This is a genomic window from Microcoleus sp. B3-A4 (genome assembly GCF_036705385.1).
Lineage (GTDB): Bacteria > Cyanobacteriota > Cyanobacteriia > Cyanobacteriales > Microcoleaceae > Microcoleus.
In genome coordinates this window covers 1-45,275 of record NZ_JAUBUI010000054.1, presented here as the reverse complement: position 1 = coordinate 45,275, position 45,275 = coordinate 1, and the positions used below count along the sequence as shown (strand labels likewise).

General features: G+C 46.4%; 27 protein-coding genes and 1 tRNA gene. 14 read left to right on the top strand and 14 right to left on the bottom strand.

Going from position 1 to position 45,275, the window contains the following annotated elements; genetic code table 11:
• From QUB33_RS20005 to QUB33_RS19990, 4 genes are all read right to left on the bottom strand, one after another.
• Positions 1 to 4,147, bottom strand: a 4,147-nt coding sequence (locus QUB33_RS20005) for a DUF4347 domain-containing protein (protein WP_333353127.1), incomplete at its 3' end; no start/stop codon positions are given.
• 402 nt (positions 4,148 to 4,549) lie between these two features.
• Entirely contained in the window at positions 4,550 to 5,428 is an 879-nt protein-coding gene (locus QUB33_RS20000; RefSeq protein WP_333353124.1) for an inositol monophosphatase family protein, read from the bottom strand.
• Positions 5,429 to 5,526: 98 nt separating this feature from the next.
• Entirely contained in the window at positions 5,527 to 6,651 is a 1,125-nt protein-coding gene (locus QUB33_RS19995) for a cupin-like domain-containing protein (protein WP_333353121.1), read from the bottom strand.
• A gap of 232 nt (positions 6,652 to 6,883) precedes the next feature.
• Positions 6,884 to 7,741, bottom strand: coding sequence for a PfkB family carbohydrate kinase (locus QUB33_RS19990; RefSeq protein ID WP_333353118.1), 858 nt, complete (start codon positions 7,739 to 7,741; stop codon positions 6,884 to 6,886).
• Between the two features lie 70 nt (positions 7,742 to 7,811).
• On the opposite strand from QUB33_RS19990, the gene rsmI reads away from it, so the two are divergent.
• Together rsmI and QUB33_RS19980 are read left to right on the top strand one after the other, a co-directional pair.
• Positions 7,812 to 8,693, top strand: a complete 882-nt coding sequence (gene rsmI, locus QUB33_RS19985; RefSeq protein WP_333353115.1) for a 16S rRNA (cytidine(1402)-2'-O)-methyltransferase — start codon at positions 7,812 to 7,814, stop codon at positions 8,691 to 8,693.
• 78 nt (positions 8,694 to 8,771) lie between these two features.
• Complete coding sequence (locus tag QUB33_RS19980) at positions 8,772 to 9,989, top strand: glycosyltransferase (RefSeq protein ID WP_333353112.1); 1,218 nt, start codon at positions 8,772 to 8,774, stop codon at positions 9,987 to 9,989.
• 197 nt (positions 9,990 to 10,186) lie between these two features.
• On the opposite strand, the gene QUB33_RS19975 is transcribed toward QUB33_RS19980, so the two are convergent.
• The gene (locus QUB33_RS19975; RefSeq protein WP_333353110.1) at positions 10,187 to 11,176 is read right to left on the bottom strand and encodes a DNA cytosine methyltransferase; all 990 of its coding nucleotides are present in this window, start codon (positions 11,174 to 11,176) and stop codon (positions 10,187 to 10,189) included.
• A 78-nt stretch (positions 11,177 to 11,254) separates the two neighbouring features.
• Between QUB33_RS19975 and QUB33_RS19970 the strand changes: the two genes are divergently transcribed.
• Positions 11,255 to 12,520, top strand: a complete 1,266-nt coding sequence (locus tag QUB33_RS19970) for a folylpolyglutamate synthase/dihydrofolate synthase family protein (RefSeq protein ID WP_333353107.1) — start codon at positions 11,255 to 11,257, stop codon at positions 12,518 to 12,520.
• Positions 12,521 to 12,525: 5 nt separating this feature from the next.
• Here QUB33_RS19970 and QUB33_RS19965 read toward each other — a convergent pair whose 3' ends face one another.
• From QUB33_RS19965 to QUB33_RS19955, 3 genes are all read right to left on the bottom strand, one after another.
• Positions 12,526 to 13,101: a Uma2 family endonuclease gene (locus QUB33_RS19965; RefSeq protein ID WP_333353104.1), complete on the bottom strand. Its 576-nt coding sequence runs from the start codon at positions 13,099 to 13,101 to the stop codon at positions 12,526 to 12,528.
• 391 nt (positions 13,102 to 13,492) lie between these two features.
• Positions 13,493 to 14,776, bottom strand: coding sequence for a sugar ABC transporter substrate-binding protein (locus QUB33_RS19960; protein WP_333353100.1), 1,284 nt, complete (start codon positions 14,774 to 14,776; stop codon positions 13,493 to 13,495).
• The gene (locus tag QUB33_RS19955; RefSeq protein WP_333353097.1) at positions 14,766 to 14,984 is read right to left on the bottom strand and encodes a hypothetical protein; all 219 of its coding nucleotides are present in this window, start codon (positions 14,982 to 14,984) and stop codon (positions 14,766 to 14,768) included. The genes QUB33_RS19960 and QUB33_RS19955 overlap by 11 nt, the downstream gene beginning before the upstream one ends.
• A gap of 172 nt (positions 14,985 to 15,156) precedes the next feature.
• On the opposite strand from QUB33_RS19955, the gene pilM reads away from it, so the two are divergent.
• The 9 genes from pilM to QUB33_RS19910 all read left to right on the top strand — a co-directional run bounded on the left by pilM (position 15,157) and on the right by QUB33_RS19910 (position 36,878).
• Positions 15,157 to 16,251, top strand: a complete 1,095-nt coding sequence (gene pilM, locus QUB33_RS19950) for a type IV pilus assembly protein PilM (protein WP_333353131.1) — start codon at positions 15,157 to 15,159, stop codon at positions 16,249 to 16,251.
• 398 nt (positions 16,252 to 16,649) lie between these two features.
• A complete protein-coding gene (locus tag QUB33_RS19945) occupies positions 16,650 to 17,552 on the top strand; it encodes a PilN domain-containing protein (protein WP_333353092.1) in 903 nt (300 codons plus the stop codon).
• Complete coding sequence (locus tag QUB33_RS19940) at positions 17,549 to 18,349, top strand: pilus assembly protein PilO (RefSeq protein WP_333353089.1); 801 nt, start codon at positions 17,549 to 17,551, stop codon at positions 18,347 to 18,349. Before QUB33_RS19945 ends, QUB33_RS19940 begins: the two co-directional genes overlap by 4 nt.
• 468 nt (positions 18,350 to 18,817) lie before the next feature.
• Positions 18,818 to 21,193, top strand: coding sequence for an AMIN domain-containing protein (locus tag QUB33_RS19935; RefSeq protein WP_333353086.1), 2,376 nt, complete (start codon positions 18,818 to 18,820; stop codon positions 21,191 to 21,193).
• Between the two features lie 662 nt (positions 21,194 to 21,855).
• Complete coding sequence (locus QUB33_RS19930) at positions 21,856 to 22,164, top strand: HU family DNA-binding protein (RefSeq protein ID WP_278187376.1); 309 nt, start codon at positions 21,856 to 21,858, stop codon at positions 22,162 to 22,164.
• Positions 22,165 to 22,179: 15 nt separating this feature from the next.
• The gene (gene cobD, locus QUB33_RS19925; protein WP_333353083.1) at positions 22,180 to 23,331 is read left to right on the top strand and encodes a threonine-phosphate decarboxylase CobD; all 1,152 of its coding nucleotides are present in this window, start codon (positions 22,180 to 22,182) and stop codon (positions 23,329 to 23,331) included.
• A 179-nt stretch (positions 23,332 to 23,510) separates the two neighbouring features.
• On the top strand, positions 23,511 to 24,986 hold the full coding sequence (locus tag QUB33_RS19920) for an NAD(P)/FAD-dependent oxidoreductase (protein WP_333353080.1): 1,476 nt from the start codon (positions 23,511 to 23,513) through the stop codon (positions 24,984 to 24,986).
• A 619-nt stretch (positions 24,987 to 25,605) separates the two neighbouring features.
• The gene (locus QUB33_RS19915) at positions 25,606 to 31,080 is read left to right on the top strand and encodes an AAA family ATPase (protein ID WP_333353077.1); all 5,475 of its coding nucleotides are present in this window, start codon (positions 25,606 to 25,608) and stop codon (positions 31,078 to 31,080) included.
• 326 nt (positions 31,081 to 31,406) lie between these two features.
• A complete protein-coding gene (locus tag QUB33_RS19910) occupies positions 31,407 to 36,878 on the top strand; it encodes an AAA family ATPase (protein WP_333353074.1) in 5,472 nt (1,823 codons plus the stop codon).
• A gap of 416 nt (positions 36,879 to 37,294) precedes the next feature.
• On the opposite strand, the gene QUB33_RS19905 is transcribed toward QUB33_RS19910, so the two are convergent.
• From QUB33_RS19905 to QUB33_RS19895, 3 genes are all read right to left on the bottom strand, one after another.
• Positions 37,295 to 37,381 (bottom strand) — tRNA-Ser (locus QUB33_RS19905).
• Between the two features lie 60 nt (positions 37,382 to 37,441).
• Entirely contained in the window at positions 37,442 to 40,033 is a 2,592-nt protein-coding gene (locus tag QUB33_RS19900; RefSeq protein ID WP_333353071.1) for a ComEC/Rec2 family competence protein, read from the bottom strand.
• 211 nt (positions 40,034 to 40,244) lie between these two features.
• Positions 40,245 to 40,724 (bottom strand): DUF4079 domain-containing protein, encoded by a 480-nt coding sequence (locus QUB33_RS19895; protein ID WP_333353068.1) that lies wholly within the window; start codon positions 40,722 to 40,724, stop codon positions 40,245 to 40,247.
• Positions 40,725 to 40,976: 252 nt separating this feature from the next.
• On the opposite strand from QUB33_RS19895, the gene QUB33_RS19890 reads away from it, so the two are divergent.
• Positions 40,977 to 42,023, top strand: a complete 1,047-nt coding sequence (locus QUB33_RS19890) for an endonuclease/exonuclease/phosphatase family protein (RefSeq protein ID WP_333353065.1) — start codon at positions 40,977 to 40,979, stop codon at positions 42,021 to 42,023.
• 837 nt (positions 42,024 to 42,860) lie between these two features.
• Here QUB33_RS19890 and QUB33_RS19885 read toward each other — a convergent pair.
• Positions 42,861 to 43,199: a DUF1815 family protein gene (locus QUB33_RS19885; RefSeq protein ID WP_006634844.1), complete on the bottom strand. Its 339-nt coding sequence runs from the start codon at positions 43,197 to 43,199 to the stop codon at positions 42,861 to 42,863.
• Between the two features lie 156 nt (positions 43,200 to 43,355).
• On the opposite strand from QUB33_RS19885, the gene QUB33_RS19880 reads away from it, so the two are divergent.
• Positions 43,356 to 43,484 (top strand): hypothetical protein, encoded by a 129-nt coding sequence (locus tag QUB33_RS19880; RefSeq protein ID WP_333353062.1) that lies wholly within the window; start codon positions 43,356 to 43,358, stop codon positions 43,482 to 43,484.
• A 32-nt stretch (positions 43,485 to 43,516) separates the two neighbouring features.
• Here the strand turns inward: QUB33_RS19880 and radC are convergent, their stop codons facing one another.
• Both radC and QUB33_RS19870 read right to left on the bottom strand, forming a co-directional pair.
• Positions 43,517 to 44,248 carry a RadC family protein gene (gene radC / locus QUB33_RS19875; protein ID WP_006634845.1) on the bottom strand — a complete coding sequence of 244 codons (732 nt, stop codon included), beginning with the start codon at positions 44,246 to 44,248 and terminating at the stop codon, positions 43,517 to 43,519.
• Between the two features lie 122 nt (positions 44,249 to 44,370).
• Entirely contained in the window at positions 44,371 to 44,994 is a 624-nt protein-coding gene (locus tag QUB33_RS19870) for a hypothetical protein (protein WP_333353058.1), read from the bottom strand.
• Between the last annotated feature and the right edge of the window lie 281 nt (positions 44,995 to 45,275).

Genomic DNA, 45,275 nt, shown 5'->3' with positions numbered 1-45,275 from the left:
CAGTGCCACCACCGCCTGGTTCTTCTACAGTGCCACCACCGCCTGGTTCTTCTACAGTGCCACCACCGCCTGGTTCTTCTACAGTGCCACCACCGCCTGGTTCTTCTACAGTGCCACCACCGCCTGGTTCTTCTACAGTGCCACCACCGCCTGGTTCTTCTACAGTGCCACCACCGCCTGGTTCTGGCGCTAAATTGTTATCAGCGATCGCCACTGTCACGCCCGGAATCGCGATCGCACTATACTTACTATCAGCACTCTGGGCCGTATGAGAAATACTGCCTGTATGATTTCCTTCAACAACCGCATCGTCTTTCGCCGTTACAGTCACTGGTTTCGCCACATTCCAGTTAGTAGAGTCAAAAGTAACATCAGCGATCGCATTAATTTGATTGCCATTGCCGAAACTAATCGTCACTGGCGCACTCGGCACAGAAGTTAGTTGAACGCTGTAACTGCCATTCGCACCACCTTCGGTAGCAGTTGTACTCGTTGGTGAAATAGTCACACCTGCGGGATCGTTGTCAGCAATCGTGGCAGTCACAGGAGAAAGCGTCAGGTTGTTATACTTGGTATCGGTACTGGCAGAAGTGTGAGCGATCGTGCCGCTGTGCGTGCCTTCGGCTTTGCTATCGTCGGTAGCGGTGACTGTGACAGTTTGGGCAACATTCCAGTTAGTGCTGTCAAAGATAACAGGCGCGATCGCATTTATTTCACTTCCGGCATTAAAGTTAATGGTAACAGGAGCGATCGGCTGGCTGTTGAGTTTGACTGTATAACTGCCATCCGCGCCGCCTTCTGTAGCAGTTGTTTGCGTGGGAGAAATGCTGACACCTACTGGGTCGTTGTCGGTAATAGCTACATTTACATCCTGAATGGTCTGACCGCTATACTTAGTGTCTGTACTGGTAACAGTGTGAGCGATCGTCCCACTGTGCGTGCCTTCGGCTTTGCTATCGTCGGTAGCGGTGACTGTGACTGTTTTAGCAATATTCCAATTCGTGCTGTCAAAGATAACAGGCGCGATCGCATTTATTTCACTTGGGGCATTAAAGTTAATGGTAACAGGAGCGATCGGCTCCGACGTTAATTTGAGCGCATAACTGCCATTCGCACCGCCTTCTGTCGCAGTTGTACTCGTCGGAGTAATAGAAATACTAGCGGTATCATCGTCTTTATTGCTGAAGCTAACATCCGTTACATCTTTGTTGCTGTAATTCGGATCTGTACTAACAGTAGTCGCCGTGACAATTTTGTAGGCAGTATCGCCGTCAGCAATGCTATCGTTAACCCCTGTTACTGTCACCGACTGCGGTGTATTCCAGTTAGCCGGAGTGAAAGTTAAGCTATTAGTCGAAACAGTTCCCTCGGCAACATTGTCACTGGTCAAACCGATAGTCACCTCAGCAGTCGGCTGAGTATTCAGAACCACAGTAAAGTTAGCCTTAGTGCCATCTTCACCAGTAGTTAATCCCGCCGTTGGATTCACCGTAATTCCCGGAGTTTCATCGTCACTGTTGGTGACTTCGACATCATCAGGAGCGACGTTATTGTAATTAGAATCGGTACTGACAGCAGCAGCCGTGACAATTTTGTAAGCTTGAGGGCCATCAGCTACCAAATCGTCAACGCCAGTCACTGTTATTGTTTGCGGTTCATTGTAGTTAACGGGAGTGAAAGTTAAGCTATTAGTGGAAACTGTTCCTTCGGCAAGATTGTCACTCCTCAAACCGATGGTAACGTCAGCAGTTGGTGCAGCGTTTAATTTGACAGTAAACTCTGCCTTTCCGCCAGCTTCGGTTGTTGATATTCCCTTTGGACTGACTGTGATGCCGGCAGTATCATCATTAGTAATAGTGGTGGTAGCGGTAGCCGTCGCAATAGTCGGTGCGCCACCCGGTGAAACTGAATTTGATAAAGTAACAGCAACAGTTTCATCCGGTTCTATATTGCCATCTCCCAACACATCCAAAGTAATAATTTTGGATGTTTCACCCGCAGCAAAACTGATTTTACCAGTGGCAGCAGTTGCCCCAGAAGTGCCGCCGATATTGTTGTAATCAGTGCCGTTTGTCGCAGTGCCGGTAATGGCATAATCTACTGTACTCCCAAGTTCCGTGCTGCCGCTGCGAGTAATAGTAAATGTGGCAGGAGTAGCGCCGGAATTTCCTTCGGTAACGGTGGGATTGTCTGCGACAATTGAGTAAGAACTATTCCTATCCAATATTGCCAGTGTCACTTGACTCGTACCGCCGGCAACACCGCCTGTAATCGCACCCAAATTGAGAACTAACTGTTCGTTACTGTCAACGATATTGTCAGCTTTAATAGTTACTGCAATATTCTGGGTGAGAGTAGTAGTGCCGGCAGAGAAAGTAAGGGATGTAGTTGAAAGAGTGTAGTCTGCATCTTGAGTAGCTGTGCTAGTGGGGTCGATGACAATTGGTACAGTTACATCACTTAAGGGAGTGCCACCGCTGATCGTAACTGGGACATCAATTATTGTGTCGGTCGTGCCTTCAGTGACGTTGTAAGTGTTGCCTATTTGGGGAGGAACGAAGGATACCGTATTGGGTGTATTTAGCAAAACAGAGACGTTATCTGAACCGCTGTTCGTAACTGCCAAATCCGGGAGAGTGTCAGCATTAAAGTTACCGACAATAATGGACGTTGGGCTTGTCCCCGCAGGCAAACTAATAGGTGCACTAAAACCGCCATTGCCGTTGCCTACTAAAATTGCAGCGCCGCTGGTTCCTGTTACTGCTAAGTCAAGTATGCCGTCTCCGCTAAAGTCATTCACCACAATGCCGTTAAGCCCTGCCCCTGCGTTAACAGTAGTAGCCGGGCCAAAGCCGCCAGTGCCATTTCCCAATAGAATTGACACACTGTTAGAACCGCCGTTAGCTGTGGCTAAGTCGAGGAAATTGTCTCCGTTAAAGTCCCCAGTTGCGATCGACTGTGGAGTTGGCCCAGCCCCAAAATAATCAGTAGCGGCACCAAATCCGCCCGTACCATTTCCTAAGAGAATTGAGACACTGCCGCCGTTGCCGCTGTTGCTAACCGCTAAGTCGGAGAAACTGTCAGCATTAAAGTCACCTACAACAACGTCACCCGGAACATTACCAACATTGAAATTAGTGGCAGTGCCAAAGCTTCCTGTACCCGTTCCCAACAATATTGAGACGCTACCAAAAGAATTTACAGGGTCAGCGTTTACTACTGCTAAATCTAGGAAATTGTCAGCATTAAAATTCCCGACACCTATTGAAAGTGGAGTGTTACCCACAATAAAATTGCTAGATGCACCAAAGCCGCCCGGGCCATTTCCTAACAGAATAGAGATCGTATTACTATTACTATTTACTCCTACTAAGTCGGGAAAATTGTCATTGTTAAACAGCCCCGAAATGAAGCGAGAGGGCCATGAACCTACGGCAAAGTTGGTAGCCGTGCCAAAACCCCCTGTGCCATTCCCTAACAAAATTGAAATGCCGTCATTCTGGCTCACTACCAAGTCGGGTAAGGTATCAGCGTTGAAATCCCCTACATTAACACCTCCGGGACTTGACGCCGCCCCAAAATTAGTCGCAGCACCAAAACTATTCAAAACGTACTCATAACCCGCTAACACTTCGGCTTCAAATACCAGCGGCATTTCAATTTTCCCGGTTCTGACTTCCAGTTCCCAGTCCCCGCCCTTTGCTACACTTCCGGTGAGGTTTTTGGAAGCTGCAACCGACGCCCCGGTTAACTCACTCAACCGTTTGACAAATGCTTTACCTGTCTCGCCTGCTGCTACTGAGCACCCGTACAGCAGGATATTCGGTCGATTTTTGCTCCTTGAGTCGGTTTGTGGCGAAAACCATTGCTGTAGATCATCCCGATCGCACTCTATATCATCTAAACTCAAGCTACCCTCGCCCAATTGCAAGCTGCCCGGAGCACCGTGAGAAACTATGTGAATGCTGTCAATAGTGCTGCGAAGAGCTAAAATTTGAGTAATTTGGTCGATCGCATCCCGGTTCCCCTCCAAAACGACTACTTCCGTACCCGGTTTTACCCCGGCCATCAAACTTTGATAATTTTCTACTTGAGTGTCGATAAAGGCGATCGACCTTACTGAAACTGGAATATTTAAATTGGGCATAATCCACCTGACTGGGGTTTCAAAAAAATACAAAAATTCCGCTATTTCGTGACAGGCGTCCGAAAATATCTATCAATTTTTATTTATACAGACACACCCTTTATCCGTAAAAACTCGGTGAGTCCTCATCTTTTGTCGTAACCATAACAGTTTTTTTACAGAAAATATGTAAATTTTTCTTAAAAAATACCTAGTTAATTAAAATTTTGATAAAACTGTGAAAAATACTTAAGTATTATTACGGTAACGAATGTGAGATTAGTTTACCACAAATGTTTGTGAAACGTAAGTGCAATTGTACAGAAATTTAAAACTCAGCAATTTTGATAAATACTTTAGGGTGCGTCAGCAATTAGTCGTGCAGAAAATACGGTATTCTAACGCACCCTACTAAACTTTTGATTACTTCAAACCCCCATCTATCCCCGCTAAAATCTGCTCGGCTTGCCCGCACAAAGCAGCGTGACAGCAACCGTTACTCGCCAACAATCCCCCCCACTGACTCACATCTCCCCGGTTATATTGCAAAGTAGAACCGTCAAAACGAGTAAATTGACCGCCCGCTTCAGTCAAAATTAATTCCGGCGCCGCTAAATCCCAATCTTTCGGTGCAGACTTTCCCGAAAGCGCAATATAAACATCAGCCTTTTGTTCGACAATTGTCGCAATTTTACAGCCGATACTGCCGACAGCTAGTTGATTTTGACAAGGCAGTTTTTGTAACAATTGATTAAAGCGATCGCCCCGGTGACTGCGGCTGGTTACTATAGATAAATCTGCCACTAGATTTCGCGCCGAAACTTGCAACTTTACCGCAGAACCGTCCCCACTTTCCATAAAAGCGCCAGCATTTTGCACCGCGTAATAAATCTTTTGCTGTTGGGGCCAAGCCACAACTGCCAATACTGGTCTTCCCTCGAATGCTAAAGCAATGTGAACGGCAAATTCACCTGTCCTGTCAATAAAATCTCGCGTTCCATCCAAAGGGTCAATAATCCAAACCCAACTTTGAGGTAAGGGAACTTTACCATAAGTTTCTAAATAAGATTTGTAAGTTTCTTCGCTGAGATAGCCAAATTCTGCATTCCCTAAAGCCGACTGCAATTCGTCGAGAATGTAAGAATTGACAGCGACATCGGCGGCGGTGACGGGGCCATCTTTTTTCTCTTGAATGTCGAGGTTAGGAGTGTTGGAATCCTGCCGATAATAGGATTGTAGGATATCTGATGCACTCCAGGCGATCGATCGGGCAATTTCGCTGATTTCTTCGAGAGTTTTCATGAATTTCTTTTTTGTGAACCGCAGATGAACGCCGATTAACGCAGATTTCTATAGGGGCGGTGTCCCTGTGCCCGCCCCTGGGAAAAATACATTAGCAATTACCAATTAATATGAGGATATTTCCATTCATAATAATTGGGAAACACAAAATTAGTAAACGAAACCGAAATACTAACCTCCAATGATTTTACATGGTGCCACCAACCGACCGGAATAAAAATAGCTTCTCCCGGTTCCAAAATTACTTCAATAATTTTCGCATCTCTGTAAAGCGGGTATTTGTCATAATCGGGATTTTCGCCGTCAACCTTGCTGAAAACTCCGACGTGATTGTAAAGCAGAGGTGTTTGTTGCGGAGAAATCAATTTAATTAGTTTGCGCCCAGACACTTGAGCTAAAATTAAATTAACTGGGTCATGGTGCAGCGGTGTAATCGTGCCTTTCGGGCCGAACCAAAAGAAAACTCTGCCTTTTGTGTCCGTTGGATTTAGGTATTCTGGGAAAATTTCAATGTCGTCGAATAGGGATTTAAATTCCTCTCTTTCTAGAGTTTTGTTGTTAGCAACCATGTAGTAGTCGTTGCTAGGCCCGCCCTTGACCACCATCTCTACATATTTGCGGAACAAAACAACTTTTTTGTGATTTTCTATCTTAATTTCGTAATTCGGGTCGGAATTGCGGTTAGCTTGAATTTGCACCTCTGCATCGCCATATTTTTGCTGCAAATACTCCGGCGTCCACAACTGCAACGCTTTCCAGTTGTGCATAATATTGGTAATAATTACTGGAGTATTTTTTGCGTAGTAATTTTCGAGAAAATACTCTCTAGAAAGGCTGCTTTTGCGTTCGATTGTGCCAAACTTGGAAGACAATGCAGCTAATTGATTGCTAATCCTGAGATGCGATTCTAATTTCTGCAATAACTGCACGTACTGACTACCTGCTTGAAAGTAGGGATGAGATGATATTTCCCTAACTTCTGCGGTGGCTGTTTCCGCATCTATGCCGGTATTTATTAGTGCTTGAATGATTTCTGCATCGGGTTGATTTAATAATTTGTTAGCCGCCACCCACTGTTTCATATTGTCGGGAAGTTCTTGTTTGCTTGGAGTGAGTAGATTGGGCAAGTTTTGTGTCAGCCATTCTAGGTTAACTTGCTGTTGTTCTGTTAGGGTAATCCGCAAAGGGGGAAGGGTGATAGTTAGGGGTTGGGTGTCAGACATGATTCGGGTATCTTGTTTTGGGAGTGTTTTGTGTGACTTTAACTTGTCTTACTAATATAGCAATTTTGTTAACGAACCGCGAAGGCGCTAAGGGCGCGAAGAAAGAGAAGAGGGAAGTTCACAAATTTTGTCAAGGTTGCTGTCAGGATTTTAACTGAACAAGTGTTGCCAGTTCAATTTTTCTAGGTTAAAGCGGTTTTAACCGGAGAGTTTGGTTAATTTTAAGTAAAAATTAACCCTTATTCATCCAGGCGCGGGTTCCGAAGCTTTTGCAGGAATGGGAAGCAATTTTAGCCGCTGCAGTGAGAGTATCGGTAAAGTTATTTTGCAAAATGTAGTGACAGAAAGCCCCGTGAAAGATGTCGCCAGCGCCTAAAGTGTCTGTGGCTTGAATTTGAGGTACTTCTATAGTGCCGTAAATGCCATTGCTAAGGTATAAAATTGATTTGTCGCCGCGAGTGATGGCAATATGGGAAATTCCGGCTGCTGAGAGGTAAGCAAAGACTTGTTCTGAATTGTCGCAGTCTGGCGGATGAAAGTTATCCGAACATACCGCCCATTCAATAAAAGGTAAGATTTCTTCTAATCCGGGTTTCCAACTGCCACCGTCGAGGACACTGGGAATGTTTTTTGACTTGGCAAGTTGAGCAATTTCTTTGCTGGCTGCGATTTGATGTCCGTCAACCAGTACAATATTAACGGATGTTAAAATATCCTGGTTAATTGTTTGACTGTCAACTTGCGATTTCGTAGCATTGATGGAAATTACCGATCGCTCGCCCGTTGCTTCAGTTACAATAATCGAGGAAACTGGCGGCGAGTGCGATCGCCCGGGCTCCAAATCAATTATCCTGACATTATACTCCGCTAAGTCTGAACGAATTAATTGGGCGATCGCGTGAGTGCCCAAAACCCCAGCCCATACCGCCTCATTCCCCAAATAGCTAAAAGTGACCGCAGCATTTGCCGCCGGCCCGCCTGCTGCAATGGTACAATCAGAAGCAACAACTTTCTGATTTTCACCCGGAGGCTTCTCGGTCAAATAAACTAAATCTAAAGTCGCTAATCCTAAAAACAATCCCGTTTTCATATCTTCTTAAATGTGTGGCATGGGCGTCCCGCCCGTGCTTTATCTGCGGTTAAAAAATCCCAATCTTAAAATGCAAACAAATCCCACTACAGGAACACTTTACATCGTAGGAACCCCGATCGGCAACCTCGAAGACATGACCTTCCGCGCCATCCGAATCTTGCAAACAGTAGACTTTATCGCCGCAGAAGATACCCGCCATACAGGCAAACTCTTGCACCATTTTCAAATCAAAACTCCCCAAATCAGCTATCACGAACACAACCAACACCAGCGACTTCCCGAACTCCTAGACAAACTGCATTTAGGCAAAGATATCGCCATCGTCACCGATGCCGGAATGCCGGGAATTTCTGACCCCGGTTCCGAGTTAGTCAAAGCTTGCGCCGATGCTAATATTAACATTATTCCGATTCCCGGCCCGACCGCCTGCATAGTTGGGATAACTGCATCAGGATTACCCACAGAGAGATTTGTATTTGAAGGTTTCTTACCCGTGAAAGGTCAAGAACGCCAACAGAGTTTAGAAGCTTTGCAAATAGAATCCCGCACTATAATATTATACGAATCTCCCCATCGATTGCGGCAAACTTTACAAGATTTAGCAAATAGTTTGGGAAGCGACCGACAGATTGTGCTGGCGAGAGAGTTAACTAAAATGCACGAAGAGTTTTGGCGTGGTATTATAGAAAGTGCGATCGAGCTTTACACCAATCGCGAACCCCAGGGAGAATTTACCCTCGTAATTGCCGGTATCCAAACAGCCGCACCAATATTTTCCGAAGACGCCATCAAAGCAGAATTGCAAACATTAATTGCCGAAGGCATAAGTCGTTCCCAAGCCAGCCGCCAGCTAGCCCAACAAACATCCCTCCCCCGCCGTCAAATATACCAACTCGCCCTCACAATTGGCGACAATGAATCACTAGAACAACCCGTGGATGACTTGTGAATATCTCTCTTCTTCTCTGCGCCCTCTGCGCCCTCTGCGGTTAAATAAAAAAAGCTAGATACTCACACTCAGAATTATATGGTGCGCGGAAACTACGATCGACAAAAGCCATATTTACGAAACCCCCACATCAACAAACCAATCGCCGAAATTTATGCAGACTTAGACGCCTTTACCTGGGAGATATTTGAAGACCAACCCCACCGCTTCGATACCGTCAGTTTCTACGTCTTGCTTCCCCCGCTGTTTTACGAAGGGCGTTTCATCAAAGGAATTTATTTCAGCGAAGCAGTCGAACTCATCAACAAACTATTTCCCCAACTTTCCTCAGTATTTTTATCCTTCGCCTATTCGCCCGGAATCTCCTACTCCTGGGCCCCCATAGCTGACGCCTACTCCAGTTTATACAAAAACCCGCAGCGAGATAAGTGGTTTCGCGAAACTTATGTCGATCGCGCCCACAAACCAATCATACCCCTACAAGACACCGACTTCATCAACGAATACTTAATTTCCCCGCGCAACGTCCCCGCAAAAGACATCGACCTCCTCGCCGTCGCCCGAATTTCCGAAGAAAAAAATTTGCCAATTATTGCCAAAGCCTTAAAAGTTTACCGCCAAAAATATCCGCAAAAACCAATAAAATTAACAGTAGTCACCGGCCACGAATTTGATGCTAGCAACCTGAAAACTCTCGACCAGTACGCATTAAAAGAATGGCAAGAAGTCGAGACAATTTTAACCGATCCCTCCGACTACATTAACTTAGTGCCGAGAGTTGACTACTACAGCGAAATCCCCACATATTATTCGCGAGCCCAAGCATTCGTCCTCGGTTCCCTCCTAGAAGGAAAAAACCGGGGAATTACCGAAGCCATGAGTTGCAACGTACCAGTAATTTGTTTTGAAGAATTCAACCAATACGCCAGAGGAAACTCGCCAGTTTTCCCCGAAGGTGCGGGTCTTTACGCCAAATTTGACCCAGAATCTCTCGCAGATACTATATATACAGTATTGGAAAATCCAACAGAATTCAAACCGCGATATCAGTATTTAAAACATTGCGGGCGCAAGAACTTTTTCAATACTTGTATAGACAGTTTTCCTTACTATCAGCACAACATTCCCGACTACAAGCCCGGAGATGCGATTAACAATTTGTGGCTAGATTTAGCAGTTCAGCAAAATTATCAAGTTAGTTTGAACAGCTTTTTGTACGGCGGTTCTCCCTTGTCTCATATTCGCGGGACAAATGCGATTCAGCACAATCTTGGCGAGTTAAGCAAGTTTCAATGACAGATAATTCGGAATGATGAAACCACTGAGGGCACAGAGGACACAGAGGAAGAGAACAGAGAGATGAATAATTCTGATGTTAACGGATTTGAGATTAGTCCTCATAGCGAGGACTTTCGCAAGCCCCGTGGAATTCATTCCCTATCGGACTGGCAGGTTGTCGCCTTAAGTTGACACCAATGACTATGCCCAATGCCCTATGCCCTATGCCCTAAGACAATATCCTCAAAAATCTTACTTGCCAAAACTCTTGCTAAATTCACAGGAACAGCATTGCCGACCATTTTGTATCCATCAGCAATATACTTGTACTTAAAAATAAACTCATCCGGGAAAGTCTGAACTCTCGCGCACTCTCGCACAGAAAGCCGACGGTAAGGCAGAGGCGAATTGGGGTCAAAAATGCGCTTATCTTTGCCAACCAAAATCATTTTACTAGCTTGAGGATGGAGAGGTGCGTGTCGGCCGCTTGCCTGAATTGTAAACGAAGGTTCAGACCAACTTCTAACTCGATTCCGCGACATATAAAGGCTGGAAAACCCCAAATCTGCACATTCGTGATTTGGGACAGAATCGTGATAATTATCTAATTTAGCCTTAACTGACATTGGCGCGGTCTGCAAATCAAAAATCGCATCTTTCAGCGTCAAAACATCGGTTCCAGGTTCGGGAAACTCAAAACCAAAACCCAGATTTTCACGATAACCAACAACAATCACCCTTTGCCTATCTTGCGGAACACCAAAATTTCTAGCATTCAACAACTTGTACGAAATCCGATATCCGATGTCCTCAAACTGCGATAATATATAAGTGAAAGCATCCTTGTTTCTGGGAGCTAAGATTCCGCTAACATTCTCAGCTAAAAAGAACAAAGGCTGCTTGTCGCGCACAATTCTGATATACTCCCAGAAAAGTTGACCCCTACTGTCATCAATCCCGCGTTTAGCGCCGGCCGCACTCCAACTTTGACAAGGAGGGCCGCCGATTATCCCAATACAGTTGGGAATTTCATCAGATTTGATTGTTCTGATATCTCTGCGATCTAAAATAGTTTCAGGATGATTGAAATTATACGTATCCCAAATAGACTTATCATATTCATTCGCCCAAACCGGATTAAAGCCAGCTAAGCGAAAACCAAAATCTAACCCGCCACAACCCGAAAACAGAGAAATAATATTCATACCAATCGACATCTACCTCCTCTCTTCCTTCGCGCCCTTCGCGCCTTCGCGGTTCGTTAAAAAATCCAATAATCCTCAATGAGTGCAGAATCCATCCTTCAATCTTACCAACATTTCGGCGTCCATCTCGGCTTAGAAAGAATTCACCAACTTCTCCAAAAACTAGACAACCCTCACAAACAAGTACCCATTATCCACGTTGCCGGCACAAATGGTAAAGGTTCCGTTTGCGCTTATCTCTCTTCCGTACTAACAGAAGCAGGCTATCGAGTTGGGCGCTACACATCCCCGCACCTAATCGATTGGACAGAAAGAATTTGCATCAACCAAAAACCGATTTCCTCAACAGAATTGCAACAGTGTCTAGAACGAGTTGTCGCCGCCACAGAAAACAACACCGAAACTCCCACTCAATTTGAAATAATCACCGCAGCAGCTTGGCTGTATTTCGCCGAACAAAAAACCGACATCGCAGTCATAGAAACTGGATTAGGAGGTAGATTAGACGCGACTAACGTTTGCGAAACACCTCTCGCTAGCGTCATTACTTCTATCAGTCTTGAACACTGGCAAATACTCGGCCCCACCGTCGCAGATATTGCTGGGGAAAAAGCGGGAATTCTTAAAGCAAAATGTCCGGCAGTGATCGGAGAATTGCCAGAATCACCTAGAATAGTAGTAGAAAAACGCATTCAAGAATTAGACTGTCCGGCAACTTGGGTAAAACCAGCAATAGATTTAGGACAAGGATTCGCAGAATATCAGTTAAATCCAAATGCGGTTAAAATAAAATATAAATTGCCGCTGCTGGGAAAAATTCAACTAATGAATTCAGCAATTGCGATCGCAACTTTGCAAACTCTCCAAAACCAAGGATGGCAAATTTCCCCAACCGCGATCGAAAACGGTATCGCCAAAACCCAATGGCCCGGAAGACTCCAGCAGACAACTTGGAAAAACCGCAACATATTAATTGACGGCGCGCACAACCCCGCCGCAGCTATCGCCCTGCGTGAATATGTCGATCGCCTGAACAATCACCCGTCACCGATTAACTGGGTAATCGGCATTCTTGCGACTAAAGACTGCGACGATATTTTGAAAGCATTACTCAAAAAGGGCGATCGGCTTTACCTAGTACCGGTACCAGATCAAAACTCATCATCCCCCGCAGAATTAGCCACCCTCGCTCAAATTATCTGCCCCGAATTAACTCTCTGTCAAACCTTCCCCGACTTAACAACGGCCTTAGACGCTGCTGTTACAGGCGACAACCTAACAATCCTTTGCGGTTCCCTTTATCTCGTCGGCTATTTTCTGCAACAACAACAATCCCAAGCTTAAACGCATCAGAATTGTGTTTCTTCCTCAGTAAAGATAGGAGGCCACAATTCCGAAACGGGCAATTCCCAACCGGGAAAAAGTTCTGCTACTGTTAAGATATCGCCATTTCCTAAAATAGTCGGTTCACCTGTAGAGCGATAAATAGTCACTGTTTCTTCATCAGGATCGATCATAATTCCGACGATCGCACCCAATTCTATAAACTTCAAAACCTTGGTTTCTATAAGCTTAATGCGATCGCTCAAAGATTTAATCTCAACAACCAAATCCGGGACAAGTTCTCCAAAATAACGCGGACTTTGGCGCAAGCGGGCGGCGCGCACAAAAGAAACATCCGGCGCTTTCACATTCGTATCCGGCATAATGAAACCGCCTGCGGAGTCAAAGACTCTCCCCAAGCGACGGGGATAAACCCAGTTACCCAGCAAGCGAATCAAAATACTGCTGATTTCACTGGATACGATGTCTGATGGCCCCATAACTAAAAGTCTCCCGTCTTCTAGTTCTATTTTGTAATCTAAACCCGCTTCGGAAAAAAGGGTTTGAACTTGGTTTAAATCTTTGAGTGTCATCGCTGGCATAAGAATTTTATCCTATTCCGATCTGAGCTTTGATTTTAACACGAGTCAAATTTCTGAATATTTGAGGAATTCAGGCTATATTCCTACCAATTATCAATCAAGCTGAATTGAGAAAGGCGATCGCACGGGATAAATAAACCCGGTTTCTGGGATGAGCGAGCGTTCTTATCAACAAACATTTACCTCTAAAATAGTCGAGATTGACTTATCCAGAGTTCTCCTCCCACTCCGCGTTGTGAAGAGGCGGTAATTTAATCATTTAATAACTTAAAAGTTTATATATGCTCTTATATATGGCGACACAGATTCCCATTCTTTAATAATACGTCAAGTAGCCCAAAAAAGCAAGGGGCGAGATCAAAAAAAATCCCGCCCCAGCTTCAATAAAAAACTACCTTTGATCCCAAGCCTTAGCCGCATCAGCAACAGCTTGGTCTACCGACTTCTCATCCAACATTGCCGCCTGCAAATTGTCATAAATCGCCTTTTGCAACTTCTTAACATCTTTCAAAGGCGGAATCAATAGCTCGGCGGAACTCAACCCAGAAGCACTAACAACCCGAGCTCGATCGGCTGCAGGAGCATCAGCAGAAACTGTCTTAAAATAATCGTCCTGCAAAGCCTCAACCGTAGAAGGCAAAACATTAGCAGCCTTAGCAAAAGCCAACTGATTTTGAGAATTAGTCACGTACAAAGCAAACTTAACAGCATCATCAGGACGCTTGCTGTCGCGGGGCACAACCAAATTCATCACCGCCACAGTCTTCTTGCCTGTTTCCCCCGTAATTTGAGGCGCAGCAGCCGAAACAGCACCAATACTCGGAGCATTCTCAGCAATCGCTTTCAAAAACTGAGGGCCCGAAGCTAAAAAAGTAGTTTCCCCAGCTTGATAAAGCTCGATCGCCCTGCGATGTCCCTGCACCAAAACATCCTGCGGCAAAAGTCCGCCCTTGTACAAATCTACCCAATACTGAAAAACAGCTTTGCCCTTAGCAGTATTGAAAGCCGCCTTGCCTTTAGCGTCAACCAAAGGCACACCCATCTGCACGAAAGATTGCAAAACTTCCGCCGAATCTTCCGGCACAAAAGTCACAAAAAAAGCAAACTTACCAGTCTTTTCCTTCACCTGCTTGGCAACTGTTGCCAACTCGGCATAAGTAGCCGGAGGCTTAGCAATTCCAGCCTTCTTTAACAACTCCGTATTGTAAATTGTCACCCCAGTCGTGAGATACCAAGGAATGCCAAAACTCTTGCCGTCGAGCATACTAGCTTTCCAGATATTCGGGAGATAGAGCGATCGAACTTGCTGCGGAATGCGAGAATCCAAATCCAGCCAAGCATTGCGTCCCGCCAACAGCGAAGCAAAATCGGGGTTTAGGTTCACCACATCCGGCGCAGTTTTCGCCGAAACAGCCCCCAAAATCTTGCTTTCCATCGCCGACCAAGGAACGTCCACCCAACGCACCTTCACCCCCGGATTTTCCGCTTCAAAACCGGCGATCGTCTTGTTGAAATACTCAGTAAACTGAGGTTGAAGCTGCATAGTCCAGAACTCGATTGCCTGCGTATTATTTGCCTGGGAATTAACAGCCGGCTTGCTGCAACTCACCACCGCCGCCAGCAGCAGCCCCACTAGCCCAAAAACAGCAAACAGTTGCCAAGATTTACGTTTCATAGAATAAAATTTGAGAGTTATGGGAACCGTTAGACAAAAAAGCGATCGCCCGAATCAAGCGCGATCGAGTCAGTAACAGAGTTTTGTACCTGGGCCCAGGAGCGAGATAGTCTGTTTTTGTGCAGAATCGGCAGGTTTTCGGTCGATCGAGCTGGAATTTATTGACATTCGTAGCAGAATAGCTATTGTCAAGTAAATTGGATAGCATAAAATCGGAACTAGCGATCGCGCAACACAGACGGAGCTGCGGAGCTACGGCGGGATACCGAGATTACAGCACTCTTTCGGCAGTGGGAAACCAACCCTCCAACACCGGGCGCGCTGAATCAGGCTGGCCAACTACAAAAGAAAAAAATAGCAATTACCGACGACCCAATCACATGGTTAACTTTTTCAAAGGTCTACTTTCCCAACGCCAGCCAGGAATCGGGATCGAAATAGCCCCAGACCGCATCAACATCATTCAGCTCGAAAAGAAAGCTCAGGCATTAAAATTAGGCATCCTAGCCTCAATAGAAGTTCCAGAAGACTATATACAAGAAGGACAAATAGTCGATCCGCCGGGAATGGCAGAACTAATAAAAGCCGTCCTCGCCGAAAACAAAATCAAAGCCAAGCGAGTAGCCACAGCCATTCCCGGCCGCGAAGCGGTCATCCGCTTAATCCCTGTTCCCGCAGAGCTCAACGAAGAAGAACTGCGGGATTACATGAACGCAGAAGCAGGACTGTACTTGCCGTTTCCCAGAGAAGACGCCGACGTAGACTATCAAAAAATAGGCCTTTTTGTAGATGACGACGGAGTAGAAAAAGTGCAAGTCGTGTTAGTAGCCACCCGCAGAGAAGTTACCGACACATACATCGAAACCTTCAAAGAAGCCGGACTGATTATAGACGTACTAGAAGTAACCAGCTTTGCCCTAATCCGCACCCTCAAAGACCAACTGCAACAATTTTCCTCCCAAGAAGCAGCAGTTCTCACCGCCATAGAATTTGACAGCACCGAGTTAGCTATAGTAGTGGACGGCATACCTCAGTTCAACCGTACCATCCCGATCGGCACCTACCAAATCCAGACCGCCCTCAACCAAGCCATGAACCTGCCGCCAACCAGAGACACCAGCGAACTGCAAGGCATGACCCTGCCAGTCACAGATACAATGGGGGCATCGGGAGACGCCAATCCCGGCACAAATGCGATGATAAAAGTATTGGGAGAACTAGCAGACGAACTTCGCCGCTCAGTAGACTTTTACCTCAACCAGAGCGAAGAACTCGAAGTAGCGCAACTGCTGCTAGCAGGCCCGGGAGCTGCGATCGGCAAACTAGACGAATTTTTTATGCAAAGATTAAGCTTGCCGGCATCTCAAGTCGATCCCATCGAAACCCTAGGACTCGAAATCACCCAAGAAATTACCCCAGAACAGCGAGCAGGTTTAGGAGTTGCCCTAGGTTTAGGACTAAGGGAGGTTATGTGACCTAACAGTTTTAGATGAGAGAAAAACCGATTTGAGAATTTTAGGTGAAAACCCCTTCCAAAAGAAGAAGGCAGAAAGCAGAAGGTAGAATATTGGAGGTAGAAGGTAAAAGGTAGAATATATCTGAGGTAGAAGCAGCCCCTTCCTTCAGTAGAAGGCAGAAAGTTGTTTCTTTCTCCCTAAATAAATCCTTCACTTGTACCAGCAATCTTGGGTTCTGTCTAAAATCTAAAATTTCAAATTTAAATCTATAGCAACAGCCAAGACTGTTAGGACCTTCTTAATTGCTGAAACATAAGCGGTAGATAACTTTTTCCTTCTACCTTCTACCTCGTGCCTTCTACCTTTTACCTTGTGCCTTCTACCTTCTTCCTTCTGCTATAAAATCGAGTGAAGCCATGTACAGCCTAGATATTAATTTTCTCAACGACCGTCCGGACTACAAACCCGTTGCAACCAAAAGCCCAGCTAAAAAAAGTTCCGGTGGAGCCAAAGACCAACTGCCCATATATGGGGCGGTGCTGTTTGCCTTCGGGGTCAACGCCGCCGTCCTGGGCGTCGGGTGGTGGGCGATTAACGAAAATAAAAACTTGACCACAAAACAAGAAGCCATCGACCAAGAACTGGCAACGTTAAACACTCAAGCCAACGTCATCAAAGCCATCAATGCCGAAACCGACCAAGTTACCGCCGAATACAAAGCATTAGCCGGAGTATTCGACCAAATTAAACCTTGGTCGGCCATGCTGCAAGACCTAAGTGCCCGCACTCCGGCGGGAGTGCAAATTGGCAAAATCGAGCAAATCGACCCGAGTCCCTCCCCCGTTGCAGCAGCACCCCCTCCCCCCGCAGCCACCCCCGCAGCCAGCCCGTCCCCAGGGGCGAGTCCGTCCCCAGCCAGCCCCCCCCCGGCAGCAGCTCTCCCCCCCGTCGTCCCGCAGCAGGCAGCAAAAGTACAAATTTCAGGGATAGCCAGTACCTTTGCCCAAGTTAACGACTTTATGCTGCTAATCCAGCGCTCTCCTTTCTTCCTCAACACCGATACCAAACTGGTAGCGGCCACATTAAAGAACAACCCCGCCCAATTACAAGTACGCAACCAAAACGCAGCACCACCAGAACTTCCCAAACTGCGACCGGTGGTGGAATATAAAATTGAAACGACGCTCAGCCCGACGGGGGCCTCCGAGTTGCTCCCCGAGCTCCGCAGCAAGCAAGCAGACGGGCTAGCAATACGGATAGAAACACTTCAAGAAAAAGGAGTGCTAGAACCACAAAAACCAGAGGTGAAAAAACAATGACAGCAAATCAGTTTATTCCCAGCGGCGCACAAGCAGAAGAGACAGGGGCTCAGGAAATATTCGGCATTAAGCTGACACCCCAAGTCCAAGCAATCGGCATCGCGGTTCTCGGCCTCGTCATTGCCGGTGGCATTGGCTACCAGTTCGTACTTCCCGAAGTCCAAAAAATCGGCGAATTCAAGCAAAAACTTAGCGAAAGCGAGCAAACGCAACGGCAATTGCAAACTCAAATTCAAAAAAAGGCAGAAGCAGAAGCAAAGCAAGAAGAAGCAAAACAGCGTCGGGCAAACGTGACGGCAATGTTTGCCAGCGACGCCAGCGCCAACACGCTTTTGCTTGACATGACCCAACTGGTTAATAGAATCAACGCCGGCGTGCAAGGAGATGACCTCAAGGCTAAAATTACCAAATTTGAGCCGGATATGCCCCCAGCAGCAGCAACCGCCGCGCCCGGAGCTCCAGACCCTGATATTCTGGCGGATACCTCCTTCGGACCATCCCTGGCTGGCAAGCTCAGACGCAAAAAATTCAAGGTAGAGTTTGAAGGCACTTTCGCTCAAACCCGCAATTTTATGCGTAACTTAGAGTTGATGCAGTCGCTGTTGGTAGTTAGGAATTTGAGATCGGAATTGCTAGCATCAAATCAGCCAATTGAAGTGGATTTTTTGAAAGGGAAAATAGTTCCTGTGGAACAGCCACCCACTAAAATTAAAACGGCTTTTGACTTGCACGCGCTGCTGCCGTTAAAACAAGAAGAAAAACCGCCAACTCCGGCTCCGAGTCCTGGTGCTAAGTAGCTGTAGTTGGGCGGATAGATATTAGCTATTCCCAATGGCTCTTTCACAAGAAGGCAGAAGGTTGAAATGGGAAGATTGAAGGTAGAAGTCAAAAAAGTATGAAGGCCAGAAAAATATTTTTTAGATGGCAATCAAAAATTGGCCCTAAAATCTAATTTCTTCTAATACCAGTTTCCAAAAGTAATGGAACTCTATAGCAATCCTTGCAAAAGTCGTAATTTTTTTACCCCACCCCAACCCTCCCCTTACAAAGGGGAGGGAGTAAAAAATACACAAATGATGCGAGGATTGCTGTAGGATAGCTTCTAACCCCTATGTCATCTGTTATTCCCAATCGAAAATCTAAAATCGAAAAGGGCATAACTTCTTCGTTTAAAAAGGCTCGAATCGAGAATATTTTAGTCAGTTTAGCAGCTACCGACAAAAGACTGCGAACAACAAATAACAAAGTGTAGTGGAGGAGAGAACGTGAAACAGCATCTACGGTTAAGTGGAGGACTCTTATGCAGCGTGGCAGGAGTTGCGATCGCCCAAGCCCCCGTCTGGGCAGCGCCCACTCAAGTCACAGGAGTGCAAGTAAGTCAAGGCAATAATGGCGTAAATATTGTGCTGGCGACAGAAAAGGGCGATCGCCCGCAAGTTTTCGCCATCAATAACGGCAATACTTACCAAGCCACAATTATCAACACCCAGCTCCGCTTGCCACAAGGCAACAGCTTCCGTCAAGATAACCCCGCTCCGGGAATTTCTTCAGTAGAAATCAGCCAGGTAGAGGCTAACAGCATCCGCGTTGTGGTAGCCGGCACCAACGGAGTTCCCAACGGACAAATTGTGCCGGGACAAGGCCAAAGCATCGTCCTCAATGTAGCCGGACAGGGTGGTACAGTACAGTCTGCCCAAACTTTACCCCCGCCGCCTCCGGGACTGCCACTGAGCCAAACAGCCCCCCCGCCGGCTCCCCAAGTCCGCACCTCGCAAAACCCAGGCGTGCTGCTGCCAAATCCCGAAGTTAGTGTTACCAGAAACGATCGCCCCCCCCTCCCCAGCGAAATACAATCCCAGACAAATCAGGCTGCGCCTTTCCAGCCGCGGGCAGTTGCTCCGCCCTTGGGAGATATCGCGGTGTCTAACATCGCCCCAGGCGCGGGAAATATTGAACTGAGTTCGGGAGAACGCATCCCCCGCTTGGTGCTGCGGGATGCCCCAGTCCGGGACGTTTTGGCTCTGCTGGCTCGCGCTGCGGGCTTGAACATTGCTTTTACAGGTGGGGGGGCCCCTGCTCAACCTGGCCAGCCCGCAGTGCCTGGTCAGCCGGGAGCCTCCGGTTCAGATGAAGGGCCGAAGATTTCTTTGGACATCGAAAATGAGTCGGTGCAAGATGTCTTTAATTACGTGCTGCGGCTCAGCGGGCTGCAAGCTAACCGCCAGGGGCGGACGATTTTTGTAGGGACTAGCTTGCCGATCGACTCGCGCAATATTATCATTCGGACTCTGCGGCTCAATCAAGTTCGCTCTACGGATGCAGCTAACTTTTTGAGTGCTCAAGGCGCGGAAACTCAACTGCCGATTACTCGGGTGACGATTCAAAGCGTGGGTCAGGGAAATGCGGCGCGGGATGTAGAAATTAGGGAACCGGACATTAAGGCGATCGGCGCTAGGGAAGGCACGGGGCCGCTCTTGCTGAGGGGACTGTCGGTGCTGGCGGATTCTCGACTCAATTCCATCACTTTGGTGGGAGACCCGCGCAAAGTTGACATGGCTGTGGCTTTCTTGACACAGCTAGATTTGCGTCGCCGTCAAGTCGCTGTCAACGTCAAGGTGATCGATATCAACTTGGCGGGAAACAACAACACCAGCAGCAGTTTCTCTTTCGGAATTAATAACAGTTTCTTTGTCAATGACGAGGGGGCGGCAAGTCTCAATTTTGGTGGCATCAATCCGCCCGCTAGAGACACTGCTGTCAACGGCATAACTAATCGGCCGATCGTCGGGCTTCCGTTTGGAGACCAGGAGTCTTTCTTCGATCCGAACGGCCGATTTACCGTACCGTTGACAGCGAACGGCCGCAAAGGTGTGTTCCTCCGGCCGATCTCCCCAATTACCACTGACCCCACGCGAGTTGGAATTAGCGATTACGACCCAGGAACGCCACCAACTGCGGGAGATGCAACTTTCGCCTTATTCCCGCTGTTCCAGTATCCCAGGAGGTTCCTGTCTACGTTGCAGGCAAGTATTGTCAGCAACAATGGCAAAATCCTGACAGATCCGACTCTAGTGGTTCAAGAAGGGGAAACGGCGAATGTGAATATTACTGATGAGGTGATTACTAACATCACACAGCAAACGCAGAGCACCGGAAATACAAGTACCACAACAACAACGGCAGTCAAAGACAGGGCCGGTTTGCAGTTAGGGGTGGCGATCGACCGGATTGACGATAATGGCTTTGTCTCTCTGCGGGTGAACCCGATTATCAGGACACCCGGCAGCACTCAAGACCTTTCCACTGGTCAGAACATCAATCGTATCGTTTTGCTGGGCGAGCGATCGTTGCAATCGGGGCTAATTCGCCTGCGGGACGGTCAGACTTTGATTGTTTCGGGGATTATCCGCGACGAAGAACGGACTATAGCGAACAAGATTCCGATTTTGGGAGATTTGCCGATAATCGGTTCGCTGTTCAGGAGTACCAATAAGGCTAACCAGCGGGCGGAGTTGATTGTATTGCTGACACCGCAGATTTTGGATGATAGCGATCGATCGAACTTTGGCTACCAAAACAGCATCAGTCCCGACGCGCGCCAACTGTTACAGCGCAGTCAGCCAGTCCAGCCGAGACAGTAGGAAGTAAGGAAAAATTCCTTGCTGTCAACTTTCCACCCTCTTTACCCTGAGTCCGACAGTCCGGCAGGGGTTTCAACCCCTGCCTCAAAGCTAAAGTCCTCTAAAATAGGACTATAAATCACTCTTTCAGTCGTCTTCAGACGACTTCAGCTATGAGACAGGGACTTCAGCCCCTGGCGGGTTTCGGGAGAATGAAACAGCCCTCCCCCACGGGAGAAAGAAAGAAGGTAGAAGGAAAAAAGTTTTCCTTTAGCCCTTGACAAATGACATTTTATTCCTTCTATTTCTACTTTTTTCTGCTCAGAAATCCACCGAGGCGAGAAATCTTGTCTCCAAGGTGGTATTTTTTTACCTAAATTTTGGGATTAATTAAAAAAATTGTCCAAATCCATATAAATTAAAGGTTCCACCGATCCATAACGGTCGGCAAGACTTTAGAATAATGCAGTGAAAATTAGATGCTGTGGGGTTTTCAGCAATTAGAAACAAAAATTCCTTTTCTGACCAATTACCCTAGGGTAATTGGTATTCAGCAGGAGTTGTGATTCGGGGAAGCGGACGGGAGCAATCGGGAACCACCCAAACCTCCCAAGCCACACCTCAATCCAGTTGATAACTCACGGCTAATAGTTGAACTAACTCTGTTTAACGTAATTTTGCAAATCCAGAAGGAGTTCGCAATGAACAAAGGTGAATTGGTTGATGCAGTCGCGGAAAAGGCTAGCGTGACGAAAAAACAGGCAGATGCTGTTTTGAGTGCGGCCCTGGAAGCAATCATGGAAGCTGTCTCCGATGGCGACAAGGTGACGCTGGTCGGTTTTGGCTCGTTTGAGTCGCGGGAACGCAAAGCCCGCGAGGGTCGCAATCCCAAAACTGGCGACAAGATGGAAATCCCGGCAACCAGAGTTCCTGCATTTTCCGCAGGGAAGTTGTTTAAGGACAGAGTTGCACCCCCGAAAAACGCGGAATAGCTGGCGAACTGAGTCTTGATTAGACCTGTACACGGTGGGAATTTAGCTTGGGCAGCCGCACTGGCAGGCTGCCCTGCCTCTGCTATTCTCGATTTTTCTGCGAGTATCAGTCCTTTGGGCCCTCCTGAGTCGGCCCTGGCTGCGATTCAAGCACACTTGAGCAGTCTGACGGCTTACCCCGATCCGGATTATGGGGAGCTCAGGACTGCTTTGGGGGAGGCTTTGAATGTTGACCGAGATTGGATTTTGCCGGGGAATGGTTCGGCGGAATTGTTGACTTGGGCGGCTTGGGATTTGTCGAAGCTGGAGGCGACTTATGTGGTGACTCCGGCTTTTGGCGATTACTCGCGGGCTCTTTTGGCTTTCGGCGCGCAGGTGCTGGAATGCCCTTTGGAACTCCAATCGTTGGACGCAGAGGCTGGAAGCCGATTAGAAACCGATGATTTGTCTGTTTCTAACCGTTCCCTTGTCTCCCCTTCTCTCTGTCTCCCAGTTCCTCTTGCTATCGATGCCCATCGACAAGGTTTGCTGCTGAACAACCCGCACAATCCTACGGGTTTGCTGTTTGGTAGAGAGGCGATTTTGCCTTATGTGAAGCAGTTAGGTATGGTGGTGGTGGATGAGGCCTTTATGGACTTTCTACCGCCTTCTGAGCGGGAAACTTTGATCGATGCTGTTGAGGAGTTTCCGAATTTGGTGATTTTACGATCGCTCACTAAATTCTATTCTCTGCCGGGACTGCGCTTGGGCTGTGCGATCGCCCATCCCGATATTCTGCGCCGCTGGCAGTTGCAGCGCGATCCTTGGCCTGTCAATGCTTTGGCTGCTGCTGCTGCTGCTGCTGTGGTGCGAGATACTGTTTTTGAGCGGCAAACTTGGGATTGGCTGCCTGTTGCTCGCCGAGAGCTATTTGAGGGTTTGGCTAATTTGCCGGGTTTGCAGCCAATTGCCGGGGCGGCTAATTTTTTGTTGGTTGAGTCATCGATGTCGGTTTCTTCTATTCAAAAAAGTCTGTTGGAACGACACCGGATTTTGATTAGGGATTGTTTAAGTTTTCCTGAGTTGGGCGATCGATTTTTTCGGGTGGCTGTGCGCTCAAGGGCGGACAATCTGCAGCTAATTGCTGGACTTTCCGAAGTTATTCGTCAGTTGACTGTTGACTGTTAACAACCAATAAAAGTTGACAAACCAATGTTATTGGTCGTTTGAGCGGACATCCCGAAGAAACCCGGTTTCTATGATAAATATTGGGTTTTGCAGCGAAATATCTAGGAAGAAACCGGGTTTGTGACCCGGCGCGCGGATCGTCCTAAACTAATGACTAATGACTACTGACTTTTTTATTTATGCTTGACTATGATTTAGTGATTATTGGTGGAACTCCGGCCGGACGTTATGCTGCTTTGACTGCAACTAATTTTCCGGCTCGCGTTGCTTTGGTGGAGCCGCTAAGTAATTCGCAAGATTTGCCGACAAGGGGTAAAGAGTCGATCGACCTTGGTTTGAGATACAGCCAAACTTTGAGGGAGGCTGCTCGTTTTGCCCAGCAGATCAGCCGTCAGCAATTGGGGCTTCGCTGGGAAGTCGCTAATTCCTCCATTCCGATCAAATTGGGGTTTGAGGGGGTTCTGAAGTGGGCCGACGGTGTTGTTTCTAATTTGTCAGAAATTGATGATCTCGGCGTTTTGGCTGCTCGCGGGGTCGATGTTATTTTTGGCAGTGGCGAGTTTGTGGCGAAACCGGATTTGGCTTTTGTGGCGGGCGGGCGGAAATTGCGATCGCTCTGTTATTTGCTAGCTTGTCCAACTCTGCCGGCGATTCCCAATATTGAAGGACTTTCGTCTGCTGGCTTTTTTACTTCGGAAACTGTCGGGGAATTAGCAAAACTTCCACAGTTGCCTAAAAGTTTGGCTGTAATCGGCGCAGATCCCAGCGGTGTCGAAGTGGCTCAAACTTTTGCTCGGCTGGGGGTTGCTGTCACTTTGGTGGTGAAAAGTTCGCACATTTTGGCTAAAGAAGATCGAGAGGCTGCTGGCTTGGTGCAAGCTGCAATGGAAGCTGAAGGAGTGCGGATTTTGACGGGAACTGAGGTGACTCAAGCGAGGGTGATTGAGGGTAAAAAGTGGATTCAAGCTGGGCCAAGGGCGATCGAAGCTGAGGAGATTTTTCTGGCCGCCGGTAGAGGGCACAATTTTACATCGTTAAATCTCGAAGCGGCTAGGGTTAAGTTCAGCGATCGGGGGGTGATTTTAAATGAAAAGCTGCAAACAACTAATCGTCGCATTTATGCGATCGGCGATGTTGCTGGGGGTTATCCGTTCCCTCATATCGCTAATTGCGAAGCTGCGGTTGCTGTGAAAAATGCTTTGTTTTTGCCGCTGTTTCAAATAGATTATCGCGGGATTCCTTGGGCGATTTTTTCCGATCCGCAATTGGCGAGGGTTGGCTTGACTGAAGCGCAAGCAAGGCGGCGTTTTGGAGACGATCTCATTGTTTGTCGGGAATATTTCAAGAATGTTGAAAGAGCTCAAATGTCCGGGGATACAACTGGTTTTTGTAAGATTGTCGGGCGTCGCAACGGGGAGATTTTGGGAGCGAGTATTGTGGGGCCGCAAGCTGCTGAGTTAATTCACGCGATCGCCTTGGCTGTGCGTCACGGGATGAAGGTTGAGGCGATCGCCGAACTTCCTTATGTTTGGTCGAGTTTTTCGGCAATTAACGGTCAAACTGCTGCTGTTTGGGAGTCGCAGCGCTTGGGCCGCAATACTTTTATGCAGAATTTGTGGGAAAATTTGTTTCACTGGCGCAGGTATTGGAAGTGAAACCATCAAAGGGGTAATTGGTAATTGGTAATTGGTAAGTATGTGAGTGGCGAAATATAATTGACTTGGGCTAATTCCACAGTCTGCTTCTGAACTTTGGCATTTAATTCCTGATTCACTTATTAGAGTGGGGCAGCTTGTTGTTGCATCTGGACAAATAATTTAGCTTGGAGCCTCTGACTCCCTACCGAGCCGCCATCTGGCGCACAAACTCGATGTCCTCTGCTGGGCGCTTTAAATGCAGAGTCGCCCGAATTGTCATGATGTGATTAAATTCTGAGCTAAACTCGACATTAGATTTAATAGGCGATCGCATTCAAGCATCGGTTTCAAAAATAATTTTAAGTACGTGATTAGCCTGTTACATTCCTCTTTTCTCAACTGCTGTCGTTTAATCAGCCTTAGCCTCCTTCGTTTTCTACTTAGTGTTAACTCAAGTATAAATAGCTCTTACATAAAAAGTTCAAGTATTGTTTTAAACTCGTGTTTGCATAATTTGAGCCACAAAGTATATTAAGAAAAATGTAATTCACTGAATACCACAGCAGAGCGAGCGAAAATAGTAGATAGTAACTCTCAGAAGTTTCGGGCTTGACAGAAGCCGTAGGAATACGTAGGTATGACTAACATCACAAAAGTTTTCTTAGGATATCAGATTAACGAGGAAATTTACGCAGGCAATCGAACTCTAGTTTATCGTGGCGTTCGCTCTTCAAATGGGCAACCCGTCGTCATCAAACTACTGCGAAATGAGTTTCCCAGCTTCAACGAACTCGTTCACTTCCGCAACCAATACGTCATTGCTAAAAACTTAAATATCCCCGGCACTGTCAAGGCATACAGCCTGGAGAGCTATCATAACCGCTATGCTCTGGTGATGGAAGACTTCGGCGGAATTTCCTTAAGTAGCTACCTTCCTAATCTAGCATTCGATAGCAACGAAACCCTAGAAGGCTTGCCAGTTAACGAGTTTCTTTCTATGGCGATTCAAATTGCCAACGCGCTTGACGGACTTCATCGCCACCACGTCATCCATAAAGACCTCAAACCCGCCAATATTCTAATTAACCCCACCAGCAAAGAAGTGAAGCTAATTGACTTCAGCATCGCTTCCATGCTGCCGCGCGAAACCCAAGAAATTCAAAATCCCAACGTCCTTGAAGGCACTTTACCTTATATATCTCCCGAACAAACGGGGCGAATGAACCGAGGCATTGATTACCGCACAGATTTCTACTCGCTAGGAGTAACATTTTACGAATTACTAACAGGAAAGTTACCATTCCAAACGGATGACCCAATGGATTTGGTACACTGCCACCTCGCCAAACAGCCGCTCCGGGCCTCTAGTGTCAACAAAAGCGTTCCATTGGTGCTGTCGGAGATTGTCAGCAAACTGATGGCAAAGAATGCTGAAGCTCGCTATCAAAGTGCGATCGGACTCAAGTTTGATTTGGAAACTTGTTTATCGCAGTGGCAAGAGACAGGGGCGCTGACTAACTTTACCATAGGGGAGCGAGATTTGTGCGATCGCTTTACTATGCCCGAAAAATTATACGGTCGAGAAAGCGAAGTATTTTCGTTGCTAGCCGCCTTTGACCGCGTGAGTGCAGGTAGCACTGAAATGATGCTCGTTTCTGGTTTTTCTGGTATTGGTAAAACCGCTGTCGTCAACGAAGTTCACAAACCTATTGTCCGGCAGCGCGGCTACTTTATTAAAGGCAAATTTGACCAATTCCAACGCAACCTTCCCTTTAGTGCCTTTGTCCAAGCTTTTCGCGACTTTATGGGACAATTGCTATCTGAAACAGATGCTAATATTGAGCGATGGAAATCGGAAATTTTGGCTGCTTTGGGCGATAGTGCTGGGGCGATAGTTGAAGTCATTCCCGAACTAGAACGTATTATCGGACCGCAACCGCCAGCCCCGGAACTTTCTGGCACTGCCGCACAAAATCGCTTTAACTTGTTGTTTGAAAAATTCATTCAAATCTTCACCACCAAAGAACATCCTTTAGTAATTTTCTTAGACGATTTGCAATGGGCAGACTCAGCATCATTGAAATTGATGCACCTGCTGATGAGCGACATTGATAACTGCTATCTATTTTTAATTGGAGCTTATCGAGATAACGAAGTTTTTCCAGCGCATCCCTTGATGCTGACTTTATCGGAAATTGAAAAGGCTGGAGCCAAGAAGAATACTATTACTTTAGCTCCTTTACAACAGTCACATATTAATTATCTGATTGCAGATACTTTAGTTTGCTCGACAGAGTTAGCCACACCTTTGACACAATTGGTGTATCAAAAAACGCAAGGTAATCCCTTCTTTAGCACTCAGTTTCTCAAGTCGTTATATGAAGATGGACTGATTGAGTTTAATTTTGAGGTTCGTTATTGGCAGTGCGATATCTCTAGAGTGCGATCGCTAGCCATCACCGATGATGTAGTAGAATTCATGGCGCTTCAGTTGCAAAAGTTGCCAAGTAAAACGCAAGAAGTTTTGAAGTTCGCCGCCTGTATTGGCAATCAGTTCGATTTAGGTACTTTAGCAATTGTTGATGAAAATTCGCCAGTAGAAACCGCAACATCTTTATGGAAGGCACTACAAGACGGGCTAATTTTACCCGTTACCGAAGTTTATAAGTTTTATCAATCACAGGGGGATAGCGAATCGGTAATCGGTAAGGGGAAGGAATCTCAGCAATTACAAATTCCCCCTGACCAATTACCCAAATATAAGTTTTTACACGATCGCATTCAACAAGCTGCCTATTCCCTCATTCCTGACAACCAAAAGCGATCGACTCACTTAAAAATCGGTCAACTGTTATTACACAATACGTCAGAAGCAGAACGAGAAGAAAGAATATTTGATATTGTCAACCACTTAAATGTGGGAGTTGAGCTAATTACCCAAGAGGCAGAACGGGAGCAATTAGCACGGTTAAACCTGGTTTCCGGAAAGAAAGCCAAAGCTGCGACTGCCTATTCTGCTGCGGTTGAATATTTCAATATTGGCAGAGAATTACTGGCAGCAAATAGTTGGCATAATCAATACGAACTAACATTAGCGCTGTATACAGAAGCAGCAGAGGTGGCATATCTAAGCGGTGACTTTGACCAGATGGAAAAATTAGCATTAGTCGTGGAAAACTGCGCCAAAACGCTACTGGACAAAGTGAAGCTATATGAAGTCCAGATGCAAGCTTATATAACGCAAAATAAGCTACAGGAAGCTGTGAATACGGGACTACAAGTTTTAAAGCAGTTGGGGGTAGAGTTTCCTTCCGAACCCAACCCGGCTGATATTGGGCAGGCATTAGGGGAAACAGCGTCTATTTTGAGCGACAAGCCAACTGAGGACTTAATCGATCTCCCTCAAATGACAGATCCTCATCAACTGGCCACTATAAAGATGCTGTTAAGTGTATTTGTTTCTGCCTACATAGTGCTGCCGCCACTGGTGCCTTTAATAGTGAGCAAACAGGTCAATTTATCCGTCCAACATGGGAATGCTTCTGTGTCTCCCTATGCTTATACCTTATATGCTTTTTTTCTATGCGGATCTGGAGATATTGAGCGGGGCTATCAGTTCGGTCAACTGGCTTTACGTCTATTGTCAAAGTTGAATGCCAAAGAAATCCAAGCCAAGACATCCGCAATGGTGCATTCTAGTATTCAACCTTGGAAAGAACACATCAGAAATACTTTAAAACCTTTGCTGTCAGATTATTCTTGTGGGCTGGAAACCGGAGAGTTAGAGTTTGCTGGTTATGCTATCTTTCAATACAGTTGTTACGCTTATTTTGTGGGCAAGCAACTAACGCATCTCGAACGAGAAATGGCAACCTACGCAGATGCGATTAGTAAAATTAACCAACAAGCAGCACTTAATTATCAGAAAATCTATTGGCAAGCTGTCTTAAACTTGATAGGAAGAAGCGAAAACCCATGCCATTTAAAAGGAGAAGTCTACGACGCAGACACAATGCTGCCACTGTATCAGCAAACCAAGAATTACGTGGGAATTTTTTACGTCTACCTAAACAAACTTTTGCTTTGTTATGTATTTGAAAATTACCCAGAAGCGTTAAAAAGTATCACTGAAATAGAAACTTATTTGAGCGCAGGTACAGGGCAGATAATTATGGCCATCTTCTATTTTTACGATTCTCTAGTGCGGCTAGCAGTGTATGCCGATACTCCACAGTCTGAGCAACAGGAACTTCTCGACCGAGTACAAGCTAATCAAGAAAAAATGCACAAATGGGCGGATCATGCCCCAATGAATTTTTTGCACAAATTATACCTAGTTGAGGCAGAAAAAAATCGGGTTTTAAACCAAAAAGTAGCAGCGATCGAGATGTACGACAAAGCGATTGCCCTCGCCCAAGAAAACGAATACATTAACGAAGAAGCACTAGCTCACGAACTCGCTGCCAGATTCTATTTGGAATGGGGGAAAGAAAAACTCGCCAAACCCTATCTAATTGATGCTTACTATGCCTACGCTCGTTGGGGAGCAAAAGCAAAGATTGATTATCTAGAACAGCGCTATCCCCAATTGCTTGCTCCTATCCTGCAACAGGCTCGAAGTCGCCCGTCTCCGAGCGAAACAATTCACACTTCCACGAATAGTGAATCCTCCTTATTTAACAACAATAGAACAATTATTGGTAGCACCAGCAGCAGTTCGGAATTAGTAGATTTGCCGACAGTTATCAAAGCTTCTCAAGCTCTCTCCAGTGAAATAGAACTAGAGCAATTGTTGACTACTTTGATGGAAGTAGCAGTTCAAAATGCCGGAGCACAAAACGGAGCATTAATTTTGGATGAAGGTGGAGAGTGGAGAGTTGCCGTACACTGTACCAATCGCCAAGATTGTCATTTGGAATCGCTTATAGTTGAAGAAAGCAAAGCAATTCCTCTGAGCATAATTAACTACGTCAAACGTACAAAAGAAATCCTGGTATTCGATCGTGCTAGCACTCAAACCACCTGGGCTGGCGATCCTTACATCATGGAGCATCAACCCAAGAGCGTATTATGCACTCCGATTCTCCATCAAGGCAAAGTAATGGGGATTCTGTATCTAGAGAATAATCTCACAACGGGGGCGTTTACGCGCGATCGCGTCGCCATCCTCAACATCCTGTGCTCGCAAGCAGCAATTTCCTTACAAAACGCCCGACTGTATCAGCAATCCCAGGAATATGCCCAAAAACTAGAGCAGTCTATCCACGAGCTCAAACAGATGCAGTTGCAATTGGTACAGGGTGAGAAAATGTCTGCTCTGGGCAATCTGGTGGCAGGTGTAGCCCACGAAATTAACAACCCCGTAGGCTTTATCGCCGGCAACTTACAGCCAGCTCAAGAATACGTGGGGGATTTATTCAATTTGATTGATTTGTATCAAGAAAAATTTCCCAATCCGGGAGGGGAAATTGAAACAGAAATTGAGGATATGGACTTGGAGTATTTGCGAGAAGATTTGCCCAAATTGATTGGCTCAATGAAGGAGGGAGTCGAGCGCATTCGCAATATCAGTACAAGTTTGAGAACGTTTTCGAGGGCTGATAGCGATCGACCAGTTTCTTTCAATATTCATGATGGACTTGAAAGCACTCTGCTAATTCTCAAGCACCGTTTAAAAGCGAGCGAGTTCCGCCCTGCCATTGAAATTGTGAAAGAGTATGGTAACTTACCCCTAGTGAAATGCTTTCCCGGTCAGTTAAACCAGGTATTTATGAATGTGCTGGCTAATGCCATTGACGCTCTGGAGGAGTCAAATAAGGAACGCAGTTTTAAGGAAATTAAAGCCCTACCTAATCAAATCACGGTTCAAACTGCTCTGAGCGAATCCAAGAATTTGGTTGTGATTCGCATTAAGGATAATGGAGTGGGGATGGCGGCAGAAGTCAAGGAAAACATCTTTAACCACTTATTCACCACCAAGTCTGTGGGTCAAGGAACTGGATTAGGATTGTCTATAGCCCACCAAATTGTTGTGGAAAAACATGGAGGCACATTAGTGGTGAATTCCTCCCTCGGTCAGGGTTCGGAGTTTGTTATTTCTATTCCGGTATGAGCAGTTTGTAGTAGGTCTTTAGGACAATTATCGTAATTAGCGCTGCCTCGCAACTACGAGATTAGCCTCTGAAGTTCCTCTTTAATTAACTGCTGTCCTTCAATCAGCGTTCGCGGAGTCATTTTCTACTTAGTCTCAACAGAAGTATCAACACCTTTTACATAAAATATTAAGGCGGGTTTTTTAAATCGCTCTTTCCTAATTTCTTGTTCCAAATATGTTAAGAAAAATGTACTTAACTGAATACCACAGCAGAGCAAGCGAAAATAGTAGATAGTAACTCTCAGAAGCTTCAGACTTGACAGAAGCAGTAGGAATAACTGGGTATGGCTAGCATAACAAATCTTGTTCTCGGATATCAGATTAACGAGGAAGTTTACGCAGGCAATCGAACTCTAGTTTATCGCGGTCTTCGCTCTTCAAATGGGCAACCAGTCGCGATCAAACTACTGCGAAATGACTTTCCCAGCTTCAACGAACTCGTTCACTTCCGCAACCAATACGTCATTGCTAAAAACTTAGATATCCCCGGCAGTGTCAAGGCATACAGCCTGGAGAGCTACCATAACCACTATGCTCTGGTGATGGAAGACTTTGGCGGAATTTCCTTATGTAGCTATCTCGCTCGTCTAGCATCCGAGAGCAACGAACTCCTAGAAGGCTTGCCCGTTAGCGAGTTTCTGCCTATTGCGATTCAAATTGCCAACGCCCTTGACGGACTTTATCGCCACCGAGTCATCCATAAAGACCTTAAACCCGCCAACATTCTAATTAACCCCAGCAGCAAAGAAGTCAAGCTGATTGACTTCAGCATCGCTTCACTGCTGCCGCGCGAAACGCAAGAAATTCAAACTCCCAACGTCCTCGAAGGCACCTTACCTTACATATCTCCCGAACAAACTGGGCGAATGAACCGAGGCATTGATTACCGCACAGATTTCTACTCGCTGGGAGTCACATTCTACGAATTACTAACAGGAAAGTTACCCTTCCAAACGGATGACCCAATGGATTTGGTACACTGCCACCTTGCTAAGCAACCACTCCGGGCCTCAATAGTCAACCAGAGCGTTCCATTGGTGCTGTCTGAGATTGTCAGCAAACTGATGGCGAAGAATGCTGAAGACCGCTATCAAAGCGCCCTAGGACTCAAGTACGACTTAGAAACTTGTTGGCAGCAGTGGAGAGAGACGGGAGAGATTGCATCCTTTAAATTAGGACAGCGAGATTTGTGCGATCGCTTCTTTATCCCGGAAAAATTGTACGGTAGGGAAAGCGAAGTATTCTCCCTGCTAGCCGCCTTTGACCGCGTGAGTGCAGGTAGCACTGAAATGATGCTAGTGGCGGGTTTCTCTGGCATTGGTAAAACCGCTGTCGTCAACGAAGTTCACAAACCCATTGTCCGGCAGCGCGGGTACTTTATTAAAGGCAAATTCGACCAATTTCAACGCAACCTTCCCTTCTCAGCTTTTGTCCAAGCGTTTCGAGATTTAATCGGGCAGTTGCTATCGGAACCCGACGCAAAAATTGAGCAGTGGAAGTCAGAAATCTTAGCCACTATGGGCGAAAATGCGGGAGCAATTGTGGAAGTTGTACCCGAATTAAAATTTTTGATTGGAGAACAACCTCCCGTAGCAGAACTCTCCGGCAGTGCCGCCCAGAATCGCTTCAATCTGCTGTTTGAAAAATTCATTCAAGTTTTTACCACCCAGGAACATCCCCTAGTTATTTTCTTGGATGATTTGCAATGGGCAGACTCAGGCTCGTTAAAGTTGATACAGCTTTTAATGAGCAACGTGGGGAGCAGTTATCTTTTCTTAATTGGAGCTTATCGGGATAACGAAGTTTTTCCAGCACATCCGTTAATGTTGACCTTGGCGGACATTGAAAAAGCCGCAGCAACGGTAAATACCATTACTCTAGCACCGCTCCAGCAGTCGGATGTGAATGGTTTAATTGCCGATACTCTTGGTTGTTCAAAGGCGCTGGCACGACCTTTAACCGAACTGGTTTATCAGAAAACTAAAGGCAATCCATTTTTCAGCACTCAATTTCTTAAATCTTTGCATGAAGATGGATTAATTTCATTTAATTTTGAGATCCGTTACTGGCAGTGCGATATTGCCAAAGTACGAACATTAGCGCTGACAGATGATGTAGTAGAATTCGTGGCAATTCAGTTGCGGAAGTTGCCTATCCAAACTCAAGAAGTTTTGAGGTTAGCCGCCTGTATTGGCAATCAATTTGACCTAGCAACCTTGGCGATTGTGGATGAAAAATCACCTGAGCAAACTGCACTTAACCTGTGGAAAGCTCTCCAAGAAGGGCTAATATTGCCCATTAGCGAGGTTTATAAGTTTTACCAGACAGAGGGGAATGAAAACGGGGAAAACGGTCATAAGGACAAATCTATCCCATTACCCATTACCCAGGACCAATTACCCAAATACAAGTTTTTACACGATCGCGTCCAACAAGCCGCTTATTCTTTGATTCCAGAAGAGCAAAAGCGATCGACTCACTTAAGAATCGGTCAACTGTTATTAAAGAATACGCCAGAAGCCGAGCGAGAAGAAAGAATCTTTGATATTGTCAACCACTTAAATGTGGGAGTTGAGCTAATTACCCAGGAAGCAGAACAAGAGCAATTAGCACAATTGAATCTGGTTGCTGGAAAGAAAGCCAAAGCTGCTACAGCCTATTCTGCTGCGGTTGAATATTTGAACGCGGGAAGAGAATTACTAACAGCAAATAGCTGGGAGAGTCAGTATAAACTCACTTTGACGCTGCATGAAGAAGCAGCAGAAGCCGCTTATCTGAACGGCGATTTTGAAGAAATGGAGATATTAGCTATAAGAGTGTTGCAACAAGCTATATCGCTGCTGGACAAAGTGAGGGTGTACGAAGTGCAAATGCAAGCTTATATGGGGCAGTATAAGCTACAAGAAGCACTAGGTATGGGGCTACAAGTGTTAAAGCTGCTCGGAATAGAGTTTCCCAACTCGCCAAACCAATCTGATATCGGACACGCGCTGACCCAAACCACTTCAATTTTGAGCGGAAAGCAAATTGAGAATTTAATCGATCTCCCTCAAATGACAGATCCGCATCAGATAGCAACTATTAGGATTCTGTCAACTCTATTTTCCTCTGCCTACATAGCGCTGCCGTCCCTAGTGCCTTTAGTAATTTGCAAACAGGTCGATTTATCTGTCTTATATGGCAATGCTTCTGTATCTCCCCCAGCTTATGCTCAGTATGCTTATCTGCTCTGTGCGATGGGAGATATAGATACAGGCTATCAGTTCGGTCAATTAGCTTTATCTTTGGTGTCGAAGTTAAATGCTAAAGCAATCGCTTCCAAGACGCAGTACATAGTTGCTGGTGGCGTTCAACATTGGAAAGAACATCTCAAGAATACAGTAGAACTTTTGCTCTCAGGATACTTTATTGGCCTGGAAACCGGAGAGTTAGAATTTGCTGGCTATAGTATTAGCGTATATATTAATCACTCGTATTTTAGTGGTAAGCCATTAACGCAACTGGAACCAGAAATGGCAACATACTGGGAAGCCGTGCTGAAAATTAAGCAAGAAACACCGCTTCATTTTGTAGAAGTATTTTGGCAAGCTGCCTTAAACATGATGGGACGGGTGGAAAATCCCTGTCACTTAAAGGGTGAAGTTTACGACGAGGATAAAATGCTGCCACTACACCAGCAAACTAATCATGGAGTAGCACTTCATTACCTCTACTTGAACAAGATTGTACTTTGTTATTTATTTGAGCATTACTCGGAAGCACTGGAAAACATCGAGCGAGTAGAAAGTTATTTGGGTGCAGCTACAGGACAGATAACTTTGGCTATCTTCTATTTCTATGATTCTCTGGTGCGGCTGTCGGTATACTTGAATACTCCCTTTTCCCAGAAAAAGGAACTTCTTGACCGAGTACAAGCTAATCAAGAAAAAATGCAGAAATGGGCACATCATGCCCCCATGAATCATCTGCATAAGTTCTATCTAGTGGAGGCAGAACGGCATCGGGTTTTAGGTGAGAAAATAGAGGCGATCGAGATGTACGATAAAGCGATCGCTCTTGCTAAAGAAAACGAGTACATCAATGAGGAAGCACTAGCTCACGAACTAGCCGCTAAATTCTATTTGGAATGGGGGAAAGAAATATTCGCACAACCTTATCTAATTAATGCCTACTATGCCTACGCTCGTTGGGGAGCAAAAGCAAAGATTGACCATCTAGAAAAGCGTTATCCCCAATTGCTGGCTGTGATCTTGCAACAGGAGCGAACTCTCCAGAATCCGAGCGAAACAATTCACACATCCACCCATAGTGAATCATCCATCTCTAATAGTAATAGAACAATTATCGGTAGTACCAGCAGTTGGAGCTTAGTAGATTTGCCGACAGTGATCAAAGCTTCTCAAGCTCTATCTAGCGAAATAAAACTCGATCAATTGCTCACTACCCTCCTGCAAGTGGTGGTGAAGAATGCCGGAGCACAAACGGGAGCATTAATTTTGAAGGAAGAGGGAAACTGGAGGATAAACGTCCACTGTACAAACCCTCAAGACTGCCTTCTGCAATCAATTCCGGTTGAAGAAACCGAAGTAATTCCTCTGAGCCTGATCAACTATGTCAAACGTACAAAAGAAACCCTGATTTTTGATGATGCTAGCAATCAACCAAGATTTGCATCTGACCCCTACATTATCCAACACCAACCTCAGAGCCTGCTTTGCACTCCGATCAGCGAGCGAGGGAAAATGATGGGGATTTTGTATTTGGAAAATAATTTAGCAACCGGGGTATTCACGGGCGATCGCGTCGCCATCCTCAACATCCTGTGTTCCCAAGCAGCAATTTCCTTACAAAACGCCCGACTGTATCAGCAATCCCAGGAATATGCCCAAAAACTAGAGCAGTCTCTCCACGAGCTCAAACAGATGCAGTTGCAATTGGTACAGGGTGAGAAAATGTCGGCTCTGGGCAATCTGGTGGCAGGTGTAGCCCACGAAATTAACAATCCCGTAGGCTTTATCGCCGGCAACTTGCAACCAGCTCAAGAATACGTGGGGGATTTATTCAATTTGATTGATTTGTATCAAGAAAAATTTCCCAATCCGGGAGGGGAAATTGAAACAGAAATTGAGGATATGGACTTGGAGTATTTGCGAGAAGACTTGCCCAAATTGATTGGCTCGATGCAGGAGGGAGTCGATCGCATTCGCAATATCAGTACGAGTTTGAGAACGTTTTCGAGGGCAGATAGCGATCGACCAGTTTCTTTCAATATTCATGATGGACTTGAAAGCACTCTGCTAATTCTCAAGCACCGTTTAAAAGCCAGCGAGTTCCGCCCTGCCATTGACATTGTGAAAGAGTATGGTAACTTGCCCCTCGTAAAATGCTTTCCCGGACAGTTAAACCAGGTATTTATGAATGTGCTGGCTAATGCCATTGACGCTCTGGAGGAGTCAAATAAGGAACGCAGTTTTAAGGAAATTAAAGCCCTACCTAATCAAATCACGGTTCAAACTACTCTGAGCGAATCCAACAATCTGGTTGTGATTCGCATTCAGGATAATGGAGTGGGGATGTCGGCAGAAGTCAAGGAAAACATCTTTAACCACTTATTCACCACCAAGTCTGTGGGTCAAGGAACTGGATTAGGATTGTCTATAGCCCACCAAATTGTTGTGGAAAAACATGGAGGTACATTAGTAGTGAATTCTTCTTTGGGGCAGGGTTCGGAGTTTATGATTTCTATTCCGGCGTGAGCAATTCGTAGTAGGGTTCTAGCGCAATTAGTGCCGCCTCGCAACTACGAGCCACGTTATTAGAAGAAACAGGAAACGGGGGACGGGGAACGAGCAACAGGCTAGGGGTTTTCGTGCTAGGAACTAGCGACTATGGACTAGGGAAACAAAGAATCTAGACTAATTCCCCCATCCTCCGCCTGCACCTTATTATTGATGGAGACAGCGGTTTGCAACCGCCCGCTTTACCAACTCTTTTCCCTTTTTTTGTACCCGGTTTTGAGTTAAGAGTTCCCTGGAGATTTTCAGCCTCTACCTTACCGAAATGAAAACCGTTGTCATGCTACTGAGATTGTGGAGTTGAATTTCATAATATGATAAAGTGCGCGCACCCTAGGTTAATAAGGTGCGCGCTTGACGCTTGACGCTGAGATGTACGGAGAGGGTGGGATTTGAACCCACGTTAGAGTTACCCCTAAAGTAGTTTTCGAGACTACCGCATTCAACCGCTCTGCCACCTCTCCAATTGACTTGAGATGCGAGCTAAAAGTATTTTACCGCACAGTGCACCACATTGTAAATCTTTATAAAAAAGAAGTTTGATTTTCTTCAGATTCCAAAGTGGTCTTAAATCCCCCTGCTGGAGTCCACTGGAGGGCTCCATCGCGCCCTGTCCAGAATATCTGAGTTTTGCTTTGGCGCAGTTGGGCTGCGGTTTCTGGATCGATTTCGTCAGCAGATGCGATCGCCACTTGTGGCCCAACTGCGCTTAAGAACTCAGCCGTCAGGGTTTTTCCTGACCACCACAGCACTTGAGCCTGCTTCAAGGTTCCCGTTGCTGCCAATTTTTTTTGCACTTCCGGTGTCATTTCACCGACGAGCAACCAAGTTCGATTTCCCACCAGGAATTCTACCACCGGAATCTCCGCATTCACGAACTGCAACCGCGTCGAACCCAGATCGACGGTACTGCTAGTTTCTAAAGGAAAGTAAACGCCTTGGCGAGATTGCACAGCCGTCATAAATTCCTGGTTACTCCCACGGTGAATTTGTTTCGGAGCATGATTATCATAAAATGTTTTAATTGGCAAGCGTTCTAGTAATTTTCCCCAACCACTGCTCAAACCTAAATGGCCGTGAGTGGCGATCGCAAAATTCACAGAATTAACTCCTTGCTTCTGCAAAAAAGGCAACACTGTAAACCTTACGGTATTTTCATCACCGCTATTAATTAGCGCCACTTTCCCCCTATCTTGAATTACTAAAACTGGCTCACCAGATGTCGCCAGCAAAGTAACTTGAAATAAAGATGATTGAACGTGCCAAGCTGGCAAAACTATGATACTTATTCCCGCCACCAGCGCCAGCGGTAAAATCCAAGCAGATGAAAAACTCGGCAGCGAAACAACTCTACTTTTACCCTTCTTCCCTCTTCCTTCTTCCTTCTTCCTTCTTCCCTCTTCCTTCTTCCTTCTTCCTTCTTCCCTCTTCCCTCTTCCTTCTTCCTTCTTCCTTCTTCCCCCGATCCAAACCCAGCCAATTAAACTGTAAAGCGCGATTAGCTGAAACACCGATACTTGACCGACAGCTACCGAATTACCGGGTAATTGCGAGAAATATTGGGCGATCGCAATTAAGCCCTTTGCCGGATAGTCCAGCAGTTGCGCTAAAACACTGCCAGCCGGCGGAAAAATCAATCCAGCTAAAGCGCTAACCATCCCCCCAATACTCAAAATCCACAGCAAAGGAGCCGCAATAATATTAACTAAAATGCTGTAAGGTGATACCACGCTAAAAACGTAAAGTAGCAGCGGCAGCACCCAAACTGAAGCCGCGATCGGAACCACAACAATCGAAGCGATCGCGGGCGGCATCCAGTCCAACTTTGCCATCAGCGGGGGCGTTGTCACTATTAACCCCAAAGTCGCCAAAAAACTCAGTTGAAAACCTAAATCCCAAATCCACAAAGGGTTAACCAGCAGTAAAATAGTAGCAGCAATTAACAGCAATCCCAGCGGCTTAACTTGGCGGCTGAGCACCAAAGCAAATAGTGTTCCAAATCCCATCAAAGCGGCGCGGCATACTGATGGTTCAAAGCCAGTTAGCCCCACGAGCAAAAATAAAGCACCGACGCCAAAGCTAAATTGCAATTGTTTGGAAAAACGCCTGGTTAAAGCTAGAACTAAAGCCAAAATCATCGAAACTTGAGTGCCGGAAGCTGCGATCGCGTGGGCCAATCCAGCCTGCACAAAATAGTCTCGGATGTTGTAAGGTAAATCTACTGCTTGTTTGCCAAGGGCGATCGCACTGATCAAGGGCCCTTCGGGAACATTTAACTGTGATAGTTGCGATCGCACGATCCGCTGTCGCATCGCTTGAATTTTCGATGGCTGCATCCCGCTTGGTTCCAAGAAAGCAGCCGTTTGGCTGTTAACTCGATTTACATCCGCGATCGCCTTTTCTCTCGTCCAGTCAATTTGACGCCCTTTGAGCCCTGCAAAAGCTCCTTCTCTGGCTAAATATGCTTGAAAATCAAAAGCCCCCGGATTCGACGGCGGCTGCGGTTTGTACAAGGAGCCCACTACTGCGATCGTATTGTCGGCGTACAAACTTGTTGCTTGCAGCAGGGGCACTGTAACGTAGAGTTTGCCGGATACCGGGCGGTTTACAACTGCTCCTCCCTCGCTGCCGTTGATTTCGCTAACTAAATCTGTTTCTAGCCAAAATTGCGATCGACCCGATCGAGTCAATCGGGGGGTACTGGCAACTCTACCGCGAACTGTCACCGCCACTTCTTGAGTGTTGCCGCCAGCCGGAATCAGTTTGCTGATGTCATCTATTGCTGGTTGGGGCGATCGAACTGCAAAATAAACGCTACCTAGAAACGCCACTAAACCCGCAACTGCCCACACCCATTTCGCTCTCGGCAGCCTCTCCAACAAACTCAATTCTTCCCTCGTCTCTAAGGGTTCTTCAAGAGTATTTTCTTTTTGCCTTGTGCGTCTTTTATTAGTAATTTTGACAGAATTTTTAGTAAATTTTACCAACAATTTCGGCAGGGCGATCGCCACCGCTATTCCCAAAGCAAATATCCCGTATCTCCCCCAGGGAACCGCTGTAGAAATCAATCCCAAAATGTAGGCAATGCAGAAAATGACACCCGTTGCTTGATTCATTAATTAGTAATTCAGAGGGGGAATATTTCTGGGAAACCGATGCGGGACTTATGCACTCCTTACCAAAGAAACCGGGTTTTTTAACCCGAGTAAAGGGCTAAACGCCGTGAAGTGCGGTAAAAAAACCGGTTTCTGGCTACCCGTGGGTAAGTTATAGCAAAATTTCTTTCCTTACATTCTTCCCGTTCCCGTTCCCCTTCCTCTTCCTCTTCTAAATAGACAGCCCCAATTTTAAACCGAAAGCCGCGTGCAGCACCATAAGTGCAAGGGCCGTCGTGCCTAAATAGGCGTGAACCGCGCGCAGTGCTAGCTTATTGCCCGCAAAACCCGTTAGCGAAATCAAGCTGCCAATAGCCAGTAAAACCAGCACTGCCGAACCCGTCCAAAAATGCGGACTTTCCATGACGGGCTGGTGCTGCATCACCAGCGACAGCAAGCCGCCTGTATAGCCCAAAGCTAGAAACAGAAACATCCACGGTGCAAGCTTGCGGTGATCCGAGCGACTTTTTAGTGCGACATCTTTATCTGTGGCCAAACGTCCCTGCCATCCCGTATACCCGACAAAACTGCCCATCGCCACTACCACGATCCCCATCATTACAGGGTGGCCCCAATGGGTAATTGGTTCGGGAATTCCTAGACTGCGAAATTGACTGGCGATGGGTTCTAGTAGTTCGCTGAGATTTATCATTTGCTTGAGATTCCTAACTTTGCGATCGCTAATTTTGATTTAACCAACAACTTACGCTAAATAGCAATATATCGATCGCGATTTTCAATCATTGTTTGCCGCCAGAAGTCTGTATAAAATAAAAGAGCCGGACACAGGAGAAGTGTATTCCCTAGCCTCAGCCGGGGAGCGGCCATTTGAGTTAATTTGAGCTGAGCAGTATCCAGTTTTTTGTCCCCACACCCGTAAGAGGATGCTATTGCAGACGGCGCTATGATTAAGCCTTACCGATTTTTGCAGCGAATTGCTCAACTGCTCGCCTACGCTTACTCCGCACTGATTGTCAGCTATCTGATTCTGAGACTGATCTTTTGGGACAGGCTGTGGCCGATTGCCTTGATGGGAGATTTTGTTCCTTGGATTTTCTTGCCAATCTTCCTGCTGCCAATTCTAGGGTTTTTTATCATAAAGAAACGCTGGTTCGCGATTGTTTCATCTGTGGCTAGCCTCTGTTTGCTGGGTTGGCTACACGTCACCTACTTTTCTCCCCAGCCGACGAACATCACTGACTCCCAGCCAACCCTCAAGATTTTTTCTCTCAACCTCGGCTGGCATCACAAATCCCCACAAGCTTTGGTCAACCTAATTGAGGAAGAAAAACCAGACATCATTTGTTTGCAAGAAATTAAGGAGGATTACGCCAAAGAAGTATTCTCTAAGTTTGCCGCATTATACCCGCACCACCTGGGGCGCGGATACCATGTGATTCTCAGCAGATATCCCATTCGCTCTTTCCAAAAGTTAAAGCTAGCCGGTGGGAACGAACCACAGGAACGAGCTATTATCGCAATGAACCAGCAAGATGTAGTTCTTTATAACATTTCAACAACCCCACCGTGGTTTCGCCAGCATAAAATTTTGCCTTTCCTCAAAATCCCAGTTTACGAGTACGGCGACCGACCGGCACAAATTCAAGATTTAGTGCGGCGACTCCAGAAAGAAACGCTGCCGACTATTGCTGCCGGGGACTTTAATCTGACTGACCAGTCTCAAGACTACTATTATTTGAGAGCCGTTATGCAAGATGCTTTCCGAAAAGCAGGACTGGGTTTTGGCTTTACTTTTCCTCACGGGTGGGATCTGAATTTACTGGTTAAACAGTTAAACTGGAAATTAACTTTTCCCCTGGTGAGGCTTGACTATGTTTGGTATTCTCAGCACTGGGGGGCGAAATCAGCCAAGGTTTTACCGCCAATTGGTTCAGAGCATCTGCCGCTGTCGGCCCAACTGCGGATGCAACCGAAATTGGGACGAGTGTAGGGGGTACACAACAGTTTGGTGGGGCTTCCACAATGGAATTAGTGTCAATTAAAGCTCCGGGCGAAGATTCTGATGCTGTTGGCGAATCCGTGAAGCGTGACACCCCACATTTGCTCCCGTCGCACCCCTGTTAGATCATTTCCGCTAATTACCCGCAATTAATTTTTATTTCCCTGTTTCTCTTTCTTCTTTCTTCTTGGCGTACTTGCCATCTTGGCAGCTCATTATTAAACCCCCCAAGGAAACAAAGTATTGATTCGCCAACAGTCTCATAGAATTCGCGGCTATCCAAACAAGCAATTTTAGACAAATGAAGATGTTTTACCATCAAGCACACAGTAATTGCTCGAATTAAGCCTTATCGGCTTTGCAGTTGACTGCTGAATCGCCCCTAGGCGATAGCCCCCGGTATGCGCTTCACCAAATCTTCACAGCCTTATCCTCACTGTGGATGTTAAATTCTACCTGCCTGCTCAAAGTTAATTTCAATTCCTTGATTTTTGAATGCCAAAGGGAGAAATATTAACATCGCAGCCAACGAGCACTCCCACTTCTACATTTTGCTAATCGCTCTCAAGGGAGAATCAACTTCGGGAAGAAAAACTAGAGGTTCCAAGTTTGAGACTTCTGGCATAAAGTATGCCGTCTGCCCAGGCTCACTTCGATCGACTGAGCGCTAAACCGTCTTAAGGCACCCTGATAGCACCCTTGTCTGTTGAGCAGCCATCACTGTGCACCTAAATGAACCCTCTCAACTAACTCGCTGGGGATTCGGTTTTAGCAGACAAGCACCCACTTTCTTGCGTCGCCTTCCTCGGAACCGTGCACTCGCTAAAATCACTGCGCCGTCGCTAAAGTAGCTTCCGAAGGTTGGATTTGATACTTTACGAGATTTGCCAGTTCTTGTAACTGACTAATAGCTTCTGCACCTTCTAGTTTCATGAGTTCGCGGTCGTCCCGCATCTCAGTCCAAGTGATACCGTAATCTGACACTAAAAATCGAATCAGATGGTTGTCCGTCAAACTGACCATAAATGAGGCACTGTTCATCTGACCCCCGCAAGTGTAGCAGGATGCCAGATAACCCCGATGCTCTAGCACGATCGCTAAAGCTTGGAGGTTCATTACCAGATCTTGAACGAATTTACGGTGTTGTTCTGCAAGTCTCAGAAACACAGTTCTCCTCCTATCACCACACCGTGTATTTTACATCCCATTTAATAATTTCTTAATAAGTGGGTATTTAGGTGCTGGTTCAGTATACGTTTAGTATGCTCAAAAAAAATCGGATTAGCGACCTCTTCAGCCTACCTATACTAGATTAACCGAGTTGTGGTCGAAACGCAGTATCAGCAGCGACATTCAGCCAAAACAGGCTCTCGCGGGGGACTCCAGCCGGAAAATTTGCCTGCTGTCATGGCTGATTCAGCCGTCGGAGAGGCCAAAGATACAAATAACTAATGATAGTGATGAAATTAGTTAAGTATAAGAGTTCAATCGCCCTGGGGATACTCGTCCCAAAGCGTCGTCGTCTGCCGCAAGCTCCGAAAATCGCCATTCCCCAAAATCAAGTGATCCAGCAGGGGAATCGACAAAAACTGCGCTCCCGCCAGCAACTGCCGCGTCAAAGCAATATCCTCGGGGCTTGGCTCCACAATCCCCGAGGGGTGATTGTGCGAGATAATCGCCCGCGTCGCCCCCTGGCGGATCACCTCACGAAAAATATCCCGTGGGTGAGCCAAAGTTTCCGTTGCTGTGCCGATCGTAATTACCTGAGTACCCAGCAGCCGATTTTTCACATCCAGCAACACCACAGCAAAACGTTCCTGAGACTGCCACATCAAATCCTGACTCAGGGCATCCGCCGCCGCTTGCGGAGAGTCAACCACAGCCATTTCCGGCGGCCGCGACTGAAATACCCGCTTCCCCAACTCCACTGCCGCCAAAATCGAAGTCGCCTTGGCCGGACCAATGCCGTGAATCTGCGTCAACTCCTGAACGCTAATAGTGCGTAGCACAGCCAGAGGATCGCGGTGGTGCAAACTCAACTGATTTAAAATATACTGTCCGAGCCCGACGGCGGAAAGTTTGCCTTGTCCCTGACCAGTACCCAGGAGAATCGCAATTAATTCCGCCGTCGCCAAACTTTTCGGGCCACCCGCCATCAGCCGTTCCCGCGGCCGTTCACTCGTTGGCAAATCGACAATTCTCAAGCTGTAAGTCATAGCTGCACCCGCACCGCAAGCTCAACAATTGCACAATTTTAGCCGATCGATTTGCGTTCTTCAATTCGTACAATCACCCAAAAAAGCCTTCATCATTAACCGAGGCTGTTGGCAGAGTAAATCTAACCTAGCGTTTCGATCGCGATCGAGTCTCGATCGCGATCGAGCTTAAACGGATCGCCCGGATATGCCTCTAACACTCGCTGCGCTTCGGCTTGACTCGCAAAGTCAGAACAGTTGCAATCCGAGTTAACGCAACTCGGAAAATCGGCACTTTTAGCCTTCGGTTGAGAAGACTCGTAAATAACTTTCTTGGTATCTTCCTTTGGCTGCTGTGCATCAAGAGCAATCTCTGCGGTTCGCTCAACAGATTTGACTGAAGATGACAATTTGCGATCGGGCCCTGGTTTGGCAAGTGCAGGTACCTTCGCAGAAATTGCAGGTTTCGGTGTTGGTGTGGGCGTTTTCACAGTCTCCGGCTTGGGTGTTTGCACTGCCGAAAGCGGTGACGGCTTAGCGGTTTGAGATGATACTACCCGAGCGCTTGGGGCCGGAAGCGCCACTGAAACTTCCTGAGACGGAGGGGGTGCGGTGACGCCAACAAGCACAAACGAAGCCGCCATCAACCCGCCGTACATCGCGATCGATCGCTTGCGGGTTGGTGCGCCAACCCATTTCGGATTAACAATACCCAGAAACAAGGCAGGGATAGACAATAGAAAGCTTAAGACGAAAAAATTAAACATAGCGATGCGATTTTTAGCAGTAAAAAAGAGAAGTCACCCAGGACGGAGAAACCCGGTTTCTTTTACCAAAATCCGAGGTGAAGCACGAAGGATATCTGTTTAAACCACCTGAGTTTTTTAATCCCTGTGCGTAAGTCCTGAGAAGTTAACTTGCTTATTTATCTAGCGCTCAACTCACAAATCCCTATGATTTACGAAGTAAACTATAGCAATTCCATTTGAGATGTAAATATGAATTTTTATGGTAAAATAGGAAAGTTTGATAATAAATGAAAAGGAAA

Bases quoted from the DNA above. Each gene is read 5' to 3' on its own strand.
- QUB33_RS20000 (WP_333353124.1), bottom strand. From the start codon at position 5,428: ATGAAAACTCTCGAAGAAATCAGCGAAATTGCCCGATCGATCGCCTGG.
- QUB33_RS19995 (WP_333353121.1), bottom strand. From the start codon at position 6,651: ATGTCTGACACCCAACCCCTAACTATCACCCTTCCCCCTTTGCGGATT.
- QUB33_RS19990 (WP_333353118.1), bottom strand. From the start codon at position 7,741: ATGAAAACGGGATTGTTTTTAGGATTAGCGACTTTAGATTTAGTTTAT.
- rsmI (WP_333353115.1), top strand. From the start codon at position 7,812: ATGCAAACAAATCCCACTACAGGAACACTTTACATCGTAGGAACCCCG.
- QUB33_RS19980 (WP_333353112.1), top strand. From the start codon at position 8,772: ATGGTGCGCGGAAACTACGATCGACAAAAGCCATATTTACGAAACCCC.
- QUB33_RS19975 (WP_333353110.1), bottom strand. From the start codon at position 11,176: ATGAATATTATTTCTCTGTTTTCGGGTTGTGGCGGGTTAGATTTTGGT.
- QUB33_RS19970 (WP_333353107.1), top strand. From the start codon at position 11,255: ATGAGTGCAGAATCCATCCTTCAATCTTACCAACATTTCGGCGTCCAT.
- QUB33_RS19965 (WP_333353104.1), bottom strand. From the start codon at position 13,101: ATGCCAGCGATGACACTCAAAGATTTAAACCAAGTTCAAACCCTTTTT.
- QUB33_RS19960 (WP_333353100.1), bottom strand. From the start codon at position 14,776: ATGAAACGTAAATCTTGGCAACTGTTTGCTGTTTTTGGGCTAGTGGGG.
- QUB33_RS19955 (WP_333353097.1), bottom strand. From the start codon at position 14,984: ATGCTATCCAATTTACTTGACAATAGCTATTCTGCTACGAATGTCAAT.
- pilM (WP_333353131.1), top strand. From the start codon at position 15,157: ATGGTTAACTTTTTCAAAGGTCTACTTTCCCAACGCCAGCCAGGAATC.
- QUB33_RS19945 (WP_333353092.1), top strand. From the start codon at position 16,650: ATGTACAGCCTAGATATTAATTTTCTCAACGACCGTCCGGACTACAAA.
- QUB33_RS19940 (WP_333353089.1), top strand. From the start codon at position 17,549: ATGACAGCAAATCAGTTTATTCCCAGCGGCGCACAAGCAGAAGAGACA.
- QUB33_RS19920 (WP_333353080.1), top strand. From the start codon at position 23,511: ATGCTTGACTATGATTTAGTGATTATTGGTGGAACTCCGGCCGGACGT.
- QUB33_RS19915 (WP_333353077.1), top strand. From the start codon at position 25,606: ATGACTAACATCACAAAAGTTTTCTTAGGATATCAGATTAACGAGGAA.
- QUB33_RS19910 (WP_333353074.1), top strand. From the start codon at position 31,407: ATGGCTAGCATAACAAATCTTGTTCTCGGATATCAGATTAACGAGGAA.
- QUB33_RS19900 (WP_333353071.1), bottom strand. From the start codon at position 40,033: ATGAATCAAGCAACGGGTGTCATTTTCTGCATTGCCTACATTTTGGGA.
- QUB33_RS19895 (WP_333353068.1), bottom strand. From the start codon at position 40,724: ATGATAAATCTCAGCGAACTACTAGAACCCATCGCCAGTCAATTTCGC.
- QUB33_RS19890 (WP_333353065.1), top strand. From the start codon at position 40,977: ATGATTAAGCCTTACCGATTTTTGCAGCGAATTGCTCAACTGCTCGCC.
- radC (WP_006634845.1), bottom strand. From the start codon at position 44,248: ATGACTTACAGCTTGAGAATTGTCGATTTGCCAACGAGTGAACGGCCG.
- QUB33_RS19870 (WP_333353058.1), bottom strand. From the start codon at position 44,994: ATGTTTAATTTTTTCGTCTTAAGCTTTCTATTGTCTATCCCTGCCTTG.